The organism is Prescottella soli (assembly GCF_040024445.1).
Lineage (GTDB): Bacteria > Actinomycetota > Actinomycetes > Mycobacteriales > Mycobacteriaceae > Prescottella > Prescottella soli.
In genome coordinates this window covers 3830401-3888071 of record NZ_CP157276.1, presented here as the reverse complement: position 1 = coordinate 3888071, position 57671 = coordinate 3830401, and the positions used below count along the sequence as shown (strand labels likewise).

The following is a 57671-nucleotide window of genomic DNA, read 5'->3' as shown; positions in this document are numbered from 1 at the left end:
AACGAGTACCAGCGCGAGCGGATCAACCCGCAGGGCACCGCGGTCAAGGACGACCCGTACACGATGTTCGCGGTCGGCGAGGCCACCGCGAAGCTGCAGTCGGCCCGGGACTCGCTGCTGGCCAACGTCGATCGCATGTGGGACCTGGTCGACGCCGGCAAGACCCCGACGTTCGAACAGCGCGCCCTCGGCCGCGAGACCCAGGTCAACGCGGCGTGGCAGGCCGTGCAGGCCATCGATGCCGTGTACGCCCGCTGCGGCGGCAACGCGCTGCGCATGGACAAGCCGATGCAGCGCTTCTGGCGTGACGCGCACGCCGGTCTGCACCACGCGATCCACGTCCCCGGCACCGTGTACCACGCCGCGACGCTCAGCGGCCTGGGTGTGGACCCGCAGGGTCCGCTGCGCGCGATGATCTGATCCGCCGGATCCATCCCCATTCGAATCCACAACGGAGACAAACCATGACGAACCCCAATGTCGGGGGCTTCGGCACCGACATCCGCGCACTGGGCTACGTGAAGGTCCAGACCAACGACATGGACCGCTGGCGCACCTTCGCGTTCGACGTCCTCGGCTTCGCGGAGGGCTCCGGCCCGGACCCCGACGCCCTGTACCTGCGCATGGACGAGCGCGCCGCCCGCATCGTCGTCGTCCCCGGTGAGACCGACGAGGTCGTCACCGTCGGCTGGGAGGTCCGCGACCACGCCGCACTGGTCCGGGTCACCGAGGCCGTCGAGCGCGCCGGGATTCCGGTCAAGCCGCTCTCGCTTGAGGAGGCGGACGCCCGCCGCGTCGAGGAGGTCGTGACCTTCCAGGATCCGGCCGGCACCACCCTCGAGGTCTTCCACGGCGCGGTCCTCGACCACAGCCCCGTCGTCACCCCGTTCGGTGCCAAGTTCGTCACCGGCGCACAGGGTCTGGGCCACGTCGTCCTGCCGACGATGGACCCGAACGGCACGTTCGACTTCTACACCGAGGTGCTCGGGTTCCTGCCGCGCGGCGCCTTCCGGATCCCGGCCCCGCCGGAGTTCGGCCCCCTGCGGGTTCGGTTCCTGGGTGTCAACCAGCGCCACCACAGCCTCGCCCTGTGCCCGGCCCCGCACGGCGGTGCGCCCGGCCTGGTCCACATCATGGTCGAGGTCGACACGCTCGACGCCGTCGGCCAGGCGCTCGACCGCGTCGTGAAGGACGGCTTCTCGGTGTCCTCGACGCTGGGCCGGCACACCAACGACAAGATGGTGTCCTTCTACGTGCGCGCACCCGGCGGCTGGGACGTCGAGTTCGGCACCGACGGGCACCTGGTCGACGAGACGTTCTACACGTCCGAGGAGATCACCGCCGACAGCTACTGGGGCCACGACTGGTCCGGCAGTGAACCGCTCGCCGCGATGTAGCGACCCTCTCCACAACTGAACTCTCTGCTCCCGTCAGGGGGAACCCCGTCCTACCAGGACCGTTGGGTTCCCCCTTTCGGCATATCTCGATCTTGGTGACCCACTTCACAAACGTCGATCCGTATGTCATTATTTCTAATCGAAATACCCACGTCAGATGGGTCTCACCGCGATGCTCGATAAAAGTGAGGGAGTCATCGATGACCGCACCAGCTGCTGCAGACACCACCCCGACCGCGATCCTCGAACGGGTTTCACTGGTTCTCGACACCTTCGACGGCCCCGGCCGTCTCACCCTCGCGCAGGTCGTCAAGCGGACGGGGCTGCCGCGGTCGTCGGCGCATCGGATGCTCGAACGCCTCGTGGAGATGCGGTGGCTGCGCCGCGACGGACGCGACTACGAGCTCGGCACCCGCCTGATGGAACTCGGTTCGCTCGCGGTCCACCAGAACCGCCTGCACAGCGCCGCCGCTCCGATCCTCCAGGAACTGCACCGCGTCACCGGGTATGTCGTGCACCTCGGCGTCCTGGACGGATCAGACGTGCTGTACCTCGACAAGATCGGCGGACGACTCGCGGCCGAGTTACCGACCCGCATCGGCAGCCGCTACCCGGCGCGCAACTCGGCAATCGGCAAGGCGCTGCTCGCGTACACACCGAACGGCACCGACAACCTCTCCGAGTTCACGCCCGAGCTGCACAAGGTCCGCGAGATGGGCGTCGCATACGAGGTCAGCCAGATCTCCGGCGGCATCGGCATCATCGCCGTCCCCGTCGGACCAGTCGGCGGCGTCCTCGCCGCCCTGTCGATCTGTGGGCCGACGAGCCACCTCAAGTTCGATCACCGCCACGCCGCGCCGGTCCGCATGGCCGCCAACGCAGTCCTGCAGACCCTGACCGGACGGAGCAGCGGCGCCGCCCCCATCACGCACCGCAACCGACTCCAGAGCCTGCCCACCGCCGCGCCGCGAGTGCGCCTGCAGTACGCCTGACCCCGAGCCCTGGCTTTCGCTGATTCGATCGCCTCGGGCGGATTCAGGCGGTCAGTTCCGCCGGCGCCGCTCGAGGCCTTCGACGAAATCCTCGACATCACGCCAGGATCCGGCCACCTCGGGGATCGGGTTGCCCAGCTCGTCACGCTCCCGCACATGGGAGAACGTCTCGGCCGCCTCGTCGATGTCGTCGAGCATCTGCCGGGCCAGGTCCATCTCGGCCTGGAAGTAACGCTCCGCCCAGATCAGGCTCATCTTCGAAAACGCCCACGCCGGTTCACGTGTCGCGTGGTCGGCGTGCAGCTTCGCGCGCTCGCGCATCGCCTCCATGTTCTCGATGTGCGACTGCACGAGCGCCCGCAGCTGGTCGGGCTCGTTGAGGTGCCCCATCCACAGCCGCAGCATCAGCCCGTGCTTGAGGACGGGCTGCTCCACCGGCGCGTCCCGCGACCAGTTCCGCACGGCTCGCGTCCCGCGGCCGGTGATGCGGTAGACCCGTCGACCGCGCTCCCCCGGCTCCGAGACCATCTCCGATTCGACCAGACCGACGGCCTCGAGCTTCTTGAGCTCGGCGTAGATCTGGCTGATCGACGGGCTCCAGTAGAAGAAGCCGATGCTCCAGTCGGCCCACTTCTTGAGGTCGTAACCGGTGAGCCCCTCGCCGAGGGTCAACATGCCCAGAACGGCCCAACTGGTGGCGGGAAGCGACGGGTAGCCGTCGTCGTCGGCGTCGTTGGTGGGCTCGGTTTCGGACATGGCCGAAGCCTAACAGCCCAGGTAGACGGGGGTTACAGCCCGGTAGCACACGTCCACTCACCGGGAGGGAAGCTCCCGCTCCGTGGGAGGTTGGGAGCGTGAGCGATCGAGAGTGACTACCGTCACCAGTGGAATCAGGGAGGTTCGAACATGGAAAGCGTGCGCTGCAACAGCTGCGGCAACCGAGTCCTCGTCGAGAAGTACAGCGAGGCCCACACCAGCATCCAGTGGCTCGACGACGCCGACAACGCGTGCCCCGAGTTCGCCGAGGCGCGAACCAAGGACGGCCGCGCGTGGGTCCCCACGTGCCACAAGCTTCAGGAGTCGATCGACGACCTGATCCTGTCCGGGCAGATCGGCCTGTCCCTGCGCAGCTACCCGATGCCCGGCCGCCTCGAGTGAACGGCCGGCGAGGTTCCGCTCGCCGGGATCACCCTCGCCTGTACGCGCTTTCGGCGCTGCATTCGGGCGAGGCGATCCACCGCCCGTAGTCGCTTCCGAACCCCTGAACAGAAGTTCAGGGGTTCGTTCACGCTGATTCGTGGACCACGCCCGTGAGGTCCAGCAACTGCCCGATGGCGACGGCCGCCATTCGCACCGGTGCGGCGTCCCGGTCGTCGAATCGCACGCGGCTCAGCGGACCGCTGACCGACAGCCCCACCTCGACCCCGTCCAGCGATCCGACCCGGACTCCGATGCAGCCCAGCTTTGCCGAGCAGGTCCCGAACGCAACACCGAGCGGACCGCGGGCAGTTCGGCGTGTGGTCGTCAGGAGCGCCTTGCCGATCGTCGACGACCGCGCGGGGATCCGTGCTCCGACGCGCGTCGGGAGTTCCGGCACGGACCGACCGCCCACCTTCTCGATGTAGACGACGTCGGATCCGTCGAGCACGCCCAGATGCACGACATGCCCGGTGGCATGGTGCAGTTCACGCAGGAGCGGATCCACGGCACGGTCCATGCGATTCCGGTACACAGCCAGCGCTCCGACCTCGACGAGCCGGTGTCCCAATTCGTACTCGGCGCCGATTCGACTCAGCCACCCCATCCTCACCAGGTGGTCGAGCATCCTGTGCGTGGTGCTCCGGGGAATGCCGGTACGACGCGACAGTTCGGTCAGCGTCAGCCGGGCGGTGTCGCGAAAACTGTCGAGCAGCAACGAGAGCCGGTCGAGCGTCGACGCGGGAACACCCTCGAGATCCTTGTCTGCACGGTCTCCGACCGAACTTGCCATCCGTCCTCCAGCGATGCCTTCACGATGAGCGTGACCGCGCCGCCATCGAGTTGGGTCGAGCGTCTTCAGCGCACCGCAGATCCACGTCCGGCACCAGTCCATCGACCCGGTGAGTGGGAAGCAAGTTCCTCCCGAGAGCCACGGCCACCGGGGCCACCTAACCGACGTTCAGCCCGGTCAACCAGGTGAGGAACGCGTCGACGTCGTCCGCACCGATCGGCAGCGCCGACGGTCGCACGAGCACCGTGTCGACACCGGACTCCTGCGCCGCCTTCGCCGACGCGGTCATCGCGTCGAAGTCCACGCCACCGGATGGGTTGTCGATCGTCGGCAGCATGATCTGCACCTCCGCCGAGTCCGGATCGCGGTCGTGCTCGTCGAAGCAGTTCCGCAGCAGCGCGATGCTCTCGTCGAGCCGCGGCAGGTCGGCGGGTGCGACGGTCCACCCGTCGCCGACCCGCGCGATCCGGTCGAAGTTGCTCTTGGACGGCGCCATACCGAAGATCACCGGAACCCGCGGCTGCACGGGACGCGGCAGGCTGTGGAAGTCCGAGAACTCGAATCCCGTCCCCGTGAACGACGCCGGCGGCGCTCCCCAGAGTTCACGGCACGCGGCCACCGTCTCCTCCAGTCGGCCGAAGCGTCGTTCGAACGGTACGCCGGCCGCCCGGTACTCGGCCTGCTGCCAGCCGACCCCCATCCCCATCCGGACGCGGCCGCGGGACAGCACGTCCAGGGTCGCGATCTGCTTGGCGAGCAGTAGTGCCGGCCGCAGCGGCGCCACGAGCACGTACACGCCGAGTTCCACCCGCTCGGTCACCGCGGCCGCCGCCGACAGCAACGACATCGGCTCGAGCCACGGGTGTTCGAGTCCGAACGGAAAGCCGTTCTCGCGCACCCGCGTCTCGTGTGCCTCCCGCGAGAACCCGAGATGATCCGACGTCGTGATCAGGTCGACGCCCCGGCGGTCGGCCTCGGCCGCCAGGTCGAGCACCCCGCGGTGGTCGCCGGCGTAGAAGCGTTCGGCGCCGAAGACGTCCAGTCCGATCCTCATGTGTCCCTCTCCTCTTGCTGTCCGTGAAACGCCGAACGGGAGCCCGCGGCACGGTTTCGCGAACGAAGCGTGCCGTGAACTCCCGTTCGACGGTGTGTCAGACGCGACCGAAGTACGCGTCCTTGAGGACCGCGATGTCGTCGATCTCCGACGCCGGCGAGTCCATGACGACCTTGCCGATGTCGAGGACGGTGACGTGGTCGGCGACGCTCATCGCCGCCTCGACGGCCTGCTCCACTAGGAGGACGGCCAGGCCGGACTCCTTGAGCAGCTGCACCCGTTCCATGACCTCGTTGACGATGACCGGGGCCAGGCCACCGGACGGCTCGTCGAGGAGCAGCAGGGTCGGGTTGGACATCAGCGCCGCACCGATCGCCAGCATCTGCTGCTGGCCACCGGACATCGAGCCCGCCAACAGGTTCCGCTTCTCCCCGAGGATCGGGAACATCTCGTAGATGCGCTCGACGTCGGACTTGAGGGCGCTGCGCCGCATCTTCCGGGTGTAGCCGCCGAGCAGCAGGTTCTGCTCGATGGTCTGCTTGTGGAAGACACGCTTGCCCTCCTGCACGTATGCCATCCCGCGACGCACCCGCTGGTGCGCGGCGACCCCGGAGATGTCCTGGCCGTCCATCTCGATGGTGCCGCCGTGGACCTTGTTCAGGCCGGAGATGGCGCGCAGGGTGCTGGTCTTGCCGGCACCGTTACGCCCCAGCAGCGCCGTCACCTGGCCCGGGTAGACGTCGAACGAGACGTCCCAGACCACGCGCAGGTCACCGTAGCCGGACTGCAGATTCCGAACGCTCAGAACCGGTTCCATCACTCCACCTTCTCCAGCTCGGCAGCGGTTCCACTGTCGGGGTCGACGCCGAGGTACTCGCTGAGCACCCGCGGGTGATGCTCGATCTCCTCGGGCGGACCGGACGCGATGACCTGTCCCTGCGCCAGCACCACGATGGTGTCGGCGAGCGAGAGCACCAGGCGGAAGTTGTGCTCCACCAACAGGACCGTGGCCCCGGCGTCGCGCAGTGCCCGGATCAGGACCGACAGCCGCACAAGTTCGTCCTCGTCCATGCCGGACGCGATTTCGTCGAGCAGCAGCACCCGCGGCTCGGCAATCACGGCGCGCGCGACCTCGAGCATGCGCCGCATGCCCAGGGGCAGCGACGTCGCAACCTCGCCCTTCAGGTGCGACATCCCGACGAGTTCGAGGACCCGCTCGGCCTCGGCGATGTCTGCCTTGGCCACCTTGCGGAAGCTCGGCAGCCGCAGCACCGCCGAGAGCATCGAGGCGCGGTCGGTCATGTACCGGCCGGACGCGACCGCCTCGAGCACGGTGACGTTCTCGGGGATGTTCGGCGTCTGGAACGTGCGCGCCACGCCCTCGCGTGCCACCCGGTGCGACGAGAACTTCTGGACCTCGGTGTCGCCGATGACGATGCGTCCCGCGTCCGCGGTGTAGAAGCCGCAGATCATGTTCAGCATGGTCGTCTTGCCCGAACCGTTGGGGCCGATCAGCGCGGTGACCTTGCCGGCCTCGGCGCGCAGCGTCGCCGACCTCAGGGCCTGGTTGCCGCCGAACGCCTTCGAGATGCCGTCGACCTCGAGGGTGGAGCCGGCGATCGGCGCCACGACGGGCACCTCGTTCGGATCGCGCGGTGCCGGCCGCTCCGCCACCCCGATGCCGGCCTTGCGGTCGAGCTTGGTGGCCAGCGACCGAAACACCTTGGTGAGTCCGCCCGAGAGCAGCACACCACCGAGGATCAGGAAGCCGCCGTAGAACAGCAGCGAGTATTCCTGGAACGCGGTCGACTGGTTGGGGCCGAACTGCATGATGGCCGCACCGATCACCGCACCGTAGACACTCGCGGACCCGCCGAGAATCGACGCCGCGAGAACCGCGGTCGCGAAGGTGAATCCGAACGCCTCCGGGGAGATGAACAGGTCGGTGTTCGCGAACAACGCACCCGCGAGACCCGCGGGCAGGGCACCGATCGCGTACCCGAGCAGCTTCATCCGGAACACCGACACACCCTGTGACTGCGCGAGGACCGGCGACTGCTTGAGCGTGCGGAACGCGATGCCGTGCCGCGAGATCACGAGGTTGCGCATCACCACGAACCACAGGATCGTGACCGCGACGACGATGTAGTAGAAGTCCTTGTCGATGTCCTGGCCGAGCAGCGTCGGCGGCTCCATCCCGGACAGGCCGTTGCGGCCACCGGTCTTGCCACCGAAGATCGCGAGGATGTCCGGCACCAGCAGGATCAGGAAGAACGACGTCATCGCCAGCGACCAACTACCCAGCCGCAGACCGGGAATGCCGGTGACGATGCCGACGACGAGCGCGACGGCGCCCGCGGCGACCAACTGCAGCAGGATCTCGGTGTGCCCGGCCTGCGACATCAGACCCGCCGTGTAGGCACCGGCCGCGTACATCGCGGCCTGCCCCAACGCGAGTTCACCCGCGTAACCGAGGCTCAGGTTCAGACCGCTGACCACCAGCGCCAGAATGCACGCGAGCTGGAGCTGCCGGGTGTTGGACGCGTCCAGGCCGAGCATCGGCGCGACGAAGACCGCGGCACCGAACACGAGCGCGAAGATCCAGCTGGGGATCGCGCGGAGAGTTCGCCAAATCTGCATGGCTACACCACCCGTTCCTTCACCGTGCCGAACAATCCGGCCGGCTTGACCATCAGGATGACGATCAACACCGTGAAGACCGCGATGTTGCTGTACTGGCTGCCGAACCACAGCGCGGTGAACGATTCCACCAGGCCGACGGTCAGACCGCCGATCAGTGCGCCCGGCAGCGAACCGAATCCACCGATCGCCAGTGCCACGAAGCCCTTGAGCGCCAGCGCGGCACCGAGCGTCGCGACCGCGAACGTCTTGGGACCGACGAACAGTCCGAGGACGCCGGCGAGCGCACCGGAGAAGGCGAACGCGCCCATCGCGATGCGGCGCACGTTGACGCCACGCAGCATCGCGGCCTCGCGATCCTCCGAGACGCCCATCAGTGCGAGACCGGTCATGGTCCGCTTGCTGAGCTGTCCCAGTGCGATCACGAGCACGATCGACAGCACCAGCAGCGCGATCTCGACCGGGTAGGTGCGTCCACCGAGCAGCGTGATCGGATCGTTGGACCCGAAGAACGGCACCGTGAGCGGCTCACTGCCCCAGATCAACTGCGTCGCACCGTTGAGCAGCGTCGCCGCGCCCAATGTCGTCACCAATTGGTTCTGGTGATCGGCGACCGGTCTGATCGCGACCATCTCCTCGACCGCCGCGAGGATCATCACCGTCACAGTGGCCATGACGGCCACCACCAGCACAGGAAGTTTCAGGGTCACCAGACCCGTGTAGGCCACGAACGTGCCGACCATCATCAACTGCGCCTGAGCGAAGTTGAAGGTGTTCGACGAGACGAACACGATGTTGTACCCGATGGCCACGAGCACATACACAGCGCCGAGGGCAAGCCCCGACCACAGAATGGTCACCGCGGGTCCCTCCTCTGAGTATTGGGAACGAAGATCATGGAACTCATGCCTGCGGGTTGCCGAACTGTCCGTTGAGGACCTTGGTGGGCGCGATGAACCGCATCTCGTCCTGCGCCGGGTTCGGGCCGTGGTTGTCGGCGGTGAAGTTGTAACGCGCCAGGAAGGCCGTCTGGGCGTTCTTCTGGACCTCTTCGGTCTCGAGCGCCTCGGCCAGCTTCTCGGCGTCGGTGGTGGTGCCGGCCTTCTCGGCCGCCGCGGCGACGAGCGGGAACGCGTCGTAGTTGTCGGCGATGATCAGCGTCGACGAGATCGCGCCGAGCGAGGCCATGGTGTCGACCATCTTGTTCACGGTCGCGTTGTTCGGGTCGTAGACGGTGCTCGTGAACACCTGCGAGACAAGGTTCTTCACCTCAGGGGTGCCGAGGACACCGTTCGGCGGCTCGTTCGCGACGAGGCTGGTGCTGGAGACCGACGTGTTGCCGATCAGCGGCACGTCCCAACCCAGACGCTGCATGCTCTGCAGGAGGTAGCCGAGCGGGGCGCCGTACGCGTCGAGGGCGAGGGCCTTGGCGCCGGCATTCTTGAGCGACTGCAGCTGCGCGGTCATGTCGAGCGCGGTGGACTCGTACTCCTCGTTGCCCACCTGCTTCAGGCCCGCCTTCTCGAGCGCCGAGGTCATCTCCTTGCCGAACAGCTCGCCGTACGCGGTGCTGCCGTGGATGACGCCGATGTCGGTGTAGCCCTTCTCCTTCGCGTAGCCGACGATGCCACGCGCGTTGTCGGTGGCGCCGGGCGCGAGGTCGAAGTTCAGCGGGAACTTCGACGGGTCCGTCGAATCCGGAGTGGGCGCGACGTTGAACGAGAGGATGTGGTTCTGCTTGAGGATCGGCAGCACCGCGGCGCCGACGGACGACGGGCCGGAGTTGAGGACGAGGTCCGGCTTCTGCTTGTTGATGGCCTCGCGCACCTTGGTGACGGCGATCGTGGCGTCACCGGCGTCGTCGACGACGGTCAGCTCGATCTGCCGGCCGCCGATGCCCCCGGCCTGGTTCTGCACCTCGACACCGGCCTTGGTCGCGAGGATCGACGTCTGCGCGTTGGCCGCGAGCACACCCTGCGCGCTGATGCCGCCGGTGACGAGCACTCGATACGGCTGGTCGGCACCGCCCGCCTCGGCGGAGTCGGCGCTGCTGCACCCCGCGAGAGTCAGGACGGAGGCGGCAGCAACCGCCGCGACGACAACTGGACGCCGATTTCCCATGACTGTCCTCCTAGGACACCCGAAACACACCAAACCAAGCGCTAGCTTGACTCAGTCGGACACAACTTGGCCCGGACCGAAAGCGACTACCTGGCGGTTTCACCTTCCGAACACGACCCATCAAGCAACCGCTTGACTCACCAAGCAATTGCTAGACCGGGAGCATAGGGGTGTGACGTAAGTAACGTCAACTGGACCTGCCACGAGGCGGGAAGCCGTGCGGATCTGATTCGATCTTGATATAACGGCGCCGAACGTGCCTGCCGATCCGGTGAACGGGAGTTCACGGCACACCATCGACGTCGGGGCGTGCCATGAACTCCCGTTCGCGGGTTGGGACGCGCGAGTTGTCCACAGGTCGAACGCTTTCCACAGGCGTGCTCGGTACCGGGATTCGACGGCGGATCGTGTCGGCGCGCGGCGCGAGCGTGCCGATATGACTGCACTGCTCGTACCTTTTCGCGGCGCCGCGGCCCTCGATCGCGGACTGGTCAGCCGACGGGGGCTCCGCCGGCACTCCACCCGCGTCTACCCCGACACCTACGCACACAACGACGTCGAGGTCGACGCCCGGATCCGCGCTCTCGCGGTGTGGCACTGGTCCGGTGGACGCGGGGTGCTCGCTGGGACGTCGGCTGCGGCGATGTGGGGCACCCGTATAGACGACGAACGGGAATTCACGGCACGCTCGGGTTCGATGCGTGCCGTGAATTCCCGTTCAGGGCATGGGGGGTTACGGGTCGTGTCGTCGGGATACCCGAGAGATGGCCGTGGTCAGCGCTCGTTGCGCGGCTTCCACACGACGATCGCGTTGCTGCGAGGAATGGGGACGAGGTCACGTCGGTAGCTGGCGTGAACGCGCGCGATCTCCGCGGCCATCTCGTCGACGCGGTTCTGCAGGACCTCGACCTGGTTGGTCAGTTCGATGATGCGCTTGATCCCGGCGAGGTTGACGCCCTCGTCCTGGGACAGGCGCTGCACCTCACGCAGCAGCGCCACGTCCCGCGGCGAGTATCGGCGTCCGCCACCGGTGGTGCGGTGCGGGGTGACCAGCCCGAGCCGGTCGTAGTTGCGCAGAGTCTGCGCGTGCATGCCGGCCAGTTCGGCGGCCACCGAGATGACGAACACGCGCGCGTCGGGGTCCTGCGGGACCTCCGACTGCTTGTGCTGCTTGTCGCTCATGATGGTTCACCTGTTCGATCGGTTCGGGCGCGTCAGGCGCCGGCCCATCCTGCGCGCGGATCGAATCCGCTGGCCTTCTCCGCCTCCAGATACGCCTGGAGTGCCTCGGTGGCGGGATCGTCGAGCTTCTGCGGCACCGCCACCTTCACGGTGACGAGCAGATCGCCGGCTCCTCCGCCGCGCTTGGGCACACCGCGCCCTCGCACCCTCAGAATGCGTCCGTCCGCCGTTCCGGCCGGAACCTTCACGCCCACACGGCCGTCCAGCGTCGGCACCGAGACCGTCGTGCCGAGCACGAGTTCGCCGTAGCTGACGGGCACCACGACCGTCAGGTCGTCGCCGTTGCGGCCGAAGACCTTGTCGGGACGTACGTGCACGGTGACGTACAGGTCGCCCGACGGCGCACCGCGCAGCCCGGCCTCACCCTGTCCGGCGAGACGGATCTTGGTGCCGTCGCTGACACCGGAGGGCACACGGACGGTGATGGTCCGGGTGCGGTTGGTGACACCGTTGCCGTGGCAGTCGGGGCACGGGTCGTCGATGATCGATCCGGTGCCGCGGCAGTCGTCGCACGGCTCACTGAAGCCGAACGCACCCTGGTTGCGGCTGACGATGCCGGTTCCGTTGCAGCGCGGGCACACCCGCGGGCTGGTGCCGGGCTTGGCGCCGCTGCCGTGGCAGGTGGTGCACGGCGACGGGCTGGTCAGCCGCAGCGGGACGGTGACGCCCTGCGCGGCCTCGCGGAACTCGAGCGTGGTCTCGGTCTCGACGTCGCTGCCACGACGCGGACGTGAGCTCGCCGTCGTCCGACTCCCGCCGCGGTTGAACAGGCCACCGAAGATGTCGCCCAGGCCGCCGTCGCCGCCGCCGGCACCGCCGCCGAAGAGATCGTTGATGTCGAAGCCGCCGCCACCGAATCCGCCACCAGCGGTGGAGTATCCGGCACCGGGGCCGAAGCCGCCGCTCGCGAACAAGCGGCGGGCCTCGTCGTACTCCTTGCGTTTCGCGGGGTCGGTGAGGACCGCATTCGCCTCGCTGACCGCCTTGAAACGCTCCTCCGCCTTGGCATCACCGGGGTTGGCGTCGGGATGCAGATCCCGGGCCAGCTTGCGGTACGCCTTCTTGATCTCGTCGGCGGAGGCGTCGGAGGAGACACCCAGCTCCTTGTAGAAGTCCTTCTCGATCCACTCCCGTTGGCTCACTGGGCGCCTCCTCCTTTCGTCGTTTCCTGTTTAACTACTCGGCCACCACGTCGGACGCAGGCTCGCCGTCCGTGACGGTCACCATGGCCGTCCGGAGAACCCGGTCACCGAGGCGGTAACCCTTGCGCAGCACCGCGCCGAGGACGGGGTTGTCGCCGTCGCCCTCCATCTGCACGGCCTCGTGCAGATCCGCGGAGAACGTCTCGCCCTCCTCGCCGAAACCGGCGAGGCCGAGTCCGTCGAGCACTCCGGCGAGCTTGTCCGACAGCGCCTTCAGCGGCCCCGTCTCGAGGTCACCGTGAGCGCGAGCCCGGTCGAGGTCGTCGATCAGATCGAGGAACTTGCTCACCACGGAGGCACGCTCGTCCTCGACGGCCCGGTCGATGCGGGCCAGCGCGTTGCGGCGGATGTTGGCGATCTCCGCCTTCGCGTAGCCCAGCTCGGTGCTGGCCTTCTCGAGTTCGGCGGTGAGCGTGGTCAGCTCGTCCGTCTCCGACGCCTCGGCCGCACCGGCCTCGGCCGCCTCCTCAGAGGCGGCCGGGGCGGCGGTGTCCGTGGCCTGGTCGTCGACCGTCACCGGTTCACGCTCGGGGTTCTCGGCGGTCACTTCTTGTCCTGATCGCTCGGCTCGTCCACGACCTCGGCGTCGACGACGTTCTCGTCGGCCGGGCCGGAGCCGTCACCGGACGCGGCGGCGTCGGCGGCCTGCGCGTCGTAGATCGCCTGGCCGAGGGCCTGCGACTCGGTCGACAGCTTCTCGACCGCCGCCTTCACGGCAGCGAGATCGGTGCCGGCGAGAGCGGTCTTGACCTCGGTGATCGCGGCCTCGACCTTCTCCTTGACGTCGGCCGGCACCTTGTCCTCGGAGTCCTTGATGAACTTCTCGGTCTGGTGCACCAGCGAATCGGCCTGGTTGCGGACCTCGGCCTCCTCGCGGCGGGCCTTGTCCTCCTCGGCGTGCGCCTCGGCGTCCTTGACCATCCGGTCGATCTCCTCCTTGGACAGGCCGGAACCGTCCTGGATCTTGATCGTGTTCTCCTTGCCGGTGCCCTTGTCCTTGGCGGTGACGTGGACGATGCCGTTGGCGTCGATGTCGAAGGTGACCTCGATCTGCGGCACGCCGCGCGGGGCCGGCGGGATGCCGGACAGCTCGAAGGATCCGAGCAGCTTGTTGTGCGAAGCGATCTCGCGCTCACCCTGGAACACCTGGATCTGCACCGACGGCTGGTTGTCGTCCGCCGTGGTGAAGGTCTCGCTGCGCTTGGTCGGGATCGTGGTGTTGCGCTCGATGAGCTTGGTCATCACGCCGCCCTTGGTCTCGATGCCGAGGGACAGCGGGGTGACGTCGAGCAGCAGGACGTCCTTGACCTCGCCCTTGAGGACACCGGCCTGCAGGGCGGCGCCGACGGCGACGACCTCGTCCGGGTTCACGCCCTTGTTGGGCTCGCGGCCACCGGTGAGCTCACGAACCAGGTCGGAGACGGCGGGCATGCGGGTCGAGCCACCGACGAGCACGACGTGGTCGATGTCCTGGACGGCGATGCCGGCGTCCTTGATGACCTGCTGGAACGGGTTGCGGGTGCGGTCCAGCAGATCCGAGGTGATCTTCTGGAACTCGCTGCGGGTGAGCTGCTCGTCGAGGAACAGCGGGTTCTTGTCCGCGTCGACCGTGATGTAGGGCAGGTTGATGGAGGTGCTCTGCGAGCTGGACAGCTCGATCTTCGCCTTCTCCGCGGCCTCGCGCAGACGCTGCAGGGCCATCTTGTCCTTGGTCAGGTCGATGCCGTTCTGCGCCTTGAACTTGTCGACGAGCCAGCCGACCACGCGCTCGTCCCAGTCGTCGCCGCCGAGGTGGTTGTCACCGGAGGTCGCACGGACCTCGACGACACCGTCGCCGATCTCGAGCAGGGACACGTCGAAGGTGCCGCCACCGAGGTCGAAGACCAGGATGGTCTGCTCCTTCTCGCCCTTGTCGAGGCCGTACGCGAGCGCGGCCGCGGTGGGCTCGTTGACGATGCGCAGGACGTTCAGACCCGCGATCTGGCCGGCCTCCTTGGTGGCCTGACGCTGCGAGTCCTCGAAGTACGCGGGGACGGTGATGACGGCGTCGGTGATCTCCTCACCGAGGTACGCCTCGGCGTCACGCTTCAGCTTCATCAGCGTGCGGGCGCTGATCTCCTGCGGCGTGTACTTCTTGTCGTCGATCTCGACGGTCCAGTCGGTGCCGATGTGGCGCTTGACCGAGCGGATGGTGCGGTCGACGTTGGTGACCGCCTGGTTCTTGGCGGGCTGACCGACGAGCACTTCACCGTTCTTGGCGAAGGCCACGACGGACGGGGTGGTGCGCGAGCCCTCGGAGTTGGCGACCACTACAGCTTCGCCGCCTTCGAGCACAGACACGACCGAGTTGGTGGTCCCGAGGTCGATTCCGACCGCACGAGCCATAGTGATCCCTCACTTTCCTTCTGTGCAGCCTTGTGAGCTGCGATTTTGCTTCTGTACGCTGGATCCGATGAACCCGGGTGAGCGTATCCGGCTCAAGTTTGCATCCGACCCCGGTCGAAGTCAATTTGAAACTTGAGTCACCCTCACTCAGGTTCTCGAAAGGCTCAACGGGCAGGAATCCGAGTTTGTTCCCGAGTCGTCGATCACACCGCCGCAGCCCGCGCACTCGATACGATTTCGGCGTGGACACCACTGGCGACCCCGGCGCGACGAGTGCATCGGCACCGCCGCGGGCACAGCCGCCCCGCCCCGCCCTCGTGGTCACCCCCCTGCACGACCGCCGCATCGATCCCGGCCCCACACCGCGGACCCTGACCGCGGCCGTCGCGGTGTGGGCCGCGTCCTTCGCCGTCTTCGCCTGCCTGGCCGCAGCCCTCGCCGCCGACTACGACGCGGTCGTCGCCGCTCTCGACGCGGGTCTCACCACCGACGATCCGACGGCGGATCCGACGACGGTCGACCAGGTGTCCGGGCTGACCGTGCTGGGTGTGGGCTGTATCGGATTGCTGCTGGTGCTGGCCGGCGTGCTCGGGATCGTGCGGCTGCGCTCCGGTCGCGGACGGGGGCGCGCGTGGCTCACCGTCGTCGGCGTGTTCACCGTCGCCGCCGCGGTGACGTCGTGGAGCGTCCTGTCCGATGCGCGTGACCTCGCGTTCCGGACGCCCGCCTGGGCGCCCCCGCTCCAGGCCGCGCTGGTCGTCGCGGGCACCGCGCTGCTCTTCACCACGTCCGGGTCGGCGTGGTTGCGCCGCCGGAGCATCTCATGACCGACGCCGTCGTCGTCGGCGCCGGCCCCAACGGGCTGGCCGCGGCGGTGACGCTCGCGCTCCGCGGCCTCTCGGTCACCGTCTACGAGGCCGCCGAGACCATCGGCGGCGGCACCCGGACCACCGAACGGATCCTGCCCGGTCTGCTGCACGACGACTGCTCGGCCGTGCATCCGATGGGCGTGGCGTCACCGTTCTTCCGGTCGCTCGACCTCACCGCCCACGGGCTCGAATGGTGTTACCCGGAAGTCGATCTCGCGCATCCGCTCGACGGCGCCGTCGCGGGCGTCTTCACCCGGTCGCTCGAGCAGACGGTCGACCGCCTCGGCCCCGACGGCCCGCCGTGGCGGCGGCTGTTCGCGCCGCTCGCCGCGCACTTCGACGACCTCGCCGGCGAGGTGCTGCGACCCATCGCGCACGTGCCGACACACCCGATCACGTTGGCGCGCTTCGGTGTCGACGCCCTGATGCCCGCGACCCTGACCGGGAGACGCTGGCGGACCCAGCAGGCACGCGCGCTGTTCGGTGGCGTCGCGGCGCACACCTTCTACCCGCTGACCAGGCCGACGACGTCGGCGGCGGGTCTGCTGATGCTCGCCGCCGGGCACCGGTACGGGTGGCCCGTCGCCCGCGGCGGCTCGCGTTCGATCACCGATGCGCTCGCGTCGCTGCTGCGCGCACTCGGGGGCCGGGTCGAGACCGGCCGCCGGGTCGAGTCGCTCGGGGAACTACCGCGCGCCGACGTCACGATGCTCGATCTGTCCCCGACCGGCGTCGCCGACCTGGCCGGAAACCGGTTGCCGGCCAGGGTGTCCCGCGCGTACCGCAGGTACCGGTACGGACCGGCCGCGTTCAAGCTCGACCTCGCCGTCGAGGACGGCCTCCCGTGGCGCGACGACACGTGCCGCCGGGCCGGCACCGTCCACCTGGGCGGCGCGCTCGACGAGATCACCGCGACCGAACGCGACCTGCACCGCGGCCGCATGCCGGAACGCCCCTTCGTGCTGATCGGTCAGCAATACCTGGCCGATCCGTCACGCTCGGCCGGCAATGTGCATCCGGTGTGGGCGTATGCCCATGTGCCGCACGGGTACACCGGCGACGCGACCGAGGCGATCCTGAGTCAGATCGAACGCTTCGCTCCGCGAGCACGGGAACGCATCGTCGGCACCTTCAGCCGCTCCGCAGCCGAGATGCCGCTATACAACCCCAACTACGTAGGCGGCGACATTGCGTCCGGCGCCAACGACCCGCTGCAGATGCTGGCCCGGCCGCGGATCGCACGCGACCCGTACTCGACCGGGATCCCCGGCGTCTACATCTGCTCCGCGTCGACGCCGCCCGGCGGGGGCGTGCACGGGATGGGCGGCTACAACGCGGCCCGCTCGGCGCTGCGGCGACTCGAGCGCTAGAGCGTGTCTGACAAAGCGTGGATCCATGCGATTGCGGCGTGGATGAAGACGGCAACTCGGTAGACGATCGCGTGTTTGTCGTAGCGGGTGGCGAGGCCTCGCCATTGCTTGGTGTGGCAGAACCGGCGTTCGATCACGTTGCGGTTCTTGTAATCGGCGGCGTCGAGCCCGACGGGCCTGCCGCCGCGTGAGCCGCGACGTTTGCGGTGCCCCTGCTGGTCTCGGGGTTCAGGGATGACGGCCTTGATGCCACGCTCGCGCAGATGCTTCCGGATCGCGCGGGACGAGTACGCCTTGTCTCCGCGGACCGCATCCGGTCTCGTGCGCGGTCGCCCGATCTCCCGTCCGACGCGCAACTGCTCCAGAAGCGGCAACAGCATCGGAGAATCCCCGGTCTGGCCGGGAGTGATCAGCGTGACCAGAGGCAGCCCGTTGCCATCGACGAGCTGATGGATCTTCGTCGACAACCCACCCCGCGAGCGGCCGATCCCGTGATCAGGCGGCTCGACCGCTGGATTCGTGTAGTTCGCCCCATCCCCCTGTGGGGCGGATCGTGTTCGTCGCATGCTGATGCCGGTGATGCCACGTCCACACCGTCTGCCACGGCCCGAACACCTCAGGAAGATCACGCCACGCGATCCCGCACCGATACCGGTAGATGATCCCCTCGACCATCAACCGCGCATCCGAGAACTTCCTGCCCGGACGTCCCGTCGGCTTCGGGAGCATCCCCTCGATCAACGACCACTGGGCATCCGAGAGCAACTGAAAGCGCGACAGGGACCAGAGTTCCAGCCAGAACGCTCAACCTTGCCAGACACGCCCTAGGGATCCGGCCAATGGCTTCGGGTCAGGTCCGCTTGCGGCTCGCGATCTCGTCAGAGAGCTGCTGCACGTGGGCGGGGTCCGCGTCCCGGGCAAGGGCGACGTAGTGATCCATGACGGCCGGCCGGAAGCGCACGGGCAACGTCTGTCCTGGGGCGAGCCGGGTGAGCTCGGTGAGCGTGAGGTCTTCGTCTGCGATACCGCGGAACGAGATGCCGTCGGCGGTCTCCACGTCGAACATCAGGACCACACGTGGATTGCTGTTGACCTCCCGCCAGTCGACGAGAACGCCGAGCGCAAGCGCCCCCGTACGCAGTTCCGCAATGCGCTTCAATGCACCACTGCTCATGAACGGGTTCGGGGCGACGCCCGGGAAGTCGGGCCCGACGCCGAGCGATTCCCGACTCAGGTCAGGCCTTAGCTTCTCCATCACATCGTCGAGCGTCATCTTCGAATCGTTGCGCTTCTTCTTCCAACCGAACATCCTGACCCCTCCCTCACACCGGTGCCGGAATATCGGCCTGGCCTTCGCTCGCCCCGCGATTGTAAGTCGCGGCCATTCCCGACCTCCGTCGCATCGCCCCGTCCCGATGCCTATTTGTCAGACACGCCCTAGCGGTCGGCCCGCGGAACCGGTGTCACCCGAACCGATCCGGTGTCGAGGTCGAGCCGCATGGCCCCCTCGAAACCGTCAGCACCCCCGGGACCACCCAGATCCGCGAGCACGCCCTCGGCGCTGCGGGCGGCGACGCGGCAGGCCCGTGCCGTGAACTGGTCGACCAGCGGGTGCGCGGCGCGCTCGCGCCACTTCCGCACCGCGCCGAGCGCCACCACCCGCCCCTCCTCGATCGACGAGTCCGGCGACAGACCGAGACGCTGAGCGGCATCGATGCCGAATCCGCCCATCAGCCTCTGCAATTCGGTCAGATCGTCCGGCCCCAGGCTCGTCTCGGTACCGCGGAGCCGGCCCAGCATCCGCAACTCCTGGAATCCGTGCACGTCGGCCAGTAGCCGCCGGACCTCGCCCAGCAGGCGCGGCGTCGCCGTCCCGGGATGCGCCTCGAGGACGCGCTCGAGCGCGACGAGCGCCGAGTGCGTCTTGAGCTGGTCCGCGCGCTGCCCGAACTGGACGTCGATGACCTGACGCAGCTCGTCGAGCCCGCTGCGCGCCACCAACTCCGATGCGAGAGTGGGCGAATCCTGAACGCCCAGACGGATCAACATGACCGCGAGCCGGATCCCGAAGAGCCCGAATCGTTCCACCAACTGCCGGCGCGTCGCCGCATCCACTGGCAACGGCACGTCCTCGCGCGCGAACCGGTCGGCCGACAGCATGGCCAGCTGCAGGTCTTCCACCGACACCGTCGCGAGGGCCTCGAACGCCGCGAACTCGCTCTGCCGCAACGTCCGCGCCCCCAACGCCAGCAGCCCGGCGACGGGCACGACGGCCTGGCACAGCCCGGTGAGCTCGAGTTCCGAGGCGAACCGCGCGGCCATGTCCTTCGCGGACATCATCGCGTCGGCCCGTCCCGCACCCACCTCGTCGGCCCGGGAGACGACACCGATCACGCCGAGCGGCCCCGACTCGCCTCCGACGTGCGTGCCGATCCGGCCGAGGAATTGGACGTCCGACGCACTGAGGCTGCGCAGCAGGTACACCACCGCGTCGGCGCCGGACGCGGCATTCTCCGGCGTCAGCATCTCGAACGTGCGCGCCGAGACGTCCTTAGACAGCGACGACGTGCCGGGGGTGTCGATGACGGTCGTCTGCGCGAGCGCACTGGCCGGCCACTCGACGTCCAGCCGATCGACCCGGTCGGCGGTGAGGTCGCCGAGGTCGAACGTCAGCCGTCCGAGCCGGCGCTGCACCGCGACGTTCGCCGATCGGTCGCCGTCGTAGCGCGCGGTGACCGCGGGGGTGGATCCGCTGCGGTACCACGTGACGACACGGGTGCACTCGGTCGCGTCCGTGGGCGCGATGTCCTGCCCCACGAACGCATTGAGCAACGTCGACTTGCCGGCCTTGAGCGAGCCGGCCAGCGCGACCCGGAGCGGCTGCTCGAGCCGGGCCGCACACTCCGCGAGCTGCGTTCGGGCCGCGGCATTTCCCGCATACGCGTCGCGTGCGGACGCGATCAGCGTCCGGGCCCGGTCCAGGGACACCGAGGTCGTCACGCCGTCACCTCCTCGCCCACGCCGGGCTCGACCGGGAACAGCTGCGCGGCCTGCTCCTTCAGCTCGGCGAGAGCATTCAGCTGCCGCTCCACCTCGGCGGCACGGCGCGCCCGTTCGGTCGACTCGACCGTGGCCGCCTCCTGCGCCGCCCGCAGCGAATCGGCGAGCGACCGCAGTGTCTGCTCGGAGATGGTCGTGAAGTGGTCGCGCAGCAGACGCTGCATCAGCCGCAGCCGGTCCTTCGATTCCTTGCCGACCTGGAAGCTGACGTCGTCGGTGAAACGTCGGATGGCGACCTTCGCGTCGGCCCGACGCCTGACCACCCGCGCGTCCCGATCGTCGCGGTATGCCTTGGTGCCCAGCAGGACTCCCGCTCCCACCGAGATCGGGTTGACCAGCGCCATCCCCATCAGGGTCGTGACCAGGCCGAACATCAGCACGCCACCGTACGACCCGCGCATGCCGACCAGCACCTTCTGCGTGATGCCGATCCGGCCGGACTCCAGATCGGCCAACTCCGCGACCGGTTCGAGGACGCCGTCGAGGTCCGCGACGTCGAGCTGCGGCAGCTCCACCGCGCCGGCGTCCGCGAAATGCTCGGCCACCACCTCTGCGAGCCACAGCGCGCGGTCGTGTGCCCACACGAAGTTGTCGCCCACCGACTGCGCGATCTGCTGTTCGAGCCACTCACCCAGCTCCGCCCACTCCTTGCCGGGGTCGCCCTCGTCGACGGCGCGTTCGGCCTCCCGGGTCACCTGCCGCAGCCGGTCACGCAGGTCGTGATCGATGTCGGACGCGAGGTCGGCGATGCCGTCCGCCAGGGTCTGCTGCCAGCGCGCGGTCTTCTTCTGCAGTTCCTCGGTGACCGCCTTGGCCCGCTGCAACTCGGCCACGGCGGCCGCGCCCTTCTTCGGATCCCGCAGTGCGGCAAGCTCACTGGCGAGCGCAAGCTGGAGATGCTCGACGACGGCGTGGACGTCGAGGGACACCGTCCGGCGGAGTCCGCCCTGGGCGTACTCGATCACTCGGGTGCGCAGGAAGTCGTACAGCGCGTCGAATCCGGATTCCTCGTGCAGTGCCCGGTCGTCGAGGCGCAGGGCATGCGACCGCAGGATCGACGAGATCGGCAGCAGCGGAACGTCGAGTCCGGCTCGGCGCAGGTGCTCCCGATCAGCGTCGACGATCTGCCGCCAGTGTGGGTAGAGGTCGGTTTTGGTGATCAGGCACGCGGCTGCGGGGCACAGACCCGTCACCTGTCGGAGGAAAGCGAGTTCCGGTTCGGTGAATTCCTGGCTGGCGTCGGACACCACGAACACCGCGTCGGCGGCCGGAAGCAGTCCGAGAGTGGCTGCCGCATGCGGATTTCCGCGCCCTCCCACGCCGGGGGTGTCGACGAACACGAGACCGTCCGCGAGCAGAGGGCTCGGCACGTTGACCTCGATCCGCAGTACCTCGCGTCCCTCCGCGCGCGGTGTCTTCGGCGTCACCGCCTCGAGTTCGTCGAGCGGCAGGTCCACCCGGAGCGGCTCACCGCCGGGCTCGACGAGGACCAACTCCGCGAAGCTCCGCTCGGAGTTCTGCACCACGGTCGGGACGGCAGTGGTCTCGTCGTCCCCGACCGAGCACACCGCCAGGTTGAGCAGCGAATTGACGAACTGGCTCTTCCCCTGCTTGAGCTGGCCGACCACGACGACCCGGAACCGGGGATCGACCGTCCGGGTCCGGACCAGTGCCAGGCGCTCCACCAGATCGCTGCGCCCCGCCGAGGAGGCGATGGTCGTCGTTCGATCGAGCAGACCCGTCATCGCGTCGTTCATGAGTCCCGCTGCCCCGCTTCTCTGTTCCGACCTACGCACGCATCCCGTGCGCGCGCTGACTGATCCGCCGCTTCGCTGGATACGAATCGGGGCCCCGCTCGCATTAGCGCGCCCGGGGCCCCGTTCGTTACAACCGCTGTCCGGCCGTCACGGCAGCAGATCGTGTCCGAGATCCGGCTGGGTCTCGGCCGGATGGAGGATCGACGAACCGGCCTGTCCCAGGGCGTCGACGACACCGTCGGCGAACAGACCCGCATCCGAGTGCGCGGAGCCGAACGCGTCACCGTCGATCGACGACCAGGCGTTCCCGCCCGCGAGACCACCCGTCAGGTGCGAGGCCCCGTCGACCGCACCCTGCCACACCGACGTCAGGCTGCTCGTGAGGTCAGCCCCGATGTCACCGGTTCCGCCGAGGCCGGCGCCGAGTCCACCGTCGACGTTGCCGCTCGACCCGAAGCCGCCGCCGATCCCGCCTTCGACACCACCGCCGACTCCGCCGTCCACCGACCCGGACGATCCGGTACCGGCCTGGAGTCCGCCCACAGCCGCCGTCGCGGCATCGACCACGCCGTTCAGCGCGCCGGCCACGTCGACACCGAGCTGACCACCGAGGTCACCGGCCGAGCCGAGGCCGCCGCCCAGCTGCCCACCGAGATCGCCCGTCGAGCCCAGCCCGCCGCCGGCGCCGAGCGCGGCGTCGAGCGCCGTGCCGAGGTCGCCGCCGGCCGAACTGCCCGCCCCGAGCAACCCGCCGAGCGCACCGCCGAGCTGGGTGCCGAACCCGCCGTCACCGGCGAGCAGGCCACCGAGGTCGAGCGAACCCCCGGACTCGAGGCCGCCGCCGAGCACCCCACCGAGCGCCGCGCCCAGATCGACTCCGGCGGAGCCGCCGACGCCGAACGCGGATTCGAGCAGCCCGCCGAGGTTCGCGTCGACACCCACCTCGACGCTGCCGGCGGCCGCGAGGGCGCTGTTGATCGCCGAGCCGAGCGCGGTGGTGAGCGCGCCGTTCACGTCGAGCGCGCCGCCCAGGGCGCCGCTGACGGCGGCGCCCAGATCGCCGCCGGCCAGGCTGCCGAGGTCCACTCCTCCTCCGAGCCCACCGGCCAGAGCCCCGCCGAGAGCCGCCCCCAGCTCGGCTCCGATCGACCCCCCCGCCGCGAGGGCGGACCCGAGGGCGCCGCTGAGCGCCGCCGTCAGATCGGCACCCACATTGCCGGCCAGTTCCGTGCCGAGGCTGCCGCCGACCTCGAGCGCCGATTCGAGGGCGCCGGTGAGCGCGGCCGACAGCTCGCCGCCCGCGCCCAACGCACCCGCGAGCGCCGCCTCGAGCGACCCGCCCAGCCCACCGGCCGCCTCGACGGCACCGTCGAGCATGCCGCCGAACGCGGCGCCCAGCGCGGCGCCGAGATCGCCGCCGATTCCGAACGCGCTCTCGAGAGCCGCGGTCAGGCCGCCGCCGGCCTGCAGCAGGGCGCCCAGGTCGAGGCTGTTCACGCCGTCGAGCGCGGCCCCGAGCGCGGCCCCGAGCTGCGCGGTGAGCGCCCCGTCGGCACCGAGCGAACCACCGATCAGGCCGCCGAGCGACGCACCCAGGTCCAGTGCGGTGTCGATCTCGAGGAGGTGCGCGATGTCGAGTGCGCCGCCGAGGTGGAGCGCGCCGCCCAGCGCTGCACCGAGGTCGGCACCGACGGACCCGCCGAGCGACAGCGCCGATTCGAGCAGCCCGCCGAGCCCGGCGCCGATCTGGCCCAGGACGTCGGCGTCCAGTCCACCACCGAGGCTGCCGCCGAGCGACAGCGCGGACTCGAGCGCGCCGGTCAGCGCCGCGGTGAGGTCCGCGCCGATCCCGAGACCGCCGCCGAGGGCCGAGCCGAGCGAGCCGCCCAACGCCAGCAGCCCCTCGAGGCCGGCGCCGAGCCCCCCATCGAGCCCGGCGCCGGCTTCGATCGCCGCACCGAACAGCGCGCCCAGCGCGGCACCGAGCTCGCCTCCCAGCTCACCGCCCATGCCGAACGCGCTCTCGAGCGCGGCAGTCAATCCGCCGTCCACCGACAGCAGTCCGTCCAGGTCGAGGCTGCCCACGCCCGCGAACGCGGCGTTCAGCGCGGCACCGAGATCGGTGACGAGCGAGCCGTCGACGTCGAGCGCACCGGCGAGGGCCGCGGCGAGCGCTCCACCGAGATCGAGCGAGCCCCCGATGCCGGTCAGGCTGCCGAGATCGAGACCGCCGCCCAGCCCGACTGCGGCCTCGATGGCGCCGCCGATGGCCGCACCGAACTGCGCGCCGATCGCACCACCGGCCGCGAGCGCAGCACTCAGCGCCGCCGCGAGCTCCCCGCCGAAGTCGAAGCCCCCGCCGAAGTCGAGGCCGCCGCCCAGCCCGCCACCCACCGCTGCACCGAGCCCCAGCCCCGCACCGGCACCGAGCCCGGCGCCGCCCCCGAGTCCCAGGCCACCGCCCAGCCCCAGGCCACCGCCGAGCCCGCCGGCCGCGAGGATCGCGCCCAGGTCACCCGCGGCGGGTCCGAACAGCCCCGACTCGGCGACCATCGGCGCCACCGCGACGATGTCGGCGTGACACACGCCGCCGAGCCCGGCCGCGCTGAGCGCGGCCTGCGGGTTCGCGCAGTACGCGGCGGCAGCGTCCTCGTCACGGAGAAGCCGGAGGATGAAGTCGAGAACTGCGTTGCTGGCCATGGGAACGCTCCTGACAGTCGGAAGGCCGGCTGCCGCAAGATCCGAGCGGGACACTGCGGCGAGATTGGTTTCTACGCTACGAATCCGGGCCGCGGACGATAACGGGGCGGATCCCCCGGAAAACCGGCAGGGGGATTGACGCCTCCCCCTATAGGGGATCGGTCCCGATTAGGGGGATCACCCCCAAACCCGCACCGCTCGTCATCCGTTCCCGTAACGCACGACGGCGGCGCACCGACAATCGCCATACCACCGGCGGTCACGCAAACCCGCCCAGAACGGACGGGAGAAGGGTATGACCGCAGGGCTCGGAATTGCTGTCGGATCCGCAAATTCACGCACCGTGGCCTTCTCCGAGAGCGGAACCGCAACCGGCGAAACGGCATTCGTCGCCACTTCGCGCCCGTCGGTTCTGCACGTCGCGGCCGACGGTGCCGTCACGTTCCCCGATCTCTCCGCCGACCCCGCCGGCACCCCTGTCGCGGGGTTCGTCGAACGTGTCGGGGATCCGGTGGGCCTGCTCGACGACGCCGGCCGCGTCCACCGCGGCGAGGACCTCTTCGCCGCCGCCGTGGCCGAACTGAAAGACGCCGCCCCGGGCGCCGGGGCCGTCACCGTCACCCATCCGACCGCGTGGAGCAGCTACACCGTCCACGCCCTCGAATCCGCGCTCGATCGTGCCGGGCTCTCGACGGCGCGCGTCGTGCCCGAGGCCACCGCCTGTGTGCGCTGGCTCGAATCGTCTCGTGATCTGCAGGGCGACGGCGTCGCCGTGGTCTACGACCTCGGTGCGTCCGCGCTCGACGTCGCCGTGGTCCGCACCGGCGCCGAACCGTCGATCCTCGGCAAGCCGATCCGTTCCGAGGACTTCGGTGGCGCGCACTTCGACCACCAGATCACCCGGTACGTGCTCGACACCGTCTCCGAGAAGACCGGCGATCTCGATCCCTTCGACACCGCGACCACGACCGCCCTCTCGGACCTGCGTCGGAACTGCGGGGCGGCCAAGGAGTCGCTGTCCACCGACACCGAAACCGTCATCCCGGTCGCCCTGCCCGGGTATGTCACCGACGTACGCCTGGTCCGGTCCGAACTCGAGGACCTGATCCGGCCGGCACTCGCCAACTCGCTCGAACTGGTCCGAGAAGCGTTGCGATCGGCCGAGATCGAGGTCTCCGACGTCGGCTGCGTGTTGCTGGCCGGCGGCGGCGGGGCGATCCCGCTGGTGGCCGAACTCGTCTCGTCCGAGCTGGGCCTCACGGTGGTGGCCGCACCGGATCCGGCGCTGACCGCCGCGCTCGGAGCGGCCCACCTCGCCGTCGACGAGCCGGCGTCCGCCGCCGCCACCGCCACCGCCTTCCCGGACTACGAGCACGCGACCGACGACACCGCTGTCGTGGCGGTCGTACCCAGCTTCCCGTCGCGGATGCGGTCGCCTCGGAACGGGTCCACGACCCGCCGCCGAATCGCGATCGTCGTGTCCGCTGTAGCCGCGATCGGGGTACTCACCGCGGGCGGGCTGTCCATCAGAACGGCGTCGAAGCAGCAACCGGCACAGTCCAGTTCACCCGTCACAGGGACGTCCACGGCGCCGTCCGGCGGTGCGACGACGACGGCCGGAGCGGCAACCGGCGGCGCGGCGACCGGTGGCGCGACACCGGGCGGCGCCGGGGAGACCGTCACCGTGGGCCACGTCGGCACCGGCAGCACGGTCACCGCGGACAGCGGACGTGTCAGGACCGCCGACACCGGACGCGCGGCCCCCGCCCCGGGCCCGACCCCGGGCGCGCCCGGTGCCCCCGCCGCCCCGGAGAGCGTCCGCACCGCCCCCGCACCGGGCGACCCGGCGCCCGGTGGCGTGGTGGCACCGCCCGCATACAACCCGCCCGCACCCGGCGGCGGCGTGACCAACCCGCTCCCGCCCGGCCCCTCCGCCGCCGACGTCGGCGAGGGAATCGGCAAGGCCGCCACCGGGGTGGGCGCCGGACTCGGGGCCGCCGTGACCGGCATCGGAACGGGTGTCGGCAACATCGTCGGGGCGGTCGTCGACCCGGTGACCGGACTGCTGATCGGGAAGTAATCGATGCGGATCGCAGGAACAGGAACGTCGGCAGCGTCGTTCGACGACTCGCCGTCGGACCCCGCACTCGCGGGCGTGCCCGGTGTCCGGGACCTTCTGGAGGCGCTCACCTCACGCGCCGACGGTTGCGTGCTGGTACGAGGCAACTCGGGCAGCGGAAAGTCGCTCCTGCTCGCCTCCGTGCGAAACATGTTGAGCGCCAGAACAGATCGCGTTCACACCACCGTCGAGTCCGCGCTGCTCGACTCCGGACCGCTGGTCCTCGACGGCGCGCACGCCCTGCCCGACGCCGCACTCGTCACCCTGCAGCAACTGGTGCAGCGCGGGAATCGCACCGTGGTGGTGGCCACCGAACCCCGGCCCCACCGCACGCCGCTGTCCGACCTCGTGACGGGCATGCAGGCCCGCGGACCGGTGATCGATCTCCGGCCGCTGACTCCGACCGAGGTCGACGAACGAGCACGTCGCCGCGGGATCGCGCTGGCGCCGGGCCTCATCCGATCGCTCCACGAGTCGACCGCGGGCGTGCTCGCGTCCATCGACGCCGGCCTCGACGCCGCGGAGGCCTCGGGCGGCGACGAGAGCGCGATCCACGCCGCGGTGACGTCTCACCTGCACGACGCGCTGCGCCACCTCGACACGGACATGCTCGCGGCACTGTCCCTGTGCGCGTTCGGATTCGGTGCGGACTCGACGGACCTGGCCACCGTCCTGCAGATCACCCCGGAAGCCGGGCGCGACCTCACCGACCGGGTGCGCGCGAGCGCCTTCGTCCCCCGCGCGAACACCGCGGCGCCCGCGGTGCGACCGCTGGTCGGCGCCGCGCTCGGCGTCACGCGACTGAGGGAACTCCAGATCGGTGTACTGACCGCGAGACTCGACGCCGGCACACTCGACGCGCAGACCGCGCTGATCCTCGCCGAAGCCGGACTCGAAGATCCGCGGCTCGCCCGGTTCCTGTGCACGTGCGCGGAATCGGAGAATCCGGCGCGAGCGGCCGAACTCCTCGCAGCCGCGGTCCGGGCCGGCGCCGACGCCGACTGCCTCGCCCTGCGCCGCTCCGAGGCGACCGCACTGTCCGGCGACCTGGACACCGCCGAAACGCTCACCGACTCGGTACTCGACCGCGCCGCCGCCCTCGAACCCGTGGAGTTGGCTTCCGCCGTGCGCATCTCGGCCGGCATCGCGGCGTGCCGAGGCGCCATCGAGCGCAGCGCCGATCTGTACGAGTGGCTCGGGCCCGAACGCGTCGGCGCGGACGCCGCGATCGCCGCGACCGTCCTGCTCGCCGCCGGCCGCCCCGATTCCGCGGCCGAACTGCTCGCCGCGGGACGACAGGGACCTCCGACGTCCGGCGCAGCCGGCGTCGCCCTGCTCGCCGAAGGACTCGCCCAGTCGATCGCGGATTCCGGTGCGCTCGCGATGAACTCGCTCACCCGCGCGATGTCGCTGTTGAGCACCAGTGCGCACGTCCGTCTGCTGCCGGACAGCGCGACGGCGGTGACCGCACTGCTCTGCCTGCACTCCGGCGAACTCGCGCACGCGGATTCGGTGCTCCGACGGGCCCTGGAATCCGATCCTCCGTCGAGCATCGCTCGCACCCGGCACCTCGTGCTGTCGGCGTGGACGGCGATGATCGGGGGCGACCTCACCGCCGCCGCGTCGATCGTCGATGCCCTGCCCACCGACAGCACACTGCACGCCCGCGAGGCCCTGTTCATCCACGGCCTGCGAGTGGGACTCGCCCGCCGCAACGGCGATGTCGGTGCGCTCCAACGCGAGTGGGCCGTGGCCCAACCCGTGGTCGCGGGCTACTCGGTGGACCTGTTCAGCCTGCTGCCGCTGGGCGAGCTCTGGCTGGCCGCGGTGCGCGTCGGCGACGCCCCGCGGATCGCGCACCTGGTGACACAGGCGCAGGACCTGCTGACCCGGCTCGGCGAACCGGCGCTGTGGGGCGCGGCGCTGCACTGGTACGGCGTGCAGGCCGCGATCCTCGGCGACAACCCGGCCCAGCTCCTGCCGCACGCGCGGGCGCTCGCCGCGGCCGCGGCGGTGAGCGCCTACTCCGCCGGGCTCGCCTCGGCCGGGCGCGTCTGGCTGCGGGTGCTCCGGCAGGAGGCGGACGCGGCGGAGGTGGAGGCCGCGGCACGGGAGCTCGAGAGCATCGGACTTCCGTGGGACGGTGCCCGCCTGGCCGGCGAAGCCGCGCTTCGGGTCTCGGACACCCGCGGCGCCACGACGCTGCTCCAGGTCGCTCGATCGCTGCGGGACACGACGGCACCGCAACCCATCAGTGAGTCCGCCACACCCGACCCGGCCGGGGGAACCCTCACCGAGCGCGAGGCCGACGTCGCCGGGCTGCTGCTCCTCGGGCTCACCCACCGCGAGATCGGTGCCCGTCTCTACATCGCCCCGAAGACCGTCGAGCACCACGTGGCACGGATCCGGAGGCGGCTGGGCGCCAACTCCCGATCGGAGCTGCTGTCGATGCTGCGCGCGCTCGGCTACGGAAGCGCCGAATCGTCCGCCTCGTGAACTTCGCGCGAAATTTCCCGAGCTGCACTCGGTCGCGTGCCCTATTGTTGGTGGCCGATCCCGAAGACACCGAAGGAACTCCATGCGTACCTCGCTGGCGCCGCGCGCCGCAGTGCAGTCGTTCGCCCGCCGAGCCGCCGTCGTCGGATCGTCGACGCTCCTGCTCGTCGCACCGCTCACAGCATCCGCGCACGCCGAGCCGGCGGACCCTGCCGGGTCGACCGCAGCAGGCATCACCCAGCTCTCGGCCGACGAGCTGCCCGCCGACCTGATCGAGGCGATCACACGGGATCTGCAGATCACCCCGCAGGAGTACCTGGACCGTGCCGCGCGCGCACAGGAACTCGGCTCGTACGCGGCCGAGTTCAGGACCGAACGTCCCGAGGAGTTCGCCGGCGCGTGGATGGGCCTCGACGGTCATCCCGTCGTCGCCGTGACGACCACCGAGGCGGCGCAGATCGCGGCCCGTGACGGGTACCGCACCCACATGGCACCGGTCTCCCTCGAAGGACTCGAGCAGTCCGTCTCCGACTTCAACCGTTGGGTGTCCGAGCTGCCGCGCGAGATCGCCTCGCAGGTCGGGTCCGCGTCGATCGACGTCCTGAACAACCAGATCGTCGTCGACATCGCGAACAGCCCCGTCGGACGCGCCCTCGACCTGCCGACCCTGATCGCGAACGTCAAGGTCCAGCTCTCGAACTTCGGGCCGGCCACCGTGGAACGGGCGCCGATGGGCGGCGACACCTACGTGACGTCGGCCAACTCGCTGGGCGACACGCCCCACAACGAGATCGGCGTCTGCTCCTTCGGATTCAACGGCGTCGACCGGAACGGCAATGCCGTCAACATCAGCGCGGGTCACTGCGACCCCGCCCAGGGCACGAACGCGGGCGTGTACCTGCCGAACCGCGCGAACCTCGGCGACAGCCTCGAAGTGGGCACGTTCGCTCGCTCGGAGGTCGGCGGCGACGACACCATCGACTACTCGCTGATCCGTCTCAACGACGCGGGTCTGCGTGTCGGACTCGACCGCCCGGTGATCCGAGGCGCAGGCGGCAGCACCCTCACTGTCACCGGCACCGCCGTTCCCGTCGTCGGAGCCCCGATCTGCAAGTCCGGACAGACGTCGTCGTTCACGTGCGGCGTCGTGTCCGCCGACCGCGTCGAGGCCCAGCTCATGACGTTCGACGGTGCCAGCCACACGGTGCGTGGATTCGCCGGAACGGCATGCACTCTCGCGGGCGACAGCGGAGGCGCGATCGTCACGGGCACGCTGGCGCTCGGCATCACCAGCGGCTCCAACAGCAGCGACGCGCCCAGCTGCGCCGAGGCCAACGTGGTTCTCGCGCTCGACGGTGGAACGTCCAACCTCGGCATTCCGATCCGGAACATCCTGGGTGCGGCGGATGCGTCCTCCGGAGGCGGCCTGGGCGCGGGTCTTTCCGTGCGCACCGGCGCCGCTGGCGCCTGACGAATCGTTCACGGGGATTTACGCATAACGGGTGGGCATCGGGGTACCGAACCCATATAGTCGAACGCGACTCGGAGCACCCGCATACGCCGGGTGCTCCTCTCTGCGCGCCTCGGGGTCCACGGGCGCAGGGCGGACAATAGAAAGGCCCTCATGCGAAGCTCGCTCGCACGTCGTGCCGCGGTGTTCGGCTCTACCGCGCTCCTGCTCCTCGGCCCCCTGACGGCAGTCGCGCAGGCCGAACCCGTAGTACCCCCGTCGGGAGTCTCCGACCAGGCGGCACATCTGCCGATCGAGCTCGTCGAAGCGCTGCAGCGTGATCTGCAGCTCTCGCCCGACCAGTACCTGGAGCGGTCGGAGCTGGGCCAGAAACTGGCGGAGTTCGCGGAGATCGCGCGCGTCCAGTTCCCCGACACTTTCGCGGGCGCGTGGATCGACCAGTCGGGAACGCCGATCGTCGGACTCGCAGGGAAGGACCGTGACGCAGCCCGGGCAGCCGTCGAGAAGGCCGGGTTCACGGGCAAGGATGTCGAGCGGAGTCAGAGCCAGCTCGAATCCGCCCGCACCGCACTGAGCGACTGGATCGGCACCCTGCCCCCGGAGATCGGGAAGCTCGTGCGGGGCGTCGCCATCGACATCACCACCAACAACGTGATCCTGCGGGCCGACGACACCGCGGGCGACCTGCTCGACCTGCTGCCGCCGTTCCTCCAGGGCGCCGCCCGCCTCGTGCTCGGCCCCGCTCTCGCACCGCTGCAGCCCGTGGCCCAGGGCCCCGAGTCCGCGTACTACGCGGCCGACGCCTTCCTCGGTGGCGACCCGTACGCCGCGGTCGGTGGCGGGATGGGCCTGCGCTGCTCGCTCGGGTTCAACGCAACCGACGGCAACGGCGCACCGGTCAACATCAGCGCGGGCCACTGCGACCCCAACCGAACCTTCGCCGGCACCGAGAACGCCTCCAAGGCGTACGCCATGGTGGGCGAGCTGTCCGGACCGATGATCGGTACCTTCGAGAAGACCAGTCTCGACGGGTACGACTACTCGATCATCCGGCCCACACCGGAAGCCGGCCCGCGCTTCGCGAACAACGGTGTCCGGGTCCCGGGCGCCGCACCGCTCGGCATCACCGGCACCGCCGACCCCGTCGTCGGTGCGCCCGTGTGCAAGGCCGGCAACACCTCGGGCTTCAACTGCGGCGTCGTGACCGCCACCAACCAGACCGTTCCCGTCGGCCAGCGGGTGCTCAACGACGGCTTCGCCACCAACCTGTGCGCGCTGCAGGGTGACAGCGGCGGCACCATCGTCACCGGCACCCTCGCCCTCGGCATCTCGAGCGCATCGAACGTCGGCGACATGGGCGCGTGCTCCGTTGCGAACTTCGTCGGGTCCGTCACGGGCAGTGCCCCGGAACTGTTCGCCACCCCGATCAACACGATCCTGCGGCAGAACCCCGGACTGAAGCTCCGGACATCGTAAACCGATCCGATAACGAGAACGGGCCCGCTTCCTCGAGGAAGCGGGCCCGTTCTCCGTCCGGGGACTGTCAGCTCATCCGTCGGCGGGCGCCGGTGCCGCCGGCGCGGCGTTGAGTGTCTGGTACACCTGCCACCCGTTGTAGGCGAGGACGGGAACGCCGGCGACGATCGTGCCGACGACGCCACCCACACCGGCACCGGTTGCAATCGCGGCCGGGCACGCCGCAATGGTCGAGCCGGCGGCCACACACCCGATGACGGCGCCGACGAGCGTTCCGATCAGGCTGCCCACGGTGACCGCACTGGTGAGACCTTCGGCCAACTTGTCGAAAACCGCGAGGTTGTCCCCCAGTGCGGCGATGTTCGTCGGCCCTATGAAGGGCTGCGCCACGTCCGCCGGCTTCGCCTTGGCGGGGCCGGTCTCGGGCGTCAGCGTCAGCGTGCGCCCCTCGACGAGCGGCGCGATCGAGAACTCGCGGTCGCCGAGCCGATACGACAGCGGCAGCGCCTGCAATACCGTGCCGGCGGCGTTCTGAATCTCGACGAACTTGCCATCCGACGTGACCCGGAATCCACCGGCGTCGAGCACCGTGACAACCGAACGCCCGTCGACGTGGGCCGTGTAGCCGACCGCGTCGGCGGAGGGAGCGGGATCTGCGTACGCGGTGCCGGCGCCAACCCCCATTGCGGCGATAACCAGCGCGGATGTAGCGGCGAATTTCGTGAGCTTCATAAGGCTGTCATTCCGTTCTGTGACTGCCACGAATGGCCCCCCGACCGAATGTTGTCCGAGCGATCCGAAGCGCCGAGGCTTCCCCTACCTGCACGAACGATCTCGGCAAAAGCTCCGATTCGGGGCGAAGCATATCGCAGCAGAACTCGGAATTGTCACCAATTCATTTCAAATGCATTTATGAACTAATGTCCAATTCGAGAATGAATCCCCGCGCCCGGGGCAGGTTAGGCCTACCTACGCGACAGCAGTCACACCAGCACCGCATACCGTTAACTGAATACGACCCGACTCGCGAGGTTCAGCCCTCCCTCGCGACCCCGCATCGGAGCCCCTTGCGACACCGACCGTGCCGCAACCGGGAGCCGAAGATGCAGGAAACGACGCTTCGCGCTATGTTACCGGTTGGTAGATGCACCAGGTTACCGGCTAGTAACTTGTGAGCGGTTAGGATCTGTGGGCTGACCCACAGGCGGCACGTGTGCTGCCCCGAAACGAAAGGCTTCGACATGAATGCCCTGACGATTACGTTGGGCACCGTCGGCGCACTGCTGAGCCTTGTCTGTTGGGCCTCATTCCTCAGTGGGGCCTGGCGGATGGCGAAGACCGTGCAGATCGGGCAGTCCGCGCCCGACCGCTGGCGCCCGTTCTTCCCGCGCTTCAAGCAGATGATCGTCGAGTTCATCGCGCACACCCGGATGCAGAAGTTCCGCACCGTGGGCTGGGCGCACTGGCTCGTGATGATCGGCTTCCTCGGCGGCGCGCTGCTGTGGTTCGAGGCCTACGGCCAGACCTTCAATCCGGAGTTCCACTGGCCGCTGTTCGGTAACACGTGGGTCTGGCATCTGTGGGACGAGATCCTGGGCATCGGCACGGTCGTCGGCATCCTGACGCTGATCGTGATCCGCCAGCTCAACCACCCGCGGATTCCCGAACGGCTGTCCCGTTTCGGCGGCTCCAAGTTCGGCCCCGCGTACTTCGTCGAGATCGTCGTCCTCATCGAGGGCCTGGGCATGATCATGGTGAAGTCGGGCAAGATCGCCACCTACGGGCACGCCAACCCGTGGACCGACTTCTTCACCATGAACGTCGCCAAGCTGCTGCCGGCCAGCGCGGTCATGGTCTCGGTCTTCGCGTTCGTCAAGCTGATGTCCGGCATGATCTGGCTGTTCGTGGTCGGCCGCAACATCACCTGGGGCGTCGCCTGGCACCGCTTCTCGGCGTTCCCGAACATCTACTTCAAGCGTGAGGACGACGGCGGCGTCGCCCTCGGTGCCGCCAAGCCCATGATGTCCAAGGGCCGTGCCCTCGACATGGAGAACGTCGACCCCGACACCGACACCCTCGGTGCCGGCCGGATCGAGGACTTCTCGTGGAAGGGCTGGCTGGACTTCACCACCTGCACCGAGTGCGGCCGCTGCCAGTCGCAGTGCCCCGCGTGGAACACCGGCAAGCCGCTGTCGCCGAAGCTGCTCATCATGTCGCTGCGCGACCACGGCTACGCCAAGGCGCCCTACCTGCTCGCCGGCGGCCGCAAGGACATGGGCGGCGACGAGATCGGCCTGGTCGACGCCGAGGGCAACGTCCTCGAGAACAAGCTCGCCGCGATTCCCGAAGCGGCCCGTGCCGAGGCCGAGCGTCCGCTCGTCGGCGAGTCCGTCGAGGGCGAGCTCGGCGGCATCATCGACCCCGAGACGCTGTGGTCCTGCACCACGTGTGGCGCGTGCGTCGAGCAGTGCCCGGTGGACATCGAGCACGTCGACCACATCATCGACATGCGCCGCTACCAGGTGTTGATCGAGTCGGAGTTCCCGTCCGAGCTCGCGGGTCTGTTCAAGAACCTCGAGAACAAGGGCAACCCCTGGGGCCAGAACTCCAAGGACCGGCTCAACTGGATCAACGAGATGGACTTCGAGATCCCGGTCTACGGCCAGGACGCCGATTCCTTCGAGGACTACGAGTACCTGTTCTGGGTCGGCTGTGCCGGGGCCTACGAGGACCGCGCGAAGAAGACCACCAAGGCCGTCGCCGAGCTGCTCGCGACCGCCGGCGTGAAGTTCATGGTCCTCGGCGCCGAGGAGACCTGCACCGGCGACTCGGCTCGCCGTGCGGGCAACGAGTTCCTGTTCCAGCAGCTCGCGATGCAGAACATCGAGCTGCTGAACACGGTGTTCGACGGCACCCCGGACAACAAGCGCAAGATCGTCGTCACGTGTGCGCACTGCTTCAATGCACTCGGCAACGAGTACCCGCAGGTCGGCGGCGTCTACGAGGTGGTCCACCACACGCAGCTGCTCAACCGCCTGGTGCGCGCCAAGAAGCTCGTCCCCGTCTCCAAGCTCGACGAGGACGTCACCTACCACGACCCGTGCTACCTGGGCCGTCACAACAAGGTGTACGACGCTCCGCGTGAACTGATGGAGGCGTCGGGCGCGAAGCTCAAGGAGATGCCGCGTCACGGCGAGCGGTCCATGTGCTGTGGCGCCGGTGGTGCCCGCATGTGGATGGAGGAGCAGCTCGGTAAGCGCATCAACATCGATCGCGTCGACGAGGCCCTCACGACCTCGCCGAAGAAGATCGCGACCGGCTGCCCGTTCTGCCGCGTCATGCTCACCGACGGCGTCACCGCCCGTCAGGAGCAGGGCCAGGGCGAGGGTGTCGAGGTCGTCGACGTCGCGCAGATGATGCTCGAGTCCGTCACGCGTCTCGATCCCACGCAGCTGACCGCGAACCTCAAGGTCGAGCAGCGCGAGAAGGTTCCGGCCGCCGCACCGGCAGTGGCCGAGACTGCGGCGGCAGCCGCACCCGTCGCCGAGCCCGAGGCCGAGGCCGCTCCGGTTGCGGAGGCCGCACCCGTCGCGGCCGCCGCTGCGCCGGCCGCCGGCAAGGGCCTGCAGATGAAGGGCCTGGCCAAGGCCCCCGGCGCGAAGGCTCCGGGCGGCAAGGGCCTGCAAATGAAGGGCGCCGCGAAGGCTCCGGGTGCGAAGGTCGAGGCCGCCGCACCGGCCGCCGAGGCTGCTGCCCCCGCTGCCGAGGCACCGGCCGCTCCGGTCGCCAAGCCGGGCGGACTCGGGATGAAGGGCGGGGCCAAGGCTCCGGGTGGCAAGGGCCTGCAGATGAAGGGTGCCGCGAAGGCTCCCGGCGCGAAGGCCGCCGCACCGGCACCCGCCGCTGAAGCCGCCGCAGCTCCGGCTGCGGAGGCGCCGGCTGCTCCCGCCGCACCGACCGCCAAGCCCGGCGGACTCGCGATGAAGGGCGGAGCGAAGGCTCCGGGTGGCAAGGGCCTGCAGATGAAGGGTGCCGCGAAGGCTCCCGGCGCCAAGGCTGCCGCACCGGCACCCGCCGCTCCGGTTGCCGAGGCACCGGCCGCAGAGGCACCCGCGGCTCCGGCCGCACCGGCAGCACCGACCGCCGAGGCCAAGCCTGCACCGCAGGCAAAGCCGGGCGGACTGGGCTTCAAGACCGGGGCGAAGGCACCGGGCGCCCGCAAGGCCGCCCCCGCCGCCGCCGCCGCTGCTCCGGCACCGGCCGCTCCGGCTGCCGTGCCCGCCGCAGAGCCTGAGCCGCAGGCCGAGGCCGCACCGGCCGAGGCTCCGGCGCCCGAGCAGGCGGCATCGACGCCGCCTCCGCCGCAGGCCAAGCCTGGCGCGCTGGGCTTCAAGTCCGGCGCCAAGGCACCGGGCCGCAAGAAGTAGGAACACACGACTGCGCCCCCACCGTCCACGGTGGGGGCGCAGTCGTCTGTGCACTCCCCCGACGCCACACGTCCTTTCTCCGCAGCACACACGAATTCGCTATGCAGAACGTGTGTGAGCTCGAGAAAACAGCTGTGTTCTCGAACGATCGACAGGTCCGCGGATGTCCCCCGCCCCGCCTCCGAACCGGCACGAACGACGCCCACGTCGCCGCGACGACGGCACGATGCCGAACGTGGACCTCCACGCCGCGCAGATACGTCGAGCACACGCCGCAGGCGTGACCGTCACTCCCGTCCCGAGGAGATCCATGAGGGGCCGTTGAAGGTGAGGTTGCGCCCGCCGGTGACCAGGTCGGCGACGCGGTCGAGCCGCTCTAGTTGGGACGCCGACAGTTCCAGCGACGCCGCCGCCGCGTTCTCGTCGACTCGACTGCTGCGACGGGTTCCCGGAATCGGTGCGAGCGGCACACCCAAGCGCGCGCCCTGCGCGAGCAACCAGGCGAGGGCGACCTGCGCCGGTGTGGCGCCGACCTCCGCGGCGACCGCGCGGACGTGCTCCACGACCACCTGGTTCGCGTCGAAGTGCTCATCGAACCGGTGCTGTCCCTGGAGGATCGAGCCGGACACCGCCTCGCGGGTGAGTGTTCCGGTCAGGAACCCGCGCCCGAGCGGCGAGTAGGGGACGAATCCGGCGCCGACCTCGATCGCCGCGGGCACGACGTGCCGTTCGACGTCGCGCGACCAGAGGCTCCACTCGCTCTGGACGGCGGTGATCGGATGCACCGCCGCGGCCGCCCGGAGCTCGTCACCGGTCACCTCCGACAGCCCGAGGTGCCGCACCTTTCCCTCGCGGACCAGCTCGGCCATCGCCCCGACGGTCTCCTCGATCGGACGACCGATCTCCCGCCGGTGCATGTAGTAGAGGTCGATCACGTCGGTCCCCAGCCGCCGCAGCGACGCCTCGCAGGCCGACCGGACGTAGTCCCGGTCGCCGCGGGTCGGTGTGCCGCCACCGTCTTCGCCGATCACACCGCTGATGCCGAACTTGGTGGCCAGCTGTACCTCCCCGCGACGGGTGCGCAGCACCTGCGCGACGAGTTCTTCGTTCGTGCCCGCGGGCCCGACGGTGCCCGGGCGCGGTGTGCCGTAGACGTCGGCGGTGTCGACGAAGGTGACGCCGACGTCGATCGCGTGGTGCAGCGTCCGCACCGCCTGCTCCAGGTCGGTCGGTCCGTAGACGTGGCTCAGGGCCATGCCGCCCAGGCCGATCGTGCTCACCCGCAGTCCGTGACCGAGTTCGATGCTCGGTGTCGTCATGTCAGTTCCCCTCATGTCTGCCGTTGCCTCAGCCGGACCGCCTCGTCGGCGATCGGCCTGTTCTCGCAATCGAGTCCGCGTTCGACGAGGTCGCGGTAGTGCTCGATCTTGGCGTCGAGCGCGCCGAGATCCTGACGGAGTTGGGCCAGCTGGCCGAGCACCCGTTCGCGGTGCTCACGCAGCATCGTCATGCGTCGGCCGTGACTCGCGGCCCCCTCTTCGTACATCGCGAGGAAGGACCGGATCTCGGCGACGGGCATCCCGGTCCGGCGCAGCCGGACGATGAGTTCGATCATGCGCACCGAGGCGTCGTCGTAGATGCGACGCCGGTCGCTGCCGCGCTCGACACGCGGGATGAGCCCCTCGCGTTCGTACCAGCGCAGTGTGTCCTGTGTCAGGCCCGTCGCCTCGGACACCTCTGCGATTCCCAGCCCTGCCGTCATGGGTCCCGACGGTAGGCGTTGGAGTGCACTCCAACGCAACCGCTACGGCCGCGACAGCTCCAACCGCGGGATGCCGGGCGTCTCGAATCCCAGGACCTGCCCGTAGAACGACAGTTCCGCCTCGCGGGCGTTGACGATCGTCTCGACGCGGCGGAATCCGTGAGCTTCGCCCTGGTACGCGAGGTAGGCGTGCGGGATCCGCTTGTGCACGAGGGCGGCGCGGAACCGCTCCGCCTGCGACGGCGGGACGATCGGATCGGACAACCCCTGGAGCAGCAGCACCGGGCAGGACAGGCCGTCGACGTTGTTCACGGGCGCCCGCCGCGCGTACAGGTCGGCGGACTCGGGCAGCGGACCGATCAGCCCGTCGATGTACCGGGATTCGAAATCGTGTGTCTCCTTGACGAACTCGACCAGTTCGGCCACGCCGTAGTACGAGACGCCGCACGCGAACACGTCCGACGTCGTCAGCGCCGACAACACGGTCCAGCCGCCGGCCGAACCGCCCTCGATGGCAAGACGATTCGGGTCGGCGAGCCCGGCGTCGACGAGACCACGCACGGCGGCGACGGTGTCCTCGACGTCGACCACGCCCCACTGTCCGCGCAGCCGGTTGCGGTACTCGCGTCCGTATCCACTGGAGCCGCCGTAGTTGACGTCGACGACACCGATGCCGCGGCTCGTGAAGAACGCGTTCACGAGGTTCACCGCGGGCGCGACGTGCGCGGTCGGCCCGCCGTGCACGAACGCGATGTACGGCGGGAGTTCGCCGTCGGGGGCGCGGTAGTCGGGGTTGCGGGGCGGGTAGACGATCGCATGGACCTCGCGCTGCGGCCCGGCGAAGGTGAGGGCCCGCGCCTCGGGGAGGTACGCGACGTCGGGCAGGTCGTCGACGGCCAGCCGCACGTCGGTGAGCGTCCCGGTGTCGAGGTCGAGCGTCCGCAACCCGGACGCGACGCGAGCGCCGCCGCAGCGCAACAGGATCCGTCGGCCGTCCACGTCGCAGATCTGCACGGACGAGATGCCCTCGAGCTCGACGTCGCGCAGCGTGCCGGTGCCCGGGTCGAGGATCGCCAGGGTGTCGGTACCGACCGTCCGGGTGGTCAGCAGGGTGCCGTCGCCGAGCGCGGCGTACCAGCGGGCCCCGAGCTGCCACAGCGGGGCGCCGAAGTCGGCATCGATCGGGCAGATCGGTTCCACGACACCGTCGTCCACCGAGACGCGGTAGAGGTTCCACCAACCGCTGCGGTCGCTGATCACGTGCAGCGTCGACGAGTCGACCCACTCGGGTTGGAGCACCGACTCGTCGGGGTTACCGAGCAGCGTCTCCACGGCCCCAGTGCCGAGGGTGAGGACCCGCAGTTCGGTTCCGTCCCAGGGCATCTGTGGATGGTTCCACGCGATCCATGCGAGCCGGGCCCCGTCCGGCGAGAGCCGCGGGTAGGCCAGGAAGTCGGAGCCGCCGACCACCGAGCGGATCGCGGACGGGTCGTCGGCGCCCGAACCGTCGAGCGGGACCACGCAGATGTCGCGGGTCACCTCGACACCGGCGTGACGCTCACGGACGCACCACACGTCGCGCCCGACGACGCGGAGGTCGGCGTAGCGAATCGCAGTCGCCGCCAACGGGATCGGCGTGAGCGGAACGGGTGCGGCGTCGACGGACGCGTCGAACCGATACAAGCGCTGATCGCTGAACTCGGCGAACACCAGGACCGCACCGTCGGTCACCGTCCACGCGCCGCCGCCGTACTCGTGGACGCGGGTGCGCGCGTTCCACGGCAGCGGCAGGACGTCGACGGGTCCGCCGTCCGGGCCGAGGCACCGGATCGCAGTCCGGCCGCCCTCGGTGGGGCGCTGTTCCGACCACCACGCCTGACCGGCGACGAAGCGCGCACCCTCGACCGGGTGACCGCTTGCGGCTAGGTCGGTGGCGGTGATCGGCGAGATCCACGAGCCGTAGGGTGCGACGGCTGGAGCAGCGTTCGTCATGCAGGACACCCTAGCCACGGACACCCCTCGTCGACGTACTGTTTCCCCATGGACGCGCGCGTGCCGCAGCGATTCGCCGACGCCCCCGTCGCGCGGATGGCGACGGTGTCGGCGGACGGCGATCCGCACCTGGTCCCGGTGGTCTTCGTGGTCGTCGGCGACACGATCTACACCGCGGTCGACGACAAGCCCAAGACCACGCGGCGGCTGAGGCGCCTCGCGAACATCGCCGCGACGGGCCGCGTCAGCCTGCTCGTGGACCACTACGACGACGACTGGACCCGCCTGTGGTGGCTGCGGGTCGACGGGGCGGCACAGGTGATCTCCCCGGAGGACGACGAGGGCCGACGCGCGGTCGATGCGCTGGTCGCGAAGTATCCGCAGTATCGGTCGATGCGCCCGTCGGGCCCCGTGGTCGCGGTGCGCGACCTCCGCTGCCGGTCCTGGTCGGCCTCCTGAGCCGAGCGCCGTGCGCCACAGCCGGCGCCGCCGACCTGGCGCCCGCGGCACCCCAGCCGGGCGCCCGAATCGGCGCTCTAGCTGGACCTATACCAGTCCGGGCGGGCGCCGACCGGGGCGCCGGCCGCAAGGCGAGCGATTTCCGTTTGCGCCCGAGTGGAATCATGGTTGCGTGAGCACTCCAGATTCCGTCCGCCATCATCGGCCGCAGCGCGCTCTCGAGCAGTCCACCAAACTGCAGAACGTGCTGTACGAGATCCGGGGGCCGGTGCACGCGCACGCGGCGCGCCTGGAGGCCGAGGGGCATCGGATCCTCAAGCTCAACATCGGCAATCCCGCCCCGTTCGGGTTCGAGGCGCCCGATGTGATCATGCGCGACATGATCGCGGCCCTGCCCTATGCGCAGGGCTATTCGGAGTCCAAGGGCATCCTGTCGGCCCGTCGCGCGATCGTCACGCGGTACGAGCTGGTGCCCGGGTTCCCCGAACTCGACGTCGACGACATCTACCTCGGCAACGGCGTCTCCGAGCTCATCACGATGACGATGCAGGCGCTGCTCGACGACGGCGACGAGGTGCTCATCCCCGCGCCGGACTACCCGCTGTGGACCGCGATGACGAGCCTGTCGGGCGGCACCCCGGTGCACTACCTGTGCGACGAGCAGAACGACTGGAACCCGGACATCGCGGACATCGAGTCCAAGATCACCGACAAGACCAAGGCGCTGCTGGTCATCAACCCGAACAACCCGACGGGTGCCGTGTACTCGGCGGAGGTGCTCTCGCAGCTCGTCGACCTCGCGCGCAAGCACCAGCTGCTGCTGCTGGCGGACGAGATCTACGACAAGATCCTCTACGACGACGCCAAGCACATCTCGCTGGCCTCGCTCGCGCCCGACCTGTTGTGCCTCACGTTCAACGGCCTGTCGAAGGCGTACCGGGTCGCCGGCTACCGCTCCGGCTGGGTCGCCATCACCGGACCCAAGGACCACGCGGCCGGCTTCCTCGAAGGCCTCGACCTGCTCGCGTCCACCCGCCTGTGCCCGAACGTCCCCGGCCAGCACGCCATCCAGGTGGCGCTCGGCGGGCACCAGAGCATCGAGGATCTGGTCCTGCCCGGTGGCCGCCTGCTCGAGCAGCGCGACATCGCCTGGGAACGGCTCAACATGATTCCCGGTGTCTCGTGCGTCAAGCCGCGCGGCGCGCTCTACGCGTTCCCGCGCCTGGATCCGAACGTCTACGAGATCCACGACGACGAGAAGCTGGTTCAGGACCTGTTGCTGCAGGAGAAGATCCTCATGGTCCAGGGCACCGGCTTCAACTGGCCCGACCACGATCACCTCCGCATCGTGACGCTGCCATGGGCGCGTGATCTGGCGGTCGCGATCGAGCGATTCGGAAACTTCCTGTCGAGCTACAAGCAGTAGCCGCCGCGTATCACGTCACGGGTGAGACGCGACACGGAATCCCGACCCAATCCAGCATGATCGCTCCGATATGGGTAGATTCACCGTTTGGCACCATTGTGTGCCAGTAAGCGCCTCGTCCTGCCCCTCCCCCCCCTGGGCGACGAGGTTATCGGTGGCGGGGACGACCCCCCCTGCTCCCCGCCACCGTCGCTTACCTTTCCGTGCCCACTACTCTGATCCGGTGCGGAGGACAATCCGATGACATCCGAGTTGTCGACCGATCGTAAGCAGGATCCGAGCCGCGTCCGCGGACACGGGCACGGGCACGGGCACGGGCACGGCCATTTCGATGGGCCGATCCCGGTCGGCCCCACCGCTGCACGTGTCGTCGTGGGCCTCCTCGTCGCGATCGCGACCGCCGTCGTCGTCGGAGCCGTCATTCTCTGGCCGAACAAACAGCAGGTCGAGATCCCGCTGCCGTTCCAGAACGCCGGTGGCGGCGCCGTCACCACCGAGGCCGGGACGATCGTCGCGCAGGAGATCGCGCCGTGCGGCAGTCCGTCTGCGGGCCGGGCATTCTCGGGCGAACCCGCGCCGTCCGCGGCGACGGGTAGTGACATCAGCTGCCGTCGCAGCGTGGTCGCCATCGAATCAGGACCCAACGCGGGGACTCGAACCCTTCTCGAGATCGTCCCGGGTCCCGGACAGCCGGCACTGAGCCTCGGCGAGCACATTCGACTTGTCCGGCAGACGGATTCGACCGGAACCCCGATCTATTCGTTCAACGACTATTCACGCGGGCTGCCGTTGGCGCTCGTCGTCGCCGCGTTCGCGGTGGCGATCATCGCGGTTGCCCGATGGCGCGGCGTGCGCGCGCTGCTGGGGCTGGTGATCGCGTTCGGGGTCCTGGTCGTGTTCACACTCCCCGCTCTCCTGGACGGCAAACCCGCGATGCCCGTCGCCCTCGTCTCCGGCGCGGCGATCCTCTTCGCCGTGCTGTACCTGGCTCACGGAGTGAACCTGCGCACGAGCTCCGCCCTGCTCGGGACGCTCGCGTCGATGCTCGTGGCGGCGGTGCTGTCCACGATCGCCATCGACATGACGCACCTGACCGGGCTGTCGGAGGAACAGAACACCGACGTGCAGGCCTACATCCAGCACGTGAGCATCACGGGACTCCTGCTGGCCGGCTTCATCATCGGCTCGCTGGGTGTGCTGAACGACGTCACGATCACGCAGGCGTCGGCCGCGTTCGAACTCGCGTCGATCGACGAATCGGCCACCCGCCGGACCATCTTCGCGTCGGCGATGCGGGTGGGACGCGACCACATCGCGAGCACCGTCTACACCCTCGTGCTGGCCTACGCCGGCGGCGCGCTTCCCCTGCTACTCCTCTTCACCGTGGCGGGTGGCTCCCTCGGCGACGTCCTGACGGGCGACGCGGTCGCGATCGAGATCGTGCGGGCGTCGGTGGGTGGCATCGCGCTCGCCCTCTCCGTTCCGCTCACCACCGCCATTGCGGCGCTGCTGGCCCGTCCGCGGATCGGCGTGCCGGCCGGGCAGCGACGACGCGGCGGACGTCACGCCCGCTGACCGGAGCTGTCAGAGCTTCGGCAGCGGCGGTAGTCCGGGAAGGACCGGCATCGGCGGCAGCTGAACCTGCGGGAGTGCGGGCAGTGCGGGCAGCTGGATGTCCAGGCCAGGGAAGAGCGGGGCCGGAGCCGGCGCGGTCGTGGGGGGCGGCACCGCACGGTATCCGGGGTCCGGTGCCGGCTGCTGCGCAACCTCCGTGGTGGTGACGGGCGGTTCCGACGACGGCGGCGGCGGTGGCGTGGTGGGCTCCTGCGACGACCTCACACCGATCGACGGAACGCTCGCGGTCGACGTCTCCGTCGAGGCCCCCGCCTCCGACCCGAAAACCGTTTTGCCGTAGCCGAGCCCGAACCCGGTGACCGCGATGGCGACGAGCGCGGCCCCCGCCAGACCCGCCCCGCTCACCTGCCGGCGGGAGACCGCCCGGTGGGCCGGCCGCGTCGACCGTCGCGGCTTCGTCACCGGCGCGGCCAGAAGCGCCGCTCCGCCGGCCACCACGAACTCCGGATGCTCGGGCACCACGATCGGCACCGCCGACCGCTCGGCGAGCACCGCCCGCACCTCGGGGATGTAGGCGCCCCCGCCCAGCAGCACCACGGCCTCGGGCAGCAACTCGACCTGCGCCGCCAGCTCCCCGATCAGCTCGGCCGACTCCTCGATCGCGGGCCGGGCGGCCATGCCGAATGTTTCACGTGGCAGTCGTCCGAGTCGATCGCATCGCAGAGTGTCCGTGCGCTCGGACGCCGTCACCGAGCCGGTGTAGCGGTCGACCACGCTCACGGTCAGCCCGGTGCGCCCCAGGTCGTACAGCACGATCGTCCGGGCCCCCGCGAGCCGACCGTCGCTGCCCAGTCGCTCGAGCGCGGCGGTGGGTTCCGGAATCAGCCGGAAGTCCGTGATCCCCGCGGTGCGCATCGCCGCGTCGAGCGCAGCGGCCTGCGCCTCGTCGCCGTATGCGACGGTCACCCCGACAGGCGCCCCCGAGTCCGCCATTTCCGCCAGCGCCACACCGACCGCATCCGCCGCGGCCTCCTCCGGGATGCGGCCGGCGACGGCGACCGTCCGACGTTCGAACGTCGGCGAGACCCCCGCGATACCGGCACGCTGGGAGCGCACCAGCCGCACGAATTCGGCCCCCACCGAAATTCCGAGAACCCCACCCATGAGCCGCCTTCGATCGAGGGCTCCCGGGCCGATACTCGAACCGGGGCGCGTACAGGACCAGCCGAGTGTATACAGCAGTGCCTACACTCACCGGTATGCAGCTGCTGTTCGTATGCACCGGCAACATCTGTCGCTCCCCCACCGCCGAACGCCTCACCGCCGCCTGGGCGTCCCGCACCGGCACCGCCGATCTCACCGCGTCCAGCGCAGGCACCCGGGCCGTCGTCGGATCGGGTCTCGAACCCACGGCAGCACAGATCCTTTCGACGCTGGGCGGGGACCCCGACGGCTTCGTCGCGCGACGGCTCACGCCGGCGATCGCGGGCGGCGCCGATCTGGTCCTGGCGATGACGGAGTCGCACCGAGACGCGGTTCTCCGGATCGCTCCCCGCCAGTTCAAACGGACGTTCACGCTGCTCGAGGCCGCGCACCTGGCGGCGACGATCGGTTCGGCCACCGTCGCCGAACTCGCGGCCGCGCGCGGCACCATCCCGCGCCCGGTTATCGCCGACGTCCCCGACCCGATCGGGCAGAGCGCGACCGTGTTCGGGGACGTCGGCAATGTGATCGACAAGGCCCTTCTGGACCTACTTCCCCGTCTGCGCCGCTAGCGCAGGGCCGACCTACGGCACAGGCTCCTGACGCTGCGCATCGCGTCCACACCGCTGCCTTCAACTTCCGTCTGACCACCAAGGCGGGCGACCAGACCCATCCAGCTCGCGCCGATCGACATCATGGAATTCGACGACGACGGCAAGATCGTCAGCATGCGCGCCGCGTGGGGCCTGGAGGACACGATCACCGGCTGAGCCTGCCGCAGGGCGCCCGGCACACCCGGCACAGAGTGAGACGCGGAGTGAATCGGTGGGTGAATGCTGCGTCCACCTTGCCAATCGGGACATTTCCGACTCTTCGGCCCGGTAGTCTGCTGCCGCTGAAGCCGCGCCGAGATGAGGCCGGCGCCGGCACCCATCGTCAGCATCGCGCGTGATGATTCGAATTTCACAGGAGGACGTTCAGATGAGGAGTTCGCGGGTCGAGCGTGCCCGAGTGCTCGCGGCTGCAGTGGTCGTGTCCGCCGCTTCGCTGCTCGCGGTGCCGGCCGCCGCATCCGCCGCCAGCGGCACCACCGCCGCGGCGAACGCCACCGGCGCCCACCTGGTGAGCAGCACCGAGAACTCCGACCGCAAGGTCACCATCTCGGTCTACTCGCCGTCGATGGACCGCGACATCCCCCTCGAGGTCATCCGCCCCGCCGACCGCAGCCAACCCCGACCGACGCTGTACCTGCTCAACGGCGCAGGCGGCGGCGAGGACTCGGCCACCTGGCAGCGCAGGACCGACGTCATGGACTTCTTCGAGGACAAGAACGTCAACGTCGTCACGCCGCTCGAGGGCGCGTTCAGCTACTACACCGACTGGCAGAAGGACGACCCCACGCTGGGCCGTCAGAAGTGGCAGACGTTCCTGCTCGAGGAACTCCCACCTGTCGTCGACGCCGAGTTCGGCACCGACGAGGTGCAGTCCATCGCAGCGATCTCGATGACCGCGACCTCGGTGCTCAATCTCGCCATCGCCAAGCCCGGCTTCTACAGGAGCGTCGGCTCGTACAGCGGCTGCGCCGAGACCAGCACGTGGGCCGGCCAGAACGCCATTCAGGCGGTCACCGGTATCCGCGGTGGCGCCGACATCTCCAACATGTGGGGACCGCTCGACGGACCCGGCTGGGCCGAGAACGACCCTGTCGTCAACGCCGAGAAGCTGCGCGGCACAGAGCTCTACATCACCAGTGCCTCCGGCCTACCCGGTCCGCACGAGACGCTCGACGGTCCCGGGATCGACGGTGATCCGTCCGTGCTCGCCGAGCGTGTGATGGGCGGCGGTGTGATCGAGTTGGTCACCAACTACTGCACCCACAACCTCGCGTACCGCCTCGCCGACCTGAAGATCCCGGCCACGTTCGACTTCAAGCCCACCGGCACCCACACCTGGGGCTACTGGCAGGACGACCTGCACAACTCGTGGCCGATGATCGCCCGGTCCATGGGAATCTAGGCGACCGTCTCGAGCCGCGTCCCGCTCGGCGATCGGTGCACTGATCGCCGAGCGGGCCGACTCCGGGATCGCTTCGACTAACTGCGGACGGGAGTCGGAGGCTCGACGGCCTTCTCCAACTCGGGGACGCTTGCTCCGTCGGACTCGTAGTAGTACTTGTACTCGTACGCGCCCTTGCCCTTGGACGGGGTCATGGTCAGGATCGTGCCGAGGACGGTGGCTCCGACACTGCGCAGGTTGCCGATCGCGCGCGACACCTGATCGCGCTTCGTCTTGCCGTGCCGCACCACGACCAGCGATCCGTCGACCTTCGCCGCCAGCACGGCCGCGTCCGTCACCGGCAACAGCGGCGACGCGTCGATGACGACGAAGTCGAACTTCGACCGCAGGTCGTCGAGCAGCTTCCCCGCGTGCGTCGAACCCAGCAGCTCGCTCGGGTTCGGCGGCAACGGACCCGACGCCAGCACAGAGACGTTGGCGAACGACGTCGACTGCAGGACGTCGTCCAGGTCTGCCTGTCCCGCAAGGACGGTGCTCATACCGACCGAACCGATCAAGTCCAGGTACTTCGCAACACGGGGCCGGCGCAGATCCGCGTCCACCAGGCACACCGAGAAGCCGGCCTCGGCGATCGCGAGCGACAGGTTGATCGCCGTCGTCGTCTTGCCCTCGCCCGGAAGCGAACTGGTGATCGAGATGACGCGCGGCGGGTTGTCGACCTCGAGGAACTGCAGATTCGTCCGCAGCTCCCGGAACGCCTCCGCACTGCCCGAATACCCGTCGTGGAAAGCGATGGCAGCCTTCTGTTCCCGCTCCTTGTCGAACGGCACGCTGCCCACCAGGCCGACGCCGGCGAGCTCGTCGAGCACCTCACGGCTCTTGACCGTGTTGTCCAGGCGGTCGCGGAGGATCGCCAGCGCGATGCCGCCCAGGAGGCCGACAGCGAAACCGAGCAACAGGTTGCGCTTGGTCCTGGGGCTCACCGGGTCGGTGGGCGTCGTCGCGTGCTGCTCCACCACGACCCGCGCCATCGGCGGCTTGCCCGGCTCGAGCGTCTCGAGTCCGTCTGCCATCACCACGAATTCGTCGGCGAGGGCGTTCGCCAGGTCCCGGGCGCGTTCCGGGGAGGCATCGGTCAGCTTGAGGTCGATCAGCACGGTGTCGGGCGTAGACGTCGCCTTGACCTTGCTCGACAGTTGCGGGGCCGTCATGCCCGGCACGTCGAGCTTGTCGAGGGTGCGCTGCGCGAGCGTCGTACCGGTCAAAAGTTTGGTGTATGACGCGACACGCTGCTGCGAGAAGAGGTTGCCCTGGTACACCTCGTTGACCGATGCCCCGGAGGACGTGGATACGAAAAGCCTGGCCGACGCCTGGTACATCGGCGTCGCCACGAGCGATGCGCCCAGAGCAACGAGCACACCGACGAGCGTTGCCAACGCGATGATCCGCCAACGCGTCTGCATTACGCGCAGGTAGTCCTGTACTTCCATATCCCCGATCCCCGTCTCTGTCAGTAACGATTGCAAACACCCTATGCGCGAGTCGGTCTCACGGCTCACCTTCGTTCGGTTCTTCGAGAATTCTCCCGATCGCCTGCAATGCCTCGGCCGACACCATCTCCGCGTGCGAACACGGCAAGGTCTCCTCGACGACCGCACCGGCGATGTGGCGTCGCCACAGATCCGCCAAACCGTGCCGGTCCGACTCGTCGCCCGCGACGAACAACAGGGCATCGCCGTCGAACACGGACGGTACGTGAGTACGGGCCGCTGCCTCGAGCGCCGCACCCACGTTCAGCACATGCTGCACGGTCTCCGGGTCGACACCGCTCAGGTCCTGCAGCGGCTGTTGCACTCCCGCGTCCGGCACACCGTCGGGAACGACATCGGGCGGCAGCGAGTCGAGCAGCACCAACGCAGCGACGTCGTGTCCGGCCGACCGCAACTGCACGGCCATCTCGTGAGCGACATTGCCGCCGAGGGACCACCCCAAGAGGTGGTACGGCCCGTCCGGGTGGAGGGCGGTCACGTGGTCGACGTATCGACTTGCCAACTCGGCCACAGTGTTCGGCACCGAGGTCAAGCCGGTCGCCTGCACACCGTACAACGACCGCGCCCCGATGTGCTCGGCGAGTCCGCTGTAGCACCAGGCGAGTCCGCCGACCGGATGCACGCAGAACAGTGGGGCCCCGTCCCCGACCGTGCGAAGCGGCACCAGTGTCGCCAGGGGATCTGCGGTCTCGCCCCCATCGACGACCCTTCGGGCGATGCCGGCCACCGTGTCGTCATCGGCGAGCCAGCCGACGGACGCCGCGTAACCGTGGTCGGCACGCAGTTCGCCCACGAACCGAATCGCTCCCATCGAGGTGCCTCCGAGTTCGAAGAACCCGATGTCGCGGGGCACGTCGTCGCACCCGATCACGCGCGCCATCGCATCCGCGACCGCACGTTCAACGGGCCCCCGGGGCTCTGCACCGCTCGCTGAAGCGACGTCGAGCGACGGGACCGGCAGCGCTGATCGGTCGAACTTCCCGCTCGGCGTCAACGGAATCCGATCGATGACGCGCACCGCCGCCGGCACGAGATGCCGCGGCAGCAACGTCCTGGCGTGGCGCAGCAACCGGTCCTCGTCGATCGACCGCCCGGGCCGAGGCACCACGTAGCACACGAGCGTCGGCTCTCCGGAGGGGCGCGTACCCGGCACCGTCACGGCCGTGGCCACATCGTCGACCGCGGACAGCACGGCGTCCACTTCGGTGGGCTCGACCCGGACCCCGTTGATCTGCACCTGTTCGTCGGTGCGTCCGACGTAGTCGAGGGCGCCGTCCTCCCGCTCACGTACGAGGTCACCGGTCCGATACAGCCGGGTTCCCGTTGCGCCGTGCGGGTCCGCGACGAAACGCTTTGCCGTCAGACCCGGCTGCGCGTGGTATCCGCGGGCCACACCGGGACCACCGACGTAGAGTTCGCCGATCACGCCCACCGGAACCGGGTGCAGGCGCCCGTCGAGGACCCGGGCGACGACACCGGCCAGCGGCGAACCGATCGTCACCGGACCGCGGCCGACGACCTCGCTGCAGGTGACCCCGACCGTGCACTCGGTGGGCCCGTACCCGTTGTGGAGGCGGTGATCCGCCCACGCCCGTGCCACCTCCGGGGGAAGCGGCTCGCCCGCAGCGACGACGGTCAACGTGCGGGAAAGGTCCTGCGGCTGCAGCGTTCGCAACACGCTGGGCGTCAGATTCGCATGCGTGATCGCCCGGCTCTCGATCAAATCCTGCAGATCCGTTCCGGCGTAGGCACTCCCGGTGGCGCAGACCAGCTCGCCGCCGTGCGCATGTGCGGAGAGCAACTCGAACACCGCGGCGTCGAACGTGGGCGAAGCGACCTGCAGGACGACGGATTCGTGCGTGACTCCCAGCGTCCGTGATTGGAGGTCCACGAGCGACGCCAGTCCCGAGTGGGTCACGGCCACGCCCTTCGGACGGCCCGTCGTCCCCGAGGTGAAGAGGAGGTAAGCGAGATCCGCTCCCGGGCGGCCCCGGTCGGCGGCAGCGCCGAGTGCGTCCGCGAGAAGTCGACGGCGGCGCTCCTCCGGTTGCTGCGGATCGATCGGGACCCAGGCGGCACCGATCCGCGTCAGCGCCCACGCGTCGAGCACCCAGTTCGGCCCGCGCACCGCGTCGACGGGCACGACGTCACCGAGACCGACTCCCCTGCTGCGGAATCCGGCCGCCCTGCGCTCTGCCTCCGCGTCGAGTTCCGCGTACGTCCATTGCTGTGCTCCGGCACGCAGCGCCACACGGTCCGGGTGGCGGCGCACGGACTTCGTGAGGATCTGCGACAGGGTTCTGGGCTCCGGCGCCGGCAGCGCCGGGTGATCGGGGTGCTGTGCGGCAACCCGCAAGTCCCCGACCGGAATCGAGGGGTCGGCACACACCTGATCGAGCAGATCGATCCACACGGACAGGAGTCGTTCGACGGTCTTCGTCTCGAAGAGATCCACGGCGTGGATCACGCGAACCTCGACACCGGTTCCGTCGGGGTGCTCGGCGACGTCCCAGGCCAGGTCGAACTGCGCTGGTGGCACGCCGTCGCCGTGTTCGGAGACCTCGATGCCTGACAGGCCGAGCGGTGTCGGCGCCCCTAGGGTGTGCGCGAGCAGGATCTGGAAGACGGGATGATGCGCAGGATTCCGCTCCGGGGCGACCCGGGCCACCACGTCGTCGAACGGGATGTCCGAGTTCGCGAACGCACCCAGATCGATGTCGCGGACCCGCCGGAGGAGATCGGTGAATCCCTCCGCCGGGTCGACCGGTGTTCGGAGGGCGACCGTGCCCACGAACATCCCGACCAGATCCCGCAGGCGGGTGTCGGGACGCCCGTCGACGACGCTCCCGACGGTGACGTCGTTCCGGCCGCTGAATCGTGCCAGCAGAACCGCCAGGACGGCGTGCAGGACCATGAACGTCGAGACGCCTTGGCCGCGGGCGAGTTCGAGCAGGGCCACGTGGACTTCCGGGCCGATGCGCGTCCCCACGACGCCGCCTCGGTGCGTCGGCCGCGCGGGACGCGGCCGATCCGCCGGCAGGTCCAGCGGGCCGGTCGGCATACCCGCCAGCACGTCGGACCAGTAGTCGAGTTGCCGGCCGCCGACGCTCGACGGGTCGTCCAGGTTGCCCAGCAACGCGGTCTGCCAGGACGCGAAGTCACCGTAGTGCAGCGGCATCGACGCGAACTGCGGGGCGGCGGCGCGCGAGCGGGCCTCGTAGGCGAGTTCGAGATCGCGGAGCAGCGGGGCCACGGATCCACCGTCGAAGGCGATGTGGTGGGCGACCACGGCGAGTGTCCACGTCGAGTCCGCCGTACGGAACAGCCCGACCCGGAACGGCGGTCGGGTGACGACGTCGAACGGCCGGCCGACGAGCTCGCGGACCCGCACACCGACGGCACTCTCCGCGGACGGTTCGGCCTCGACGTGCAGTTCGAATTCACCAGCATCCACGACCCGCTGGCGCTCGCTGTCGGGGTGGACGGTTCGCAGTGGTCGATGACGCTCGACCACGTCCGTCAGCGCTGTGACCAAGGCGTCCGCGTCCAGGTTCCCGTGCAGCTTCGACACGAACGGCACGTTGTAGGCAGTCGATCCCGGATCGGCGACCTGCATCAGCCACAGTCGACGCTGCGCGGGGGCCATCGGGCTCGGCGTCGGCGTGCCGCCGAGCAGCGACGGACGGGGATCGAACTCCTCGTCGAGTCTGCTCGCGAGGGCCGCGAGCGTCGGAGCTTCCAGGACGGTACGAGAAGGGACGTCCCGCCGAAGCACCGCCGCGAGGCGTGCCGCGACCTCGACGGCCGCGAGAGAGTGCCCGCCGACGGCGAAGAAGCCCGCGTCGACGTCGACATCGTGCCCGAGCACCTCCTGCACCGCTCCCACGACAACCTCCTCGGATGTCGTGAGCGGGCGCGCGGATTCGATCGTCGCGAACTCGTCCGCGAGGTCCGTGAGGCGGGTCGCATCGACCTTGCCGTTCGCTGTGGTCGGGATGCGATCGACGACGTGCACACGTGTCGGGACCAGCGCGGCGGGCAGTTCCCTTCCGACCTGTGCCCACACGTCGGCGGACGAGATGTCGGTGCCGCTCACGAAGCCGACCAGGGCGCCGCCGCGCACGATCACGGCGGCCTGCCGTACCGACCGGCAGCGGAGCAGCACGGTCTCCACCTGTCCTGGTTCGACCCGCATCCCACGGATCTTCAACTGACGGTCGGCACGGCCCAGGAAGGTCATACGTCCGTCCGGCAGCACCTGCACTCGGTCGCCCGTGCGATACATCCGTCCGGTGTCGTGCAGTCCGGCAACGAAGTGGGTGGCGGTCTGCGCCGCAGCCCCCAGGTACCCACGGGCGAGCCCCTCACCGGCCAGGTACAGCTCGCCGACACCGCCGACCGGCACCGGACGCAGATGCCGGTCGAGGACGACGACGGTCGTGCCCGCGATCGGGGACCCGATGCCACCACGACCGTCCACCTCACCAACCGTGGCGACGACGGTGGATTCGGTGGGCCCGTACGCGTCGAGCATCACTCGCCCCGTGCGCCAGGTGTCGGCGAGTTCGGCGGGCAGGCTCTCCCCACCGCTGGCGACCACCCGGAGGTCGGGGAGCCCGTCCGGGGTCAGGGTCGACAGCACCGCCGGGGTCGACAGGAAGTGCGTGACCTTCGCGTCCAGCAGCAGACTGCGCAGAGCCGGTCCGGCGAAGACGTCGTCCGGCGCGATCACGAGCGTCGCCCCCGAGGTGTGCGCCAGCAGGACCTCGAGCATCGCCGCGTCGAAGGCCGGGTTGTAGCCGTGCAGCACACGATCGCCCGGCCCGACGCGGTACCGGCGGCGCGCCTCTGCCGCGAGCGCGGCGAGGCCGCGATGCGTCACGCCCACCGACTTCGGTTCACCCGTCGAGCCCGACGTCGCGATGACGTAGGCGAGGGAGTCGACCGACGACACCGGGCCGTCGGATGCCGCGGCGGCCGTCACAGCGCCGAAGGCATGGCCAGATTTCGCCGCAGCCCAGAGCTTTTCGATACGTTCGAGCGAGCGTGTGGCACCGATGTCCGCGATGGGCACGACATCCCCACCACGCCGGCCGGACGAGCGTCGCGCCTGTTCGTCGGATCGTTCGTCGAGCTGTCGGTAGGTCAGTTGCCGTTCCCCGTCGACGACCGCGACCCGATCGGGATGCGCGGCCACGGTCGCACGGAACAGGTCGGCAAGCAGCTCCGGTCGCGGCGGCCGGCCGCCGTCCACCGGTCCGGTCGTCGTCAGGGGCAGGTCCTGCACCCGCATGTCGGCGTCGACGACCGCCAGGGCCGTCGCGAAGTGGTCGGCCAGCGTACGAGCCACGGCCGAGTCGACGCGCGACTCGTCGAACGTCAGGACCGCGCCGTAGCCGCCGTCCGCGGTGCGGGCGAAAGTGAACCCGAACTCGAAATCGGCGGCACTGGAGCCCAGCTCGCGTGCGCCGACTTCGAGCTCCCCGATGCGGACCGTGGGTGGGGTGAAGTCCTGGAACGCGAGCGCCACCTGCGGTGTCGAGGCCCCCACCGCCCGCAGCACGTCCTCGAACGGCACGCCCGATCGGTCGAGCGCCGCGACGTCGAAGTCGCGTACCTGGGCGAGGAGTCCACCCATTGTCATCGCCGACGTCAACCGCGAACGCAGGACGAGGGTCTCGACGAACAGGCCTACCACCGCCGCCGTCTGCTGGTGTCGACGAGTCGAGACGACGGCCGCGATCCCCACGTCCGGATGGTCGGTGAGCCGTGCGAGCACCCCCGCCAGCACCGCGTGGAGCACCATGAACTCGGTGGCGTGGAACCGCGCGCCCAGCTGTTCGAGCCGTCGCACGACCCCGGGGTCCACATCGAACTCGATCGTCGCCCCGGATGCGGGGCCGGGCACAGGCACCCGTCCGGTCGGCAGAACCGCCGGATCGAAGCCGGCCAGGCTGGTGCGCCACTGGTCGAGCAGCGCGTCGGTGCCGCGCTCGCGCTCCCACAGCACGTAGTCGGCGTACTGCAGGGGCAGCGGGTCCCAGGACGGTGCCGTGCCGCTCAGCCGCGCCTCGTAGGCGGTCACGAGATCGCGGAACAGGACCGCAATCGAACCACCGTCCACGACCAGATGATCGAGGATCAGATCGAGAATGTGATCGCCATCGCCCTTGGTGTTCAACGACATCCGCACCGCACCGTTCCCGGAGGCGGTGTCGCCGACCACCGCGTACGGCCCGTCTGCGTCGGTCTCGACCTTGGTGCGCAGCGCCTCGTGTCGATCGACGACGTCGCCGCACGCCGCCCACAACGCATCGGCGTCGAGCGGTCCCCGAAACTCGATCCGGACCGATGGCCGGAAGGCCGAGTCCCCTCGTGCACGACGCAACGCCCACATCCGGTTCTGGCTGCGACTCAGAGGGATTCGTGCCGGACGCGACCGGGCGACGGGCCCCGGGTCCGTACCGGGCAACGTCTCGTCCGACATCCTCCGTGCCAGGCCCGCGACGGTCGGCTCGGCGAACAACAGTCGCAGCGGTACATCTCGGCCGGCCAACTCGCGGAGCCGCGCAACCGCCGCTGTCGCGAGTAGCGAGTCGCCACCGGCAGCGAAGAAGTCGTCGAACCGGCCGACCGGATGCCCGAGAAGGTCGGAGAACACGCGGGCCACGAGTTCCTCGGACGGATCCGCGGTGGGAACCGACGCGTCGAAGGACGGATCGGGCAGCCGCCCGAGATCGACCTTGCCGTTGACGGTCAGCGGGATCGACTCGACCGCGACGACGGCCGCCGGCACCATGTACCGCGGGAGGCGCTCGACCAGAACGCGGTGCAGCGCCGTCACGTCGGCATCGGCGGGAGCGACATACGAGACCAACACTGCCTTGCCGGCATCACCGTCACGCATCACGGTAACCGCGTGCGTGACGTCCGGATCAGCGACGAGGATCGCGTCGAGTTCGGCCGGTTCGACCCTCACCCCCCGGATCTTGACCTGATCGTCGTTGCGGCCGCGGAACTCGAGGACTGGACGCTCGTCGCCGTCGACGACCCACCGGGCGAGATCACCCGTTCGGTACCACCGGCGGCCGCCCTCCCCCGCGACGAATCGCTCTGCGGTGCGGGTGGGATCGCCCATGTACCCCGTGGCGACGCGGTCCCCCGCGAGATACAACTCCCCCGTCACGCCGGGCGGCACCGGGCACAGCCGAGAGTCCAGGACGACGACCTCGATCCCTCGTGCCGGAGAGCCGATCACCGCGCGCGTCGCGGGCGTCAATGGACCGGCGTACGTCGCGAAGGCGGTGGCTTCGGCCGGTCCGTAGCCGTTGAACAGTCGCCTCCCGGGTGCCCACGTGCCGACCAGTTCCGGTGATACGGGTTCGCCGCCGAGCATCAGGGTGCCGAGCCACGGAAGTTCTCGTGGTTCGAGTGTGGCCAGCACCGACGGCGTCAGGCAGGCGTGGGTGACCTGCTCGCGCTCGAGCACGTCCGTCAGTTGCGCACCGGCATAGGAGTCGGCGTCTGCGACGACCAGGGTCGCCCCGGATGCTCCCGCGACGACGACCTCGAGCAGTGCCATGTCGAAGCCCGACGACGCCACATGCAGCATGCGCGAGGCCGGATCCGCGCCGAACACATCGACGAGGTCGGCGGCCAGCGCACCGAGTCCACGGACGGTGAGCACCACTCCCTTGGGCCGTCCGGTCGTGCCGGATGTGAATACGACGTAGGCGGGATGGTCCGGCAGAGCTTCGGGTTCGACTATGTCACCGGGCGCGCCCGCGGCGACGTCGAGCCACGAGACGGTCTCAGGCAGATGCGCACTGCGAGCCGCAGATGTGATGCCGATACGCGCCCCGGACACCGCCAGCATGTGTTCGACGCGTCTGGTGGGGTTGACGGGATCGATCATCACCGGGGCACCGCCGGTTCGAGCGATCGCCCAGACCGCGACAACCGATTCGACGGATCGCTCCAGCACGCAGGCCACCGGTACGCCCGGCCGCGCACCGCGCGCACACAGAACGGCAGCCAGCGACTCGGCCCTGCGCACCAGCTCCCGGTAGGTCAGGGTCTCCGCGCCCGCGATCGCGACACCGTCGCGGTTGGCCGCGGCGCCACGCGCCAGCAACTGCCACAGGGATTCCGGAACGGATCGACCGCCACGGGCCGGTACCAACTCGACGCGCTCGGCGTCGGTCAGCAGGTCGATGTCGCCGACGGTACCGGAGTGTCCGCCGGCCACCGCGTCCAGGAAAGCGACCATCCGCTGCGCGAACGCCGCGACGGTGTCGTGTTCGTAGACGTCTCGGTCGTACGTGAATTCGAACTCGAACGATTCAGTCTGCTCCGTCACCGTGAGTTGCAGGTCGTACTGCACGGTCTCGGCGGGACGGGGTGAGATGGACACCGTGAGTCCGCGCATCTCCATCCGCGTTCGGGCCGGCCGGCGCATGGACAACGCCACCTGGAACAACGGATGAGACAGGGCATCCCGGGTGGGAAGGATCTCGTCGACGATCGTCTCGAAGGGTGTATCGGCGTGCGTGAATGCCGCGACGTCGCGCCGACGGACGTCGTCGAGCAATTCCGTGACCGATGCCGCGGGATCGACACGGGTGCGCAGCACGACCGTCGATGCGAACATTCCGACCGTGGCGTCCAGCGCGGGATCTCCGCGTCCGGCCACCGCCGTCCCGACCACGATGTCGGCGCGATCGGTGTGGCGGGCCAGGACCGCCGCCAGCGCGGCGTGCACGAGCATGAAGGTGGTGATGCGATGGCGCCGTGCGGTTTCGGTGAACGCCTCGGCCTGTTCGGCGCCTACGGTCAGTCGCACGGTTGCGGCGCGTCCCGGCGTCGACGAGGTGCGTGGGCGGTCGTGCGGCAGGGTGCACTGCTCGTCGATCCCGGCGAG

At 69.5% G+C, this 57671-nt stretch carries 39 protein-coding genes and 1 pseudogene (2 of these 40 only partly in view); 16 read left to right on the top strand and 24 right to left on the bottom strand.

Translation table 11 applies throughout. The features are described from left to right. The 3 genes from ABI214_RS17985 to ABI214_RS17975 all read left to right on the top strand — a co-directional run. Window positions 1-420 carry the 3' portion of a hydroxylase gene (locus ABI214_RS17985; RefSeq protein WP_348603871.1) on the top strand. It extends 762 nt beyond the left edge of the window, so the window shows 420 of its 1182 coding nt (coding positions 763-1182); the start codon falls outside the window, past its left edge; the stop codon is at window positions 418-420. A gap of 44 nt (window positions 421-464) precedes the next feature. Then, on the top strand, window positions 465-1397 hold the full coding sequence (gene bphC, locus ABI214_RS17980) for a biphenyl-2,3-diol 1,2-dioxygenase (protein ID WP_348603870.1): 933 nt from the start codon (window positions 465-467) through the stop codon (window positions 1395-1397). Window positions 1398-1597: 200 nt separating this feature from the next. Further along, entirely contained in the window at window positions 1598-2389 is a 792-nt protein-coding gene (locus ABI214_RS17975) for an IclR family transcriptional regulator (protein ID WP_348603869.1), read from the top strand. 51 nt (window positions 2390-2440) lie between these two features. On the opposite strand, the gene ABI214_RS17970 is transcribed toward ABI214_RS17975, so the two are convergent. Beyond that, window positions 2441-3145, bottom strand: a complete 705-nt coding sequence (locus tag ABI214_RS17970) for a PadR family transcriptional regulator (protein ID WP_348603868.1) — start codon at window positions 3143-3145, stop codon at window positions 2441-2443. Between the two features lie 150 nt (window positions 3146-3295). Here ABI214_RS17970 and ABI214_RS17965 point away from each other — a divergent pair, with 150 nt between their 5' ends. Beyond that, complete coding sequence (locus ABI214_RS17965; protein WP_348603867.1) at window positions 3296-3547, top strand: hypothetical protein; 252 nt, start codon at window positions 3296-3298, stop codon at window positions 3545-3547. A gap of 127 nt (window positions 3548-3674) precedes the next feature. Here the strand turns inward: ABI214_RS17965 and ABI214_RS17960 are convergent, their stop codons facing one another. The 10 genes from ABI214_RS17960 to dnaK form a co-directional block, all read right to left on the bottom strand. Continuing rightward, on the bottom strand, window positions 3675-4379 hold the full coding sequence (locus tag ABI214_RS17960) for an IclR family transcriptional regulator (RefSeq protein WP_348603866.1): 705 nt from the start codon (window positions 4377-4379) through the stop codon (window positions 3675-3677). 157 nt (window positions 4380-4536) lie between these two features. Then, window positions 4537-5433, bottom strand: coding sequence for a TIGR03619 family F420-dependent LLM class oxidoreductase (locus ABI214_RS17955; protein ID WP_348603865.1), 897 nt, complete (start codon window positions 5431-5433; stop codon window positions 4537-4539). Between the two features lie 97 nt (window positions 5434-5530). Continuing rightward, window positions 5531-6250, bottom strand: coding sequence for an ABC transporter ATP-binding protein (locus tag ABI214_RS17950; protein ID WP_348603864.1), 720 nt, complete (start codon window positions 6248-6250; stop codon window positions 5531-5533). Next, window positions 6250-8073, bottom strand: coding sequence for a branched-chain amino acid ABC transporter ATP-binding protein/permease (locus ABI214_RS17945; protein ID WP_348603863.1), 1824 nt, complete (start codon window positions 8071-8073; stop codon window positions 6250-6252). The genes ABI214_RS17950 and ABI214_RS17945 overlap by 1 nt, the downstream gene beginning before the upstream one ends. Window positions 8074-8075: 2 nt before the next feature. Then, a complete protein-coding gene (locus tag ABI214_RS17940) occupies window positions 8076-8933 on the bottom strand; it encodes a branched-chain amino acid ABC transporter permease (protein ID WP_225017208.1) in 858 nt (285 codons plus the stop codon). 43 nt (window positions 8934-8976) lie between these two features. Next, window positions 8977-10194 carry an ABC transporter substrate-binding protein gene (locus ABI214_RS17935; protein ID WP_348603862.1) on the bottom strand — a complete coding sequence of 406 codons (1218 nt, stop codon included), beginning with the start codon at window positions 10192-10194 and terminating at the stop codon, window positions 8977-8979. Between the two features lie 774 nt (window positions 10195-10968). Then, a complete protein-coding gene (locus ABI214_RS17930; protein ID WP_348603861.1) occupies window positions 10969-11376 on the bottom strand; it encodes a heat shock protein transcriptional repressor HspR in 408 nt (135 codons plus the stop codon). Between the two features lie 32 nt (window positions 11377-11408). After that, window positions 11409-12578 carry a molecular chaperone DnaJ gene (gene dnaJ, locus ABI214_RS17925; RefSeq protein WP_348603860.1) on the bottom strand — a complete coding sequence of 390 codons (1170 nt, stop codon included), beginning with the start codon at window positions 12576-12578 and terminating at the stop codon, window positions 11409-11411. A gap of 34 nt (window positions 12579-12612) precedes the next feature. Beyond that, a complete protein-coding gene (grpE, locus tag ABI214_RS17920) occupies window positions 12613-13185 on the bottom strand; it encodes a nucleotide exchange factor GrpE (RefSeq protein WP_348603859.1) in 573 nt (190 codons plus the stop codon). Then, window positions 13182-15023, bottom strand: a complete 1842-nt coding sequence (gene dnaK, locus ABI214_RS17915) for a molecular chaperone DnaK (protein ID WP_348603858.1) — start codon at window positions 15021-15023, stop codon at window positions 13182-13184. Before dnaK ends, grpE begins: the two co-directional genes overlap by 4 nt. 242 nt (window positions 15024-15265) lie before the next feature. Here dnaK and ABI214_RS17910 point away from each other — a divergent pair, with 242 nt between their 5' ends. After that, the gene (locus tag ABI214_RS17910; protein WP_348603857.1) at window positions 15266-15850 is read left to right on the top strand and encodes a hypothetical protein; all 585 of its coding nucleotides are present in this window, start codon (window positions 15266-15268) and stop codon (window positions 15848-15850) included. Beyond that, window positions 15847-17262, top strand: coding sequence for a phytoene desaturase family protein (locus ABI214_RS17905; protein ID WP_348603856.1), 1416 nt, complete (start codon window positions 15847-15849; stop codon window positions 17260-17262). Before ABI214_RS17910 ends, ABI214_RS17905 begins: the two co-directional genes overlap by 4 nt. Here the strand turns inward: ABI214_RS17905 and ABI214_RS17900 are convergent. From ABI214_RS17900 to ABI214_RS17880, 5 genes and pseudogenes are all read right to left on the bottom strand, one after another. Then, window positions 17259-18042 (bottom strand): annotated as a pseudogene (locus ABI214_RS17900) (IS5 family transposase). The gene ABI214_RS17905 and the pseudogene ABI214_RS17900 sit on opposite strands and share 4 nt — an antisense overlap. Before the next feature lie 70 nt (window positions 18043-18112). Next, window positions 18113-18571 carry a hypothetical protein gene (locus tag ABI214_RS17895; protein WP_348603855.1) on the bottom strand — a complete coding sequence of 153 codons (459 nt, stop codon included), beginning with the start codon at window positions 18569-18571 and terminating at the stop codon, window positions 18113-18115. Between the two features lie 128 nt (window positions 18572-18699). Next, window positions 18700-20250 carry a dynamin family protein gene (locus ABI214_RS17890; RefSeq protein ID WP_348611733.1) on the bottom strand — a complete coding sequence of 517 codons (1551 nt, stop codon included), beginning with the start codon at window positions 20248-20250 and terminating at the stop codon, window positions 18700-18702. 8 nt (window positions 20251-20258) lie between these two features. After that, window positions 20259-22079: a dynamin family protein gene (locus ABI214_RS17885; RefSeq protein WP_348603854.1), complete on the bottom strand. Its 1821-nt coding sequence runs from the start codon at window positions 22077-22079 to the stop codon at window positions 20259-20261. 147 nt (window positions 22080-22226) lie between these two features. Beyond that, complete coding sequence (locus ABI214_RS17880) at window positions 22227-24779, bottom strand: IniB N-terminal domain-containing protein (RefSeq protein WP_348603853.1); 2553 nt, start codon at window positions 24777-24779, stop codon at window positions 22227-22229. A 343-nt stretch (window positions 24780-25122) separates the two neighbouring features. On the opposite strand from ABI214_RS17880, the gene ABI214_RS17875 reads away from it, so the two are divergent. The 4 genes from ABI214_RS17875 (at window position 25123) to ABI214_RS17860 (ending at window position 32341) form a co-directional block, all read left to right on the top strand. Further along, window positions 25123-26859: an Hsp70 family protein gene (locus tag ABI214_RS17875; protein ID WP_348603852.1), complete on the top strand. Its 1737-nt coding sequence runs from the start codon at window positions 25123-25125 to the stop codon at window positions 26857-26859. Between the two features lie 3 nt (window positions 26860-26862). Then, complete coding sequence (locus ABI214_RS17870; RefSeq protein ID WP_348603851.1) at window positions 26863-29394, top strand: LuxR C-terminal-related transcriptional regulator; 2532 nt, start codon at window positions 26863-26865, stop codon at window positions 29392-29394. A gap of 82 nt (window positions 29395-29476) precedes the next feature. Beyond that, entirely contained in the window at window positions 29477-30865 is a 1389-nt protein-coding gene (locus ABI214_RS17865; protein WP_348603850.1) for a S1 family peptidase, read from the top strand. Window positions 30866-31018: 153 nt separating this feature from the next. Beyond that, entirely contained in the window at window positions 31019-32341 is a 1323-nt protein-coding gene (locus tag ABI214_RS17860) for a S1 family peptidase (RefSeq protein WP_348603849.1), read from the top strand. Window positions 32342-32413: 72 nt separating this feature from the next. On the opposite strand, the gene ABI214_RS17855 is transcribed toward ABI214_RS17860, so the two are convergent. After that, complete coding sequence (locus ABI214_RS17855) at window positions 32414-33073, bottom strand: hypothetical protein (RefSeq protein WP_348603848.1); 660 nt, start codon at window positions 33071-33073, stop codon at window positions 32414-32416. A 509-nt stretch (window positions 33074-33582) separates the two neighbouring features. Between ABI214_RS17855 and ABI214_RS17850 the strand changes: the two genes are divergently transcribed. Continuing rightward, window positions 33583-36768, top strand: a complete 3186-nt coding sequence (locus ABI214_RS17850; RefSeq protein ID WP_348603847.1) for a (Fe-S)-binding protein — start codon at window positions 33583-33585, stop codon at window positions 36766-36768. Window positions 36769-37055: 287 nt separating this feature from the next. On the opposite strand, the gene ABI214_RS17845 is transcribed toward ABI214_RS17850, so the two are convergent. From ABI214_RS17845 to ABI214_RS17835, 3 genes are read right to left on the bottom strand one after another with little or no spacing between them, the layout of a single operon-like run. Beyond that, a complete protein-coding gene (locus ABI214_RS17845) occupies window positions 37056-38087 on the bottom strand; it encodes an aldo/keto reductase (protein WP_348603846.1) in 1032 nt (343 codons plus the stop codon). Window positions 38088-38098: 11 nt separating this feature from the next. After that, on the bottom strand, window positions 38099-38530 hold the full coding sequence (locus ABI214_RS17840; RefSeq protein ID WP_348603845.1) for a MerR family transcriptional regulator: 432 nt from the start codon (window positions 38528-38530) through the stop codon (window positions 38099-38101). 42 nt (window positions 38531-38572) lie between these two features. Continuing rightward, the gene (locus ABI214_RS17835) at window positions 38573-40522 is read right to left on the bottom strand and encodes a prolyl oligopeptidase family serine peptidase (protein ID WP_348603844.1); all 1950 of its coding nucleotides are present in this window, start codon (window positions 40520-40522) and stop codon (window positions 38573-38575) included. A 48-nt stretch (window positions 40523-40570) separates the two neighbouring features. On the opposite strand from ABI214_RS17835, the gene ABI214_RS17830 reads away from it, so the two are divergent. The 3 genes from ABI214_RS17830 (at window position 40571) to ABI214_RS17820 (ending at window position 43982) form a co-directional block, all read left to right on the top strand. Then, window positions 40571-40981 (top strand): TIGR03668 family PPOX class F420-dependent oxidoreductase, encoded by a 411-nt coding sequence (locus ABI214_RS17830; protein WP_348603843.1) that lies wholly within the window; start codon window positions 40571-40573, stop codon window positions 40979-40981. 172 nt (window positions 40982-41153) lie between these two features. Further along, complete coding sequence (locus ABI214_RS17825) at window positions 41154-42407, top strand: pyridoxal phosphate-dependent aminotransferase (protein WP_348603842.1); 1254 nt, start codon at window positions 41154-41156, stop codon at window positions 42405-42407. 240 nt (window positions 42408-42647) lie between these two features. Beyond that, window positions 42648-43982 carry a YibE/F family protein gene (locus tag ABI214_RS17820; protein ID WP_348603841.1) on the top strand — a complete coding sequence of 445 codons (1335 nt, stop codon included), beginning with the start codon at window positions 42648-42650 and terminating at the stop codon, window positions 43980-43982. 9 nt (window positions 43983-43991) lie between these two features. Here ABI214_RS17820 and ABI214_RS17815 read toward each other — a convergent pair whose 3' ends face one another. Then, window positions 43992-45146 (bottom strand): Hsp70 family protein, encoded by a 1155-nt coding sequence (locus ABI214_RS17815; protein WP_348603840.1) that lies wholly within the window; start codon window positions 45144-45146, stop codon window positions 43992-43994. Window positions 45147-45241: 95 nt separating this feature from the next. On the opposite strand from ABI214_RS17815, the gene ABI214_RS17810 reads away from it, so the two are divergent. After that, on the top strand, window positions 45242-45757 hold the full coding sequence (locus tag ABI214_RS17810) for a low molecular weight phosphatase family protein (RefSeq protein ID WP_348603839.1): 516 nt from the start codon (window positions 45242-45244) through the stop codon (window positions 45755-45757). Here ABI214_RS17810 and ABI214_RS17805 read toward each other — a convergent pair. Beyond that, window positions 45754-46152 (bottom strand): hypothetical protein, encoded by a 399-nt coding sequence (locus tag ABI214_RS17805; RefSeq protein WP_348603838.1) that lies wholly within the window; start codon window positions 46150-46152, stop codon window positions 45754-45756. The two genes, ABI214_RS17810 and ABI214_RS17805, sit on opposite strands and share 4 nt — an antisense overlap. A 14-nt stretch (window positions 46153-46166) precedes the next feature. Here ABI214_RS17805 and ABI214_RS17800 point away from each other — a divergent pair, with 14 nt between their 5' ends. Continuing rightward, window positions 46167-47201 carry an alpha/beta hydrolase gene (locus ABI214_RS17800; protein WP_348603837.1) on the top strand — a complete coding sequence of 345 codons (1035 nt, stop codon included), beginning with the start codon at window positions 46167-46169 and terminating at the stop codon, window positions 47199-47201. Window positions 47202-47278: 77 nt separating this feature from the next. On the opposite strand, the gene ABI214_RS17795 is transcribed toward ABI214_RS17800, so the two are convergent. Together ABI214_RS17795 and ABI214_RS17790 are read right to left on the bottom strand one after the other, a co-directional pair. Beyond that, the gene (locus tag ABI214_RS17795; RefSeq protein WP_348603836.1) at window positions 47279-48691 is read right to left on the bottom strand and encodes a polysaccharide biosynthesis tyrosine autokinase; all 1413 of its coding nucleotides are present in this window, start codon (window positions 48689-48691) and stop codon (window positions 47279-47281) included. Between the two features lie 58 nt (window positions 48692-48749). After that, window positions 48750-57671 carry the 3' end of an amino acid adenylation domain-containing protein gene (locus ABI214_RS17790; protein ID WP_431357153.1) on the bottom strand. The gene runs 9798 nt beyond the window's last position, so 8922 of the gene's 18720 nt are visible here — the last part of the coding sequence; the start codon falls outside the window, past its right edge — the gene reads right to left on this strand; its stop codon occupies window positions 48750-48752.

Excerpts from the sequence above, each read along its gene's own strand:
- ABI214_RS17905 (WP_348603856.1), top strand. The coding sequence starts at position 15,847 with ATGACCGACGCCGTCGTCGTCGGCGCCGGCCCCAACGGGCTGGCCGCG.
- ABI214_RS17800 (WP_348603837.1), top strand. The coding sequence starts at position 46,167 with ATGAGGAGTTCGCGGGTCGAGCGTGCCCGAGTGCTCGCGGCTGCAGTG.
- ABI214_RS17895 (WP_348603855.1), bottom strand. The coding sequence starts at position 18,571 with ATGTTCGGTTGGAAGAAGAAGCGCAACGATTCGAAGATGACGCTCGAC.
- ABI214_RS17955 (WP_348603865.1), bottom strand. The coding sequence starts at position 5,433 with ATGAGGATCGGACTGGACGTCTTCGGCGCCGAACGCTTCTACGCCGGC.
- ABI214_RS17865 (WP_348603850.1), top strand. The coding sequence starts at position 29,477 with ATGCGTACCTCGCTGGCGCCGCGCGCCGCAGTGCAGTCGTTCGCCCGC.
- ABI214_RS17950 (WP_348603864.1), bottom strand. The coding sequence starts at position 6,250 with ATGGAACCGGTTCTGAGCGTTCGGAATCTGCAGTCCGGCTACGGTGAC.
- ABI214_RS17830 (WP_348603843.1), top strand. The coding sequence starts at position 40,571 with ATGGACGCGCGCGTGCCGCAGCGATTCGCCGACGCCCCCGTCGCGCGG.
- dnaK (WP_348603858.1), bottom strand. The coding sequence starts at position 15,023 with ATGGCTCGTGCGGTCGGAATCGACCTCGGGACCACCAACTCGGTCGTG.
- ABI214_RS17965 (WP_348603867.1), top strand. The coding sequence starts at position 3,296 with ATGGAAAGCGTGCGCTGCAACAGCTGCGGCAACCGAGTCCTCGTCGAG.
- ABI214_RS17810 (WP_348603839.1), top strand. The coding sequence starts at position 45,242 with ATGCAGCTGCTGTTCGTATGCACCGGCAACATCTGTCGCTCCCCCACC.
- ABI214_RS17935 (WP_348603862.1), bottom strand. The coding sequence starts at position 10,194 with ATGGGAAATCGGCGTCCAGTTGTCGTCGCGGCGGTTGCTGCCGCCTCC.
- ABI214_RS17970 (WP_348603868.1), bottom strand. The coding sequence starts at position 3,145 with ATGTCCGAAACCGAGCCCACCAACGACGCCGACGACGACGGCTACCCG.
- ABI214_RS17820 (WP_348603841.1), top strand. The coding sequence starts at position 42,648 with ATGACATCCGAGTTGTCGACCGATCGTAAGCAGGATCCGAGCCGCGTC.
- bphC (WP_348603870.1), top strand. The coding sequence starts at position 465 with ATGACGAACCCCAATGTCGGGGGCTTCGGCACCGACATCCGCGCACTG.
- ABI214_RS17835 (WP_348603844.1), bottom strand. The coding sequence starts at position 40,522 with ATGACGAACGCTGCTCCAGCCGTCGCACCCTACGGCTCGTGGATCTCG.
- ABI214_RS17885 (WP_348603854.1), bottom strand. The coding sequence starts at position 22,079 with ATGAACGACGCGATGACGGGTCTGCTCGATCGAACGACGACCATCGCC.
- ABI214_RS17855 (WP_348603848.1), bottom strand. The coding sequence starts at position 33,073 with ATGAAGCTCACGAAATTCGCCGCTACATCCGCGCTGGTTATCGCCGCA.
- ABI214_RS17870 (WP_348603851.1), top strand. The coding sequence starts at position 26,863 with ATGCGGATCGCAGGAACAGGAACGTCGGCAGCGTCGTTCGACGACTCG.
- ABI214_RS17795 (WP_348603836.1), bottom strand. The coding sequence starts at position 48,691 with ATGGAAGTACAGGACTACCTGCGCGTAATGCAGACGCGTTGGCGGATC.
- ABI214_RS17840 (WP_348603845.1), bottom strand. The coding sequence starts at position 38,530 with ATGACGGCAGGGCTGGGAATCGCAGAGGTGTCCGAGGCGACGGGCCTG.
- ABI214_RS17860 (WP_348603849.1), top strand. The coding sequence starts at position 31,019 with ATGCGAAGCTCGCTCGCACGTCGTGCCGCGGTGTTCGGCTCTACCGCG.
- ABI214_RS17880 (WP_348603853.1), bottom strand. The coding sequence starts at position 24,779 with ATGGCCAGCAACGCAGTTCTCGACTTCATCCTCCGGCTTCTCCGTGAC.
- ABI214_RS17975 (WP_348603869.1), top strand. The coding sequence starts at position 1,598 with ATGACCGCACCAGCTGCTGCAGACACCACCCCGACCGCGATCCTCGAA.
- ABI214_RS17960 (WP_348603866.1), bottom strand. The coding sequence starts at position 4,379 with ATGGCAAGTTCGGTCGGAGACCGTGCAGACAAGGATCTCGAGGGTGTT.
- ABI214_RS17850 (WP_348603847.1), top strand. The coding sequence starts at position 33,583 with ATGAATGCCCTGACGATTACGTTGGGCACCGTCGGCGCACTGCTGAGC.
- ABI214_RS17815 (WP_348603840.1), bottom strand. The coding sequence starts at position 45,146 with ATGGGTGGGGTTCTCGGAATTTCGGTGGGGGCCGAATTCGTGCGGCTG.
- ABI214_RS17945 (WP_348603863.1), bottom strand. The coding sequence starts at position 8,073 with ATGCAGATTTGGCGAACTCTCCGCGCGATCCCCAGCTGGATCTTCGCG.
- ABI214_RS17845 (WP_348603846.1), bottom strand. The coding sequence starts at position 38,087 with ATGACGACACCGAGCATCGAACTCGGTCACGGACTGCGGGTGAGCACG.
- ABI214_RS17930 (WP_348603861.1), bottom strand. The coding sequence starts at position 11,376 with ATGAGCGACAAGCAGCACAAGCAGTCGGAGGTCCCGCAGGACCCCGAC.